Genomic DNA, 57,671 nt, shown 5'->3' with positions numbered 1-57,671 from the left:
CCAAATTGCCGGTGGCAATGTAGGCTTGTGGGTCCATCGCCTTGGCATCGGCAATGACCTTGTCGACGGCTTTGCGTTTCAGTTGATCAACCGCAGCTGCAACCTCAGGATATTGCAAAGCCAATTGCAAGATCATCCCACTTTGTGTAGCGTCGAGATTGCCTTGCGCAAATTGCGTCAGCATCTCCAGAGTCAGTGGTGGTGGCAGATTATTCATCCGATTTTTGCTCTCAAATGGTTCATTGCAAGCCTAACACGGGACTTGACTGTTCCCAGCGGAATGCCAAATTCTTCAGCCACTTCAGCCTGTGTATAGCCCAAAAAATAAATCAAGTCGATCACCTGCTTTTGTTCGGCTGGCAATCCATCGACAATTTCCCTGAGCCCGATATGCTCGACTTGCATCGTCGTAGATGGGCCTTTGGCATCAAATGAATGTTGCTGCAGACTTGTGGTTTGGGAAACTTTGCGGCTTTCACGTGCCCGTAACATGTCAATGCTGATGTTTCGGGCAATGTTCAGCATCCAAGTAAACAACCTTCCCTTGGAGGGATCATAGGTTTGAATCTTTCGCCAGATACGCACGAAAGTTTCTTGGAGGGCATCCTCTGCGAGTGCCTCATCCTTCAGTATTTTCAGCGTCAGCCCATAAATGGCCGCGGAATAGTCATCATACAACTGCTCAAATGCCTCCTTCTCGTGCCGCAAAAGCCGATCGACGACGCCATCTTGAAACAGCTGATCCAATTTTTCCATTACGCTTTGAACACCCGATTGCAACACACTTGCCGCAAAACTAGCACTTTCCGATGAAATCTTCTTCATTGGCATCGAAGTATGGCCTCCCAACTGGAGGGGGAACAAACCTATTGGTGTCGATATTTGCTGGTGGAGGAACATTGAACTAGAAAACGGTCGTGATGGTCAATTTCAAATTGAAAGGACTGCCCGGCGTAGCGTGAATTTCCGTCACAGCATCCGGTTCTCCCAACAAACGGGAGGTGGTTGCAAACTGCGCTTCCTTCCACTGCGTGTTGAGCAGGTTCTGGGCAGACAGGCCGATTGTATGGCGTTCGCGAAGGGTATAGCTCAATGCGCCATCGAGCAGGCAATAGCCTTTGGCCGTCAGATCCCAGGCCTCGTCGGCGGCACGGTCGCCCAGATAGCGGTAGCGCAAACTTCCCCGGAAATTTGAGCTGAACTGGGCGGTCAAGCCGCCGGTGCTCGTGATCCAAGGTGCCAACGGGATGTAGCTTGCGACGCCTGCGTCGTCATAGCCACGGGCACGGGCGACGTTCACGTCCACATCGGCAGCGAGCCAGACCGTGGGTTGCCAACGCGTGCTCAGATCGACCCCGAAGCGGCGGCTCTGTCCGCTTGGCTCCACTATGCCTTCGTCGCCGACATAGACAAACTCCTGCTGCATATCAAGTGTCCAGACAGCCACTTGCACGAGCAGTTTCGAGGCGGGCTTGAACATCGCACCCACATCCGCCCCGAGGGCGCGTGGTAGGATTCGTACTTGATCTTGGCCCAAAACGACACGTGAATCGTTGCTGTGATAGCCCGAACCCGCCTTTGCAAAAAGCTGGAAACGGTCATTGACGTAGTAATCCAGCGCAACCTTCGGACTGACGATGCCTTTGGCGGTGCGCGCAATCTCCGAGTTCCCTTCCATAAAGTCCGTATAGCCAAATTGCAGAACGTCTGCCCGCAAGGCGGCGGTCAGGTCCAGATGATTGCTCACGGACCATTTGCCGGAGAGCCATCCAAAGGCATTCCGCTCATTTACCGCGCCATGCTGCACCCTGCCGAGCAAATCTCTTTGTTGACTGCGAAACAAGCCGATATTGCCCACATCGTCCAAGCGGATGCCCAAACCGGATTCGTGTGAAAAATCCCTGCCCAACAATTTTATCGTCTTGGTCAGCGTGGTTTGGTAACCGTACATCCACCTGCGCTCGACCTGCTGAATGCCGTCACCCCGCAGGCTGTCATTCGCAAAGAAGGTGAAGTTGGAATAGAGGTCGAAGGTGTAGCGGCTCACATAAGCCTGCTGACGCCAAACCCAGCCCTTGGGCAAGGCCGAGCATAGCTGCACATTCACATTGCTGCGGCTTGTATTGCCTCCCTCGGTCGGGTCGATGCTACCCCAACGCGTGATCAAACCACTGTTGACCGCGCGGTCCGGGATCTGCCCGCTGGCATTCCACTGACTGCGGAAGTCGCTCACGGTGGCTGTGAGCAATGTGGTGCGGCTCAGGAGCTTCCGGTATTTGGCAAACAGGTTGATGCGGTGCAGGTTTTGGGGGGATTCGAAGTAGCCCTTGGAATAGAGGTACTCGCCAGCAATCCAAGCATCGGCCTTGTTGCTGCGGCCCGTGGGGCGGTCGAGCTTAAGCATGGCCAAGGCACGATAAGAATGGAACATGCCGGCCTCGACCTTGACAAGGTTCTGGCTCAGGGCATTTTGGGTTTGGAAATCGATGCTGCCTGCCGTGGCAAGGTTGCCTTGGTGAGCTGCGTACGGCCCTTTGTCAATGGCAAGCCGCTCAACGGTTTCCGGAATGATGAAGTGGGCATCGGCATAGCCTTGGCCATGTGCATGGGAAACCATGTTCACGGGCATTCCATCCATGCTGAGTGCCAAGTCGGTGCCGTGGTCGATGTCGAACCCGCGCAGGAAAATCTGCTCGGCTTTGCCGCCGCCCGCATGTTGGGCAATAAATACACCCGGCGCCGTGCGCAGCAATTCCTGGGACGAATTTACCGGTCGCAATTGCAGGTCAAAGCGATTGATCAGGCTCAATCCCTGCGGTTTGCCCGATTTGATCTCGATACCTTCGAGTGCCAATTCGCTTTCTTGCAGGTAAATGTCGTATTGGCTGGTCAAGGCTGCTTTCAGGTTCACTGGAAAGCTGTCAACCCGATAGCCAAGGTAGGAAACCACCAATTGCTGGCTCCCGGCGGGGATTCCTGCCAATTCAAAGATGCCACGGGAATCGGTGTTGGCGCCCAAGGGCGTGCCGGCAACCTGCACTTTTGCCCCGGCAAGCGGTACATGGCTCTGTGCATCGAGCACGGTCCCACGCAAGGTCGAAGTATTGCCGACGCTTTGCGCTTTCAACCCAACCATTGCTTGCAGGCCAAGCAGTAGTGCGAAGATTGAGATGCGGAAAAGTGTTTTCATGCCTTCTTGTGGGATCAGGAACGGCATACCTACGGTTTCAAGTCAACCTTGGATCATTGCGAATGCGAATTATCTGGCATAAAGCAACTAGTTGTCTTCGACGGGGCGCTCGATTGGGCTCGTATCACTATGCATTCGCTCAGCAACCTCGGCTCCTGCGCGTATGGCATAGGGATTTGTGCGAAGGTCCACGATTCTGTGAACGGCGATTGTGCCTGCAACAACGCCCAAAATTGGAGCCAAAACAACACCAGGCTCCAGGGCAAACCCAAAATTGGGAATGAAAAACAGGCATCCGTAAACACTACCCAATGTATAGGCCGCCACAAAATGCTTCCGGGTAAACTTCACGCTTTCCTTCACAGTCAGTCTGCGGCGTTCGCTGGCATAATCCATGAACGAAAAACCGTAGAAATAGAAGGCAATGAGCACATAGAAAATCGTGTGAATGCTCTCTGGAAGGGGAAAAAACAACGTGACAACAAAATAGCCCGTCATCCAAAGCAGCTGAATGCCAATGTTCCTGAAGGAAATTACCAATGCCCGAATGACGTCCTTTCCATAGTATTCCCAATTCCAGGGATAGCGGTTGCCGGTTAGTAAAAATTCGACATGGACAGAAAGGCCGGCAAGCAGCGGCGAAAGCAAGGTCAGTACCAAGTATTTGTTCATGAACTTGGTGATGTAAACCAAGATGAACTGAATGCCAAGCAGGAGGTATTCACTGCCATCGACCTTGTCGAGGTCTGCAAACTTGTAATCGCGCAGGTTGTCGGTGAGCATGTCTCCCCCGTAGTACAAGCCGAGGCTCAGCAGGATGGGAATGGCAAAACTCAGCCACATGGTGGTGGCAAAAATCAGCTTCAGCGCCGTCCAGTAGGCAGTGAAGGCGATCCTGAATTGTTTGAAGACATTCACCGGGAATTACTTTCCTGATTCTGGCTTATCGCCGGGTAGGCTGTCTTGGTGAATCAATTGAAGCAATTCTTGCGCTTCTACGAGTGGTTTGTAGATGAGCAAACAAGATCCCAAGCGCGTCTCTGTGCCCAAAATCGGAGCCACCACGATGGTTTCCTCCAAAGTCGATTTGAGGACTTCTTGCTTGTTCAATGCCTTCTGGATGTAGGCGATCTTGTGATTTTCGTAATTTTTATCGGTGCTGAGGTAGATGCTGTCTTTATCATCTTGGACGACGACCAATTCGAGCCCGGTTTCCTGCACCATTTTGTTGAGAAACATGTCGATTTCGCCTTTGTTTCCACGTTCCATTTCTCCCCGAATTCCCCAGATCAAGGCGCGGCTGAGGTTGGTGGCCTCCTCTTCATTGCGCTGGATCATGAGCGAATCAGCTTGTGCAGCCTTGAGGTCGAGCGCTACATGGCAAACCTTCAACAAGCGATTGTACTGAAATCGCTGATAGAAATAGACTCCGCCAATGCTGAGTAAAAAAATCCCGATCACGAGGAACCATATCCTGTTTTTCTGGAAAAAGGTGGGTGCACCACTTGCGGTGCTTGGGGCAGACATCGGTGATTCCGGGACAGCAGTCATATTGGCAATTGTAAATTGTACGCGACAAAAATAGTCAAAATATGGGTTTCGGTTGAGGTGTCCATCTTGACCAAGCTCGATATCTGTGAAACTTGTCAAAATTCTCCAACATTTTGCAAATGTGCGGCAACCTGCTTATCATTCGGTTACATGAATGTTTACGCCTATATCACGCCGATAGTCCTGTTCCTGCTCATCACGGAGATTGTGGTGAGTTTGATTGGCAAAAAGGGGCTTTACACCTTTCAAGACACCGTTGCCAACATCGGAACCGGGATCGGTAACCAATGCGTGAACCTTGCCGTGGTGTTTTTGGTGATGAAATTCTACGGATGGCTCTGGCAATTTGCACCTTGGCAAATACCGGAAACATGGTACTACGGAATCGTGCTGCTGGTCATTTCAGACTTTGTTTTCTACTGGTTTCATCGCACTGGCCATTCCTTGAATATCTTCTGGGCCGCCCACATGCCGCACCATTCGAGTGAGGAATTCAACTTGTCCGTGGGGGTGCGGGCGAGTTTCACGCAGCGCATTTTCCAGTTTATGTTCTTTGACTGGATCCTCGTGCTGATGGGTTTTTCTCCGAATATGGTTTACGCTGTTGCCGGAATACATCTTTTGATCGCCTATTGGCACCATACCCAACTCATCAACAAACTCGGATGGGTCGAGAAGGTCTTTGTCACGCCGGCCCACCACCGCGTTCACCACGGGGTCAATCCGCAGTATTTGGACAAAAACTTCTCCGAATTCCTCATCATTTGGGACAGGATTTTTGGCACGTTTGCGCCGGAGGAAGAAGAGGTTTGTTATGGACTCACGCATCCGCCACGCACTTGGGATCCGATTTACATCAACATTCAATTCTGGAAGCAACTCGTTGAGGACTGCATCGCTGCGCCCAATTGGTGGGACAAAATCCGGCTATGGTTCATGCCCTTGGGTTGGCGCCCGCGGGGATTGGAAACGCCCGGGGAGAAAAAACGCATTGGCTACAACCGATCGGAACAGATCAAATACCAAAGCCGGCAATTCAAGGGAATGAAGCCCTATTTATTGGTGCAAATCGCCTTGGGCTTGGCCGTTTTGATGATCACGACCAATCTAAAACTGCCATTGGAGGCCAGGGATCGGGTTTTGTTGTCGATTGGGCTGTTTGGGATGATCATCGCTTGGGGCGGATTGCTGCGTGCCAAAAAATGGGCGGTATTGCTGGAAATCATTCGGTTGGTCTTCATGGCAGTCTCGCTGGTTTATGTGTTGGACCGTAGTGGCATGTCGGCCTGGACAGAATGGAGCAGCATTTTGATCTTTGCCGCTACTGGTGGCAGCGTCCTGGGCATTTCCATGATCTTGATCAGCCGACAAATGGAAGGAGCCGACGTTCCTGCGCTTCAAAAGGCCTAAAATGGCGACGAGGCCAACACATTGACTGTGTGGCCTCGTCACCAAATATTTTTATCCTATAGCTTTTCAGGCCTCCGGCTTGAATTCAACAACATACAAATCGCTGTTGTCCGTATAGGTCACTTTGAGAATTTTATCTTTAAGGTGCAGAATCGTCCAATCGCTCACATAGGAAAATAGCCCGGTCAGCTCATCCTTGGTATCGATATGAATCGACTTCTTGTCTTCGCTCAGCGCCCATGTGCCACCGTAGGCCACTTCGACTCCCAAAGGATTGTAGAAGATTTGACAAGCACCCGCGCTGAAGAAAATAAGCCTTTTGAATCCTGGAATCTCGCTGCCATCAACCCCGTTGATGTTGGCGGTGTTCACGACCCAAGTGTTGGCGACACGTTCTTTCTTTGAAACAAAGGAGATCAATGGGCCTTCGTCATAGGTACAGCCCGAAAAACCGATCACCAACAAAACCAAAAGGGAAAATAAGTGAAGCTTTCTCATTGTATTTTCAATTGCATTTTCACAACACTTGATGCGACAGTCACCAAGTCACCAAAGCTAATCACTTGGCGGCATTTAATCTCGAACCTGAGTCTATAAAAAATTCGACGGGCTGTCCCTTTTGAGACAGCCCGTCGATCAGTCACGTGAATTCCTATTTATAGCTTGGTGATGCGACAAGTTTTGTGGAGGCTGTTTCCAACCAACACCACCATGTATTGGCCTTGAGCGAGGCCCGATACATCGATTGCCGCGGTTCCAAGACCTTCAAGATTCAGATTCTTGGACATCACGGCACGGCCCTGAAGGTCATACACTTGTAAGCCAGTCAATACCTCGTCGTTTTTCAGGTCAAAATTCAGTGTCAAAGGTTGTGTTCCTGAGACTGGATTCGGGCTCAAGCTGACCAAACTCTGATCGGAGAAGGTCACCTGCATCACACTGCTGTAAATGACATCACCATTCAACCCAATGACTTTGATGCGGTAGAGATTGATTCCCATCGCAGGTGTCACATCATCAAACTGATAGTTGTCGGTGACCACGTTGCCCGGGTTGGCATCTTGGGTTCCGAGAAACTCAAAGCTGCCTGCATCTGGCAATTGACGCTCGATTTCAAATCGTGAAATGTTTTGTGGTTCCGAAATCGTCCAGAACAAACGCACATCGTCCACGACTTTCTCTGCACGGTTGTCCAGGAAGGAAATCGGGAGGAATGTCACCGAGAACAAATCCCTGAAGTCGTCATCGCCGACAGCATTGCAGTTCGGGGTCGGCGAGATCGTTCCGAAGACAAGCGGATCATAAACATCGACCAATCCATTGTTGTTGCCATCTACATAATAGGGGCTACCGAAGGTAATGAATGGCATACGGATACCGTGCACGGCGCCACCTCCGCTAGGTACGTTGTCCATCCAGTCGGGTGCCAAGTCCCCGTCGATATCAGAGGCCGTGTAGTTTCCGGGAATGCCATTCGCAGTTTCATAGTTGAATGCCATCTGGATGATGTCATCAAATGCCATGGCGTTGCAGTTTGCATCAAATCCCTCGGTCCAATCAGGATAACTGTCATCGTCGGAGTCGAAGTCCACAAAGTCGGGCAAGCCCGTGCCTTCATGGTTGTAAGGCGTTACGCCACTGTTGGTCCCCACGCCATTGTTGGCAGGGTTGATGCTTTCGTAGGTATCGATGATACCGTTGTTATTGGCATCCGGACCCGCAGGCAGGCCACCCGTTGAGTTGATGCAACCCGTGCAAACACCTTCGATATAATCTGGAATTCCATCATCATCGGCATCAATGTCCAAGTAGTTGGGCAAGGCATCAAGATCGAGGTTGATGATGGTCGCAGCACCAAGACCATCGTGCCATCCATCACCGTTTGCATCGGTAATGCCCGCAAGGCCCACCATGCCGTCGATCGCACCTGCACCGCCGTTGTCAAGCGTGACAGCGCCATTCAGGTTCTCAACGATGTCGGTGATGCCGTCATTGTCACTGTCCAAGTCCAAGAAGTTGGGCAAAACGTCGGCGTCTGCGTTGATGTCATTGACGACAGCATTGAAATTGTCGTTGTCGATCACGTCGGTCGGAGCGCCGGCGACAAATCCGCCTGCACCCGTGTTGTTCACGCCATCTGCAATGTCCATCAGGCCGTCACCGTCTGCATCTGTTGCGCTGTCGATGAAGCCATCGTTGTTGGCATCGAGCGCAGTATTCAAGGTCTCGTCAATGTCGCTGATGCCGTCATTGTCGGCGTCGACATCAAGGAAATTCGGCAAGCCATCGGTATCGGCATTGATGTCATTGGCGGCATTGTTGAAGTTGTCGTTGTCTACGACATCGCCTGCATTGCCAGCCACAAAGCCGCCAGCACCCGGTGTTGTTCGAGCCGTCAACGACATCTGCCAAACCGTCGCCGTCCACGTCGGTGGCGCTGTCAATCACGCCATCGTTGTTCACGTCAAAGTTCCCATTGAGGGTCTCCACGATGTCTGCGATACCGTCGTTGTCGGCATCGAGGTCGAGGAAGTTGGGGAACGCATCGTTGTCGAAATTGACGTCGTTGGCGACGTTGTTCAAGTTATCGTTGTCGATGACGTTTCCTGCAGCACCAGCCACAAAGCCGCCGGCACCGCTGTTGTTCACGCCGTCGGTGACGTCTACGAGACCATCGCGGTCAACGTCGGTCGTGGTGTCCAGCTCCCCGTCGTTGTTGATGTCCAAGTTGCCATTGCCAGTCTCTGCGATGTCGGCAATGCCGTCGTTGTCGGCATCGAGGTCGAGGAAGTTGGGCAATGCGTCGTTGTCGAGGTTCACGTCGTTGGCTAGGTTGTTCAGGTTGTCGTTGTCGATCACGTCGCCAGCACCACCAGCGACAAATCCACCCGCACCTGTATTGTTCACGCCGTCTACCACGTCGCTCAGACCATCTGTATCCACGTCCGTGGCACTGTCGATCATGCCATCGTTGTTGACGTCAAAGTTGCCATTCTGCGATTCGACGATGTCAGCGATGCCGTCATTGTCAGCATCCAAGTCGAGGAAATTGGGGAATACATCGCCATCGGCATTGATGTCGTTGGCGGTGTTGTTGGCATTGTCATTGTCAATGACGTCGCCAGCATTTCCTGCAACAAATCCGCCTGCACCTGTATTATTGACGCCATCTGCGACATCCGCGAGGCCGTCACCATCTGCGTCAGTGGCACTGTCGATCATCCCGTCGTTGTTGGTGTCGAAGTTGCCATTCATCGTTTCGGTCAAATCGGCGATTCCGTCATTGTCGGCATCGAGATCCAGGTAGTTGGGCAAGCCGTCGTTGTCGGCATTGATGTCATTGGCGGGATTGTTGGGGTTGTCATTGTCAATCACCTTGCGCCGCCAGCGCCAAATCCGCCAGCACCGTTGAATTGTTCACGCCGTCGGCCACGTCTGCGAGGCCGTCGCCGTCGACATCGGTGGCGCTGTCGATCATGCCGTTGTTGTCGGCATCGAGGCTGCCGCTGCCAGTCTCCAAAAGGTCGGCAATGCCATCGTTGTCGCTGTCGATGTCGAGGAAGTTGGGCAAGCCGTCGTTGTCAGCATTGATGTCGTTGGCGCTGTTGTTGAGGTTGTCATTGTCGATGACATCCCCTGCACCACCAGCGACAAATCCGCCTGCACCGCTATTATTTACCCCATCGGTGATATCGGCCAATCCGTCGCCATCAACATCTGTGACGCTGTCGATCATGCCATCGTTGTTCACGTCGAGGTTGCCGTTGAGCGACTCTACCAAGTCGACAATACCGTCATTGTCGGCATCGAGATCGAGGTAATTGGGGAAGTTGTCGCCATCGGAATTGATATCGTTGGCGGTATTGTTGGCGTTGTCGTTGTCGATCACGTCGCCGGCATTGCCTGCGACAAATCCGCCGGCGCCACTGTTGTTGACGCCGTCTACGACATCGGCCAATCCGTCGCGGTCCACATCGGTGGTGCTGTCGATCATGCCGTCATTGTTGGTGTCAAAGTTGCCATTCAACGTCTCGGTAATGTCGGCAATGCCATCATTGTCGGCATCAAGATCCAGGTAGTTGGGGAATCCGTCGTTATCGAGATCGACATCGTTGGAGGCATTGTTGGGGTTGTCGTTGTCGATCACATCCGCCGGACCGCCAGAAACGAATCCACCTGCTCCGCTGTTGTTGAATCCATCGACGACATCCTGCAATCCGTCGCCATCCACGTCCGTCGCACTGTCAATTTGGCCATCGTTGTTGATGTCAAAGTTGCCATTGCCAGTCTCGGTGAGGTCGGCGATGCCGTCGTTGTCGCTGTCAATGTCGAGGAAGTTGGGCAAGCCGTCGTTGTCGGCATTGATGTCGTTGAGCGGGTTGTTGAGGTTGTCATTGTCGATGACGTTGCCTGCTCCACCTGCGACAAATCCACCTGCACCGTTGTTGTTGACGCCATCGGTCACGTCTACGAGTCCGTCGTTGTCGACATCGGTGGTGCTGTCCAGAACGCCGTTGTTGTCGGTGTCCAAGGCCCCATTGCCACTCTCGGTGATGTCGGCGATGCCATCGTTGTCGGCATCAAGATCCAGATAATTGGGGCGTCCGTCGCCATCGGCATCGATGTCATTGCCCGTATTGTTGGGGTTGTCATTGTCGATGACATCCCCTGCTCCGCCAGCGACAAATCCGCCGGCACCATTGTTATTGAATCCGTCGACGACATCTTGCAAACCGTCGCCATCCACATCGGTTGCGCTGTCGATCTTGCCGTCGTTGTTGACGTCAAAGTTACCGTTGCCTACCTCCGTGATGTCGGCGATGCCGTCGTTGTCACTGTCGAGATCTGCCCAGTTGGGCAATCCGTCATTGTCGAAGTCGACGTCATTCGAAGGGTTGTTGATGTTGCCGGGATCATTGATGTCGCCGGGTGCACCCGGAGTGAAACCGCTGCCACCACTGGAATTCGTGCCGTCGGCCACGTCCATCAAACCGTCGCCATCGACATCCACAGAACTGTCGATTTCGCCGTCGTTGTTGGTGTCAAAATTGCCATTGCCTGACTCGGTAATGTCCGGAATGCCGTCATTGTCGGTATCCAAATCGCGGTAATCGGGGTGGCCATCGCCATCTACATCCGTGGGTGTGATGGAACCACCGCCATCGTAGGCATCATCGCGGCCATTGCCATTTGCATCGATACCCAGTGGCGGCACATAGGCTCCGCCTCCGGTCTGGATTTCATAATTGTCGACGATGCCGTCGTTGTCACTGTCAATGTCATAGGCATCGCGGATGCCATCGCCATCGGTATCAGGATTGGGCAGGATGCTGACACCGCTACCGGGAGCAGTTTCGGCAGCATCAGGCATACCATTGGGTCCAACGATCCCTGTAAACGTACCGGTACCGTTGTCAAAACCTGGAGGAATGGTGCCACCATTGGCTTCGACGCCGTCTGCAACCCCGTCATTGTCGCTGTCGACATCATAGGCGTCGATGATGCCATCCATGTCAGAGTCAAAGTTGTCATTCACACCGTCCAAGTCGGTATCGACAAATCCAGGAAAGTTAGGGTCCAAGAAGTTGGGAACTCCGTCGCTGTCCAAGTCGGCATTCGGATCGACACCTCCTGGCGATTCAGACAAATCGGGAATGCCATCGTTGTCGTCATCAATGTCCACTGCATCCACGACTCCGTCGCCGTCGATGTCGCAGTCTGGCAAAAAGCGAGAAACAGGGGTAGAGGCTACTTCATTTGCCCAAAACCAAGTATTGATGGTACGGGCGTTACCGAAGTCGTCACATGCTTCTATTGTTGCAGATCCCATGCCACCGATCGGAGCAGGAACGGTAAAGTTTGCTCCGAAGCCATCCCAAGCATGCGCCGGCCCTAGCCTACCCAATAAAGTGGCTGTTTCAGCGACACCCGGACCTGTAATATTGTTGGTTCCTTGCTGCGCAACAGTCGCGCCGGTAGGGCACACGCCAAAAACAGCAAGTGTATTGTCAGCCCAAAACAGCTTTCTTGCACCTGCAATCGGGGAAACCCCGTCCACAGAGAAGCCGTTTTGGTTCATTTCTGCATCAAAAATCGGCACGTTGGTGCGGCCTCGGAAAATGGTCACGGTGATATCGATGGGCAAAACGCCTGATACCGGGGCTCCCAAACCATCGAGTCCGTTCCAACCCACAACGTGGTGGCCTGCTGCGAGGCCAAATTGCTCAATGATGACGTCTGTTGTTGCGGCTTGATAGCCTAAAGTGCCATTCAAATCAAGCAAAATGGCCACATCGCCCGGTTTGTCAATGTAGAAAGGAATAAAATAAGCCCCTGGACAACCGAAAACCTGATTGGTAATGGCAGGCGCCGCGGCAGCCAATGAGCGGGTAAAGGCCAAGGGATCGGGATCGGAAAGGAACACCCGGAATCCGTTCAAGAAAGCCGGTGTCACAGTACCGGTGTACACTGAAACACGGTCAACTGGAAAGTTGTTGGTGTTGTTGACCCCATAGTAGTTCATCGCCATGGTATAACCCAAGGGACGGAAGCCAAGAGGGAAGTTTACACGCACGACCGAACTGTCTTGGGTAAGCGCGTAGTAGCTGCCCAAAAAGGACAAGTTGAGCGTTGGCAAAAAGTTGATATTCAGCGGATCATAAACGATGAATGACCACTTTTGGCTATGTACGCGGCCTGGTTTGACCACGAAGGCAGCAGTCGAAACGGTAAAGTCAAAGTGTGTAAAATAAGCTTCGCCATTGTTACCGCCTACTTGTGTGACACCTGCATCGTTGGAGCGGTAGATTTCAATGTAGAAGTCTCCGTTCATCGCGGGTACAAAAGTCAAGGGATTGTAGCCCGCCGGATTCAAGCCACCGACATTGGGGCCTGCGACCGCTTGGGCGTAGTTGGTGATGAAGCCTGCACCGGCAGTAGGAACCAAAGTTGGTCCCTGAACCACCACACCCAATGGATTGAGGATGCGGTAGTAGCAATTCAAAGGAACACCGATGGGCGCGGAGCGACTCCGTGGCGTAAACCCAAAATAGAAGTTCTCGGTGGTAAAATCTTGAATGTTAAACTTGACACGGTTTTCAGAGGCTGCATTGAGCAAGGGGCCTGAGCTTGTCGCCGGTTGAATGAGCAATGCAGTACCGTGAGCAGAGTTTGGCATCACCTGGGCGGTACCTTCAGCCGTGACTTGGATGGTTGGCAACCCGATCACAGAAATGGTCAAGAGCGAAACAAAAAACAAGGTAGAGATGCGATCTCTGAGTTGGTTAAAAAGTCGATTCATACCGATTTTAATACTATCACCTACAAACACTCATCGGCCCCCAGCTTTCAAGAAGGGAAGCACTGATGAAATACCTTTCAACGACCAAAAAGGACATCGGATCCGGGAATCATTTATTGCGAAAACCCCCGAAAATCTTACCCCCTTATTTAATACATCAAAACGCATAAAGCAGGTGCAACTTCTGTCAACAAGTTCGAAATTTCTGATTTCAGTTGGAAATTGCACTTACTTCGAGAACAAATTTAGCACCTTTTCCCAAAATTTCCAAGCTGCCAAACCTAGTTAGTGTTGATTTGACAATTTCTTAAGGAGCCCCAACAAAAAGATGCGTCAGAAGCCCTCCCATGGAAGGTGAGAGGTTCAAAAAAAATTCCAAAGAAGACTTGGAAGGCGCATCAATCGTAGGTTTTGAAGCCATTTCGACCGCACATCCTGGTGCGCAGCGCTCAAGTTTGCTCAACATGAAGATTTCTTTGTGAAAAAATTGATTCGCGCCTGGGAACCCAACACTTAAATCGATTTAGTCGAAATCTTACGCGGAAAAATGTCCTGAAACCAGCCCAGTTACTTTGGAACCGAGTTTGCAAAACGCAAAGCAATTTCCTGCGCAAAAGCCTCGGCGGCGACATCCCGAAGGTGGCTGTAGTCTATAAAATCACAGCTATCGCGGAATTGAAGCGGCATGTAGGGAGTACCCGCTGGCAACTCCGCCTGCAACAATTGCTCAAATCGTTGATAATAACCAATGGATGGCTGCAGCGTGGCATTGTTGAGCGGCATGTTGACCCAAATCAAATGAATGTTCCGTCGCTCGACCTCAGCCAACAGCTTTTGAAAATAGAATACATTCACTGGATTCATCAGAAATCCCCCGGCATTTTGCTCCAAGTAATATTCATAGGCCGTTGCATTGCTTGGACAAACCTTGCTTGGAAAGAGGTAGCTTAATTCGTTGGCATACATCCCTGCCTGCATTGCAGATCGATCTTGGAAGTACCATTTCCAATTGTCCAGGCTGCGTATCGGGAGCAAATAGCGCAATTGCCTTTGAATCCAAGGCATTGAAAAATTGCTGTCCAGGTCATCCATCCAGGCCCAGTTGTTCATTTGAAAGACCGTGTCGCCAATACTCTTGCTGTAGGCTTCGACCTCTCCTACATAGCGCTGGTCAATGAAACCAAAATATTCACTGCGGGTATGGAAGCAATCCTGAAAATGAAAATGATACGGCGAATACGACAAGTAGAGCGTGTCAATGGGCACCTCTCGCAGCTGTTGAAGGATGTAATAGCCTTCTACAGGGCTTGTGCCGCCCAAGGCATAGTTCCATGCCCGCAGGCGTTTGCTTGCAAGCCCCATTTCCGGACGGGAATCGCCGATGACCAAATTCACGGGATGCTTGGTTTCATTGACCTCCTCGATACTCGCAAAAACCGTCTCCCAACGCGAATACTCTGGCCCGAGATAGACGCGCTCGGGAATCAGCTGAGTGAATATCACCCAGATCCCCGCCAAAATGGCCAGCCTTAGCCCTACCTTTTTGAGAAACTCCCGCATCCGCTAAAAATCGAAATAGACAAATTCCTTGTAACCGCTCAGCATATTGAAGAAAATGACGATTGCCATCACGAGTTCGACGACCATGCGCACGGGTCGCGGCCCCATGCGCAGCACTTTTGGATTTCGCTCATCCTCCCGGTTGAACCAGTCCAGAAAAAGCAGGATCACCACGTAGATGACGCCGGTTTTAAACATCACAGGGCCTCCCCAGTGGGAGCCCGCATTTTTAAAGTATCCCAAGGCCACCGCCATGTTGTCTGCCCTAAAAAACACCAGTGTCAAGGTCCACAGGCTGAAAACCAGCAAAATCTGTACTGCTTCCCGGATGGTCGGCAACCATTTCCCCTTGGCGACCACCTCTCCGCGTTGCAACAATTTTCCTTTGATCACATAAGGGATGAAAAAAAGGCCATTGATCAGGCCCCAGACCACAAAAGTCCATTTGGCCCCATGCCAAAAACCCGAGACGAGAAAGGTGAAAAGTATCGCCAAGGCGATGCCGTTTTTCCGGAGGTTGCGAAGGGAAAGCGAAACCGGGGTAAAAAGGTAGTCATTCAACCAAGTCGTGAGCGAGATATGCCACCGTGACCAAAACTCGGGGATGGTTCTTGCAAAGAGTGGGAAACGGAAATTGCTCATCAATTCGAAGCCGAGGAGTTTAGCCGAACCGATGGCGATGTCACTGTAGCCGGAGAAGTCACAATAGACCTGCACCGTGAAGTAAATAGCGCCCAAGACCAAGGTGATGCTTCCAAGGGATTCGTTTTGACGGTAGATTTCGTCGACCATCACCGCTAAATTGTCAGCGATCACCACCTTTTTGAACATCCCCCAAAGCATCAACCGAATGCCATCCACTGCGCGTTGATAGTCAAACTTGCGTGGTTGCGTCACCTGCGGCAAGAAATGAACAGCCCTTTCGATCGGCCCGGCAACCAACTGCGGGAAAAAGCTGACAAAGGTGGCAAAGCTCAAAAAGTCCTTGAGCGGCTGCATACGCCCCTTGTACACGTCCAATGAATAGCTCATGCTCTGAAACGTGTAGAAGCTGATTCCCAAGGGCAAAATGATATTGAGCGTCGCGTCGGGCATGTGGATGCCTACCGAGGCCCAGGCATCCACCCAGGAGGTGACGAAAAAGTTGTAATACTTGAAAAATCCGAGGAAGGCCAAGTTGATGCCGAGGCTGATCCAAAGCAGCCACCTGCGTTTCCGGTCATCCTCCTGCGCACCGATGAGCCGCCCCATGGTGTAATCGAGTACCGTGCTGAAGGCAACCAAGGAAAGGAAACGCCAGTCCCACCATCCGTAGAAAAAGTAGCTCGCAACGAGCAAGAGCACATTTTGCGCCTTGAAGTTGCGCTGGAATACAAACCAGTACAACCCGAATACAGTCGGGAAAAAGAGATAATAAATGAAAGAGGTGAAGACCATGGCCCCTTAGGATGGCCTAGCCGTTTTGCAAGGACGTGACCATGTCACCGACACATTGCCAGTTTTGGATCTCGCGGGACTTGAAGCGCTTCTTGAAAGTATCCTCAATCTCTACGACCAGCATCACATGGGAAAGCGAATCCCAACCGGCGACGTCCTTGGCGGTTGTACCTTCGGTGAGGACGATGCTTGCATCACCCAAAACCCGCCTGAATACGACCTGCAATTTGGCCAAAACTTCTTCGTTGCTCATAACTCCTTTACTTTGATCGTGCTGTTGATCCCTTGCGGATTCCGCTTAACAAGGCGGTGAAGTTACCAAAATCTGTGGAGTGGAGGAGCCTGAAGACAAATAATCCGACGAGGCTGGCTGTATTTCCCGGAAAGTCCAACGCAGGATGGATGGTATTTCTCCGATGCGGCTTTCATCGATACCCATGGCTGGGGTAAACGAAAAATTGACCGCGATTATCCAAAGAGAACCCGTAGAGCTCCTGCCTACAATTTCTCCATTCCCAGAATGTCGAAGCCGTGACCATTTTCGGGCTAAGAAAAGAATTGGAAAGACAGCCTCTCGCAAATCGCTATCGTGCCACCAAGGAAAGAGATGGCAGTTGTATTGGTCAATCTGCTGTTTTCAATGAAATCTTTTAGGCCGCAAAGCCGCAACAAAAGGAAACAATGTCCATTGGCGTTACTCAATACCGTTACCTGAAATTTTGCCAATTTTCGATTCGTTCCAATCACACATTTGCCCAAAGCAGGCTATGTCGGGAAGATTGGATTGCAAAATTTTCCTATATTTAAGCCGAGATCAATCATTTATGTCGATCAAAAACCTACGGATTTCATATTCCAAGCTATTTTCAGTCGAGGTCAAGCCGGCAATTAGGTGGCATCAACGACTTGGCCCGAGGAAGCTACTCGTCTTAAGCATGGGCATTCTCATTTGGCATTCCCTTCAGGGACAGGCCTTTTTTGGGTATGGAGCGGCAGGGTTTGCAACCCAGCATGACAAATCATTCTCCAATTACATTGACAACTTCAATAAGATGAAAGCCGCGGAGCTGAAAAGGCCGCTGAGTGGCTTCAAACCTGGATTTTCATATAGCTGGGGCCTTGGCATTTCGACAATTATGGATGATGATAATAAGGGCGAAGCAATCAAGGAGGTTTCCATTTTCGCTAACAATTCGTTTGCAAAGACCACCGCAAGGTACAGCAACGGGCAGAACCGTGTGTATGACTTGGCAAGGCACTACGCCGGCATAGAATCAGCCATCGGGTTTAGGCTCAATGAAAGGTCAGGGATGCTGTTTTCCACGGGACTGCAAATGGGTAGGACCATTTTGGACTGTTATTTTGTGTATCAAGACGGGACTGAAAGCCACGGACGGGAGCTGAGGTGGAACGGCATCTTTTCGGGGTACAATATTGGAAGCTTTTTGGGTGCGATTTCTACAAGCTTGGCGACCACTTCTGCACATTTGCCAAATTGTCCTACAATTTCGACTTCTCGAAGAAAAATGCGCTTTGGGACGGCGACAATGAATATCCCAAACAAAGGGGAATCCCGCTTTATCCGGAAAAGGATTTTGACGTTGGTGGCTCCGTTTTCGGAGGCGGTTCTTCATATGGTGGTCCATGGGTTCGTAACCGGTTCGATGGGCTTGCTCTCCAATTTGGCCTATCCTTTTACATTCCAGAATAAGCGCTGTGAAAAATCTCCTCATCACCACGACCATGATCCCCCACAACGCAGGCTCCAGTCTCCGCCGAGTTGTGATTCGAAGCGAAGGAGCGAACATGGAAAACGACAAAGTGGAAACAGCCACTATACCAACCAAATCTTGGACAGCACGCAAGTTTTTGAAAATTGTGGGACCATCGTAATGGATGCCGGTGAGGATGTTGCCAAGGGGAATCCATTCTCAGGTGACTTCACGCCGGAATTGCTCCTATCCAACTGAACCCGATAGCCTTCAACGTTGCGCGGGTGATCGAGTTATGGCAAGCCGATGGCTACGATCGAGACCGGATCACATTCATGAATCCGGGTGATATCACATACACGCGCGTTGAAAGAGGCAAACATGAACAATGGATGTACCTCGATGTTGACGCAGCCGGCAATATTAGCAGGAAGGAAATCCTCTATGTTTCCAAGGTCAAGGGCTGATGAAAATGCCCTGTTGGCGCAGCTTGGGTTATCTCTGGCAGCTGTTCCATTCCTAGGAAATGTCAGCACTGTTCAAAACAGTTACAACCCCGCTCACCATTTGTTCGGATACGCATCTTTCAGCTTCACGTAGAGGACTTCGTACGCCGTCGATGAATCCACTGCCTCTGCGCCGCGGGCATTCTGATCGTTAGCCACGGCGTACTACTGAATATACCGGTGCTGTTCCAAAAAGTAATCCGCTCACGGTCATAGCGGTCTGAAGCCCAATAGCACTCGGGCGACTGTATCGATAGGTGAATCTGAGATGACATTCCCCACGGGACGTAACCAGAGGTGGATTGAAAAATGCACCGGCTGTAGTCGTTGGATGGGTCTGAAACATTGTCCTCAAACAAGGTGATCGTTCCAACATCCTCAAAAACGGCAACCGAATCTACATTCCAGTTATTGAATAGGTGATTTCAGCTTTGGTAATCTCCCATTCGCCGCCCAATTCACGGTAGATGACTTTTCCTTGCTGCAACCCAACAGCCATGATGACCATCAGCGAGAAATTGATACTTGTTCATGATCATTCAGAATTGCGATGGGAATGGAAATACCGAATTGCAAGCTTAGGTTGGCGGGTCTGACCCATCCACCATCATAGTCTGAATATTGTTGGTTGTCTGAGCGATACCAACCCACCACACCGGCAGTCTGTCTGATACTGATGCCCGTCCCATAGCGCGGGAAATTGGTATCTTCGAGATAGGAGGATGCTGCAAAGATATCAACGCTGTACCCCAAGCGAGCCAACAACTTGAAATGATTCAAACGGTAGACAAACTTGGTGTACAGAAAGGTAGAAAGATCCCGCCGAAATCCCATTCCAAACCGTTTGCCATGCCAGTACCGAAATAGCTGCGCAGAATGGTATGGCCCCACATCAAACCGCTTCCAAAGGTTAGTGCCATTGTTTCGCTTTTGGGTCCAAGGCCCGCTCATACCCACATTCCGCCGGATGTCAAATACGCGCGTCCTGGGACATCATAGATTGTTGTCCTTGCCATGATTCGCGTGCCAAACCGAGGTCAAATCCAGTCCCTTCGTTAAGGTCAGGCTTCATTGTCCGCCAGCAACGCCCCAAGTCGGGCATTGCTCATGCCAAAACCACTAAGAGGATTTTTCATTAGGGGGCCGTTGAATTCATTGAAGCTCTTGTAGAACTGCTTGTAGGACTTGTTGTGAATAATGGCGGGCCCCGTTGTCACGTAGATATCAAAGGGAGTCTGACCCACCTGCTTGCTGCGCCGGAATACACACGAGTAGAAGAATAAGACTATTTCGTTTCATCATAGCAAATTGAATCCTTAACTACATTTGTTTCAACAAAAAAGGACGGTGACTTATCGGAACAACGCTTGCGTCCAGATTGACCAGACCGCATTTCTAAAGGCTTCCTGCCCCATTTCCTGCAATGCATGCCAGTCTAGCCCAAGAATTGAATACTTCTCCATTAAGACCCAACCCAACAACGATCCGGGATGCCCGCTGCCCCCCACCCAGCGAGACCCCCCCCCCGGGGGTCCTCCGCCCCCGGTTTCAAACGGCGCAAGCCACGACACCGACACCCCGACGCCAAAGCCCTTGGCATCTGTCATTTCTCCCGGATTCGCCAAATCCCCTTTTCTTTTCGTCACTTCGATCTCCCGCATTTGCCGGAGACCGTAATGAGGTAATTTTCGGTGGTTGTCACCAAACTTAGCGGTGTCGGCTGCCTCCAAATGACCCAAGTGCCAAGAGTTTTGGTGACTGTACTCCCGTTCACACAAGACCAAACGAGCCAGCAAAACAAACATAACCGTGTTTATTCATTTGAATAGGTTGTCATCAATTACCAAACGATTGGATCCTCCGGCGACCAACACTGCCACCACCGCGAGCTTGTATCTCCTCAACGCGAAACGTAACCGTTGCTGCTTTCCGAAGTGCAAAAACTTGATCCACAATTTGTCTAAACGATTCCCTTGTACTCTTTGATAGTTCACACACTTCCGACAATTGAAACTTCATTTTCGATCTCCTGCCGCCGCAGATTGTACATGTTGTCGTGATGCTTTTGGGGCGCTCATTGATTTGGTTCAAAAATTCTTTGGCCCTGATGACTAGCGGTTGTGATCGATTTTGATGAGCCGCTCCAAGGCGAACATTCCAGCGCATGATCATATCTTCGGACATCCCCGCCTTTTGATCTTGTTCAATCGGGGCAGAATTGCCGGAGGCTTGCTCAAAATAGCCCGATTTGAACTGTGTGAATGGGGCCTCTGTGCGGGCAGTCAAACGAAGCAACCCTCAAAATGAACGCCTGAAACGATCGCAAATCAGACTTTTTCAATTTCAGAGCTATTTGACCCTCCATCGCCACAACTTTCCCGGCCCGCGTGATGCCACCCGCTGAGCCACCTCGTACCCGCCTTCAGAAAGGTCAACCTGTGCACAAATTGTTTTCTACCCACCCGCTCAAACCATCACGTACGCCCTTGACATGTAGGCCTGACAAACCCCCCCCACCTTCCACCGCCACAACACCTTCCCCAGCCAAGCCAATTCCAGAAGAAAGCATGGCTTGCCGCGATAATAGGCAGACTGCCAACCATTGATCAGCCCAAGGAACTTCCGGCAAGAATTTCACCATTGGTGTAGATATCTCCTCGAGGAGACGTCCATTGCAAAGGTTCCAACTAATAACGACCTTTTGGTCATTCTGGGCATAGGACTTCCCCGCACCTTCTGGGAGAAAGTCTTTCAACGTGCCCGTGTAAATCAGCAATCCAGCCTTGTCGTAGATGTTACATTCGCCTTGCAAGACACCTTGCGTGACGAGACCCTCATAGGTCCGGTCCTCTGGCAGAAATTCTCAATTTAGACTTTCCCTCTTTGCAATTTCCTGAAAGACAGGTAATTGGCATGTTTGAGAGTGTGCTTTGTGCGGATGCACTACCTAAAATGCTCAAAAGCATCCAAAATATGACCTTCGTTTTCATTCTGTCATGCATGTTGATCCAAGGCTTTTGGTTGGTGCCACAAGGGAAGAAAAATTGATGCGATCAAGACAAAAATCCCAGAAGCTCAACCTTCAGCGACTAAAAGCAGACAATTTCCTACCCTGCAGATAAAACCTTTACTCCGCAAGAAGGGTTCCAACGCACAACCAATCGCTTGCACAATCAATGCCAATCCTCCCACTAAATTCTGTTTCGAAACCACAATCAGCTCCAAGGCACTCATAGAATACAGACATTGTAAGCAAAAAATCCGGCCCAGGGAAGCGCCACCAAAAACCCCAAACAACCAAAGATCCGCAATCGCCAAGACGTTGATTTTCCGCACGAGCACAAGAAGGCGTCCCAAATCGAAATACTAGGCCGCTCCACAAAAGGCCTCCATGTCGCGTGCATGAATGTCATCGATGCGCGCCACAGGAAGCGGGTGCGCCGGGTCACTCAAGGACATGATGTCAATGCTCGCATTGCCCTTGTTGTAAAGATGTCCACCATACACAGTCAACCCATAGCTGAGCTGAACCTTGAGCGCAGACAACACCCGAGGACGAATAGGGTCCGCAATAATCAGCACATAAATCGGATTTCCATTCCCGCCTACGTAGGCAAATGTCTTGAAATGCAGCAACATGTATAAAGTTAATTTCGTCGAGGCTTACCGAACCCATTTCCATATCGGCTTCCAAGATGGCATTCTGCGGATCCAAGAGCGATAGATCGTAAACCCCGATCAGATGCGCATCCTTCGTCGCATACATATATCCATTGTCCCGGCCAGGAAGTAAGGCCCATTGGGCTGGAATTTGCCTAAATAAATCACATCCGGAGCATTGTGCAGGTCGAGCACGTGGCAATAAGGGTCCAATACCGTGGTTTCGTTCCAAATCAGCACGGTATCGCCCGTCGCAGAGGTGATAAAATTTGAATAGCCGGGCAAACCGGGACTAATTCCTTCGCAAGCACCAAATACTTCCGCACAAAATTCTTGCGCAAATCGAACCCCTTGATTCAAGACCCATGACCCTTTGAAGCCAATTGAATTGCGCTGTCGCGATTGCAAAATCTCCAAATCCTGAATGCTTTGCGCCCGACAAATGACATCCGCAAAGAAGGACGAGCAGCAGGGCAAGAATATCCTTTTCACGGCGTTCCAGATAATAAGTGACGATTCATCGCCCTCCCAGGGTATAGGTCCATTCCATGCCGTTGGTGGTCGCTGGACTTCCCATTTTTCCATTCCAAGTTCAGAATCCGATGTCTTTTGAAATGCCTGTTCGGTACCGCGGAACCACTTTGTCGCACCAAAACGTAGGCGAATCCCAAAATTGTAAATTCCGGAGCGCATAAACCTTCAGCATCCATTCCTTGAGCACCACTCTCCCTGAAAATGGACTTCCCCCGCATTTGTAAACGTGGTATCAAGGGCTACCCCCGCACATCGGAAGCGACCCAATAACCACCGCCTGACTAAATACTTAGAGCCTTGCTGCAGCGCAGCAGCAAAACAAAAACGTCACCGTTCGCCCTAAAAACGCAGGGAACAAGAAAGCGTAAGATTTCGGCTTCAAAGCTGAGCCATTAACCTTTAGAAAGACAACGCATGAGCAATGAAAAGAAAACAGGGACCTCGATGGTAACAAATCCTGGGCTTAGGAAGCATCACGGGGAGGCCCACAAACCGCGCACCCCCCCCGAAAGAAACCTTTGGGTAAGCACTGCACCAAAACCCGACCTGAATCCTCACAAGTCGAGGGTGAATTTTCCCTAACGTCTCAAAAAAACGGCCTCATCAAAATCGTCAACCTCCAACACCCACAACCCCTCCCGCTCCGCGAATCCCAAACCTTGGTAATGCCCTGCTACCATGCCGTTTTTGGCGGTGGGGATATATTCGCCAATCAAAGCGTTGATAGCCACGGTGCCGGGCAGCCTCCACGAGCGTGTGTAGCGTAAACGCCTCCATCCCGCGCTTGAGCACGCGGCAGCTCATGAACCAGGTTTCGATGAACAGTTCGTCGTGCGGGCGCTTTTCCAGGATTACCACCGCGATCAGGCCATTGTCCCCGAATTTGTCGGCGAGGTTGAAGGCAAAGGTCACGTAGTTGGGATCTGCCGCGATGCGGCGAATGTCTTCCTCGGTATAGCGCACCGTGCGCAGGTTGAATTGGTTGCTGCGTTGGCTGAGTTGCGCCACCCGCGGAATGTCAAATTCGCTGAAGGGACGCACAAAGGCCTTCATGTCCAGGCTTTTGAGAAACTCGTCGACATTGGTGAATTTCTTGCTGAGCGAATGCCGGCTTGCTTCCTCCTGATATTGCCGCGTGCGGTCGGCATCGGTCGCGGAATGGCTTGCGGTTTCAAACAGGTTGAGTCCGTAGATGAATTCGAGCCACAACGCCGGATCCTCGGGCAGGTCGGGAACCGTGACCTCAGGCAAGTTTTCCATGACAATCTGCCGCTCGACCGGGTTGTCGTCCAAGAAGACCAAACTGTCAAAGCCGATGTTCAGAATCTCTTGGATGTGGCGGATGTTGTCGGCCTTGTTGTCCCAATTGGCCACGAAGACTGCGATGTCGTCGAGGCGCAAGACCATGTCGGGATGCTTTTCAAAAGGTTCCTTGGCGGTGGATTCGTTGTTTTTGCTGCAAACTGCGAGGATGATGCCGCGCTCCTTGAGGGCTTTTGCCCAACGCTGCAATTCGACGAAAACCTTGCCAATGCCGAGGTTGCCGACCTCGATGTTTTCAATGCCGTCGTCGCCGATGATGCCGCCCCACGTGGTATTGTCAAGGTCGAGAATCAGGCATTTTTTGAATTTTCCGAGAATAGCCGACACGACGTCTGTCACGGACTTGGCGATCGTGGCGGTGAAGTCCAAGCTGTGAACGAGGTCCGTGCTCACATAGATGTTGGGCGCGAATGCGGTCGCGCGTCCGAGGCGGTTGTGCAGGCTCGCGATGTCCACGAGGAAGACGTTGCCGTGGGCCTCGGCTAGGTCCATCAAGGCTACATTCAAGCGCCGAACCTGATTGAGCCAAGCGCCGCGGTGTTTACTGGCAAATTGACCGAATACCTGATCGTCGATTTCTTCGAAGTTGAACAGCAGGATCTTGGCCTTCGTCTGCGCGGTCAGCGTTTCCACCAAATCCCCGAAATGACCGGCCTTTTCTACTGCAAAATGCGCCTGCGCTGCCGCCGAACTGCCATAAAATTTGGCGATTTGCTTTTTGGCGGTGAAGGCAATCACGACAAAATCCGCTTCGAAGGCATACAAATCCGAACCTGGATCAAAGACCTGCCGTTCGATTTGCCCGAATTCCGCCTCCCAGATTTCGAATTCCCATCCGGCCAAACGCCCTTGTGCCTTGATGGCTTTGTTCAAAAACTGCGTGGTTGAATCCCCTAGGAGTGCGATTTTGATGACCTTCCGGGAGGTGTCAAGGGGCAATTTGGCTGCCTTCGAAATGAGTTGATTGAATTCCTGCATGATGTAACGCCGCAAAAAGGCAGGGCAAAATTAGCTCAAAACAGGGAATTGACGCAACGAATGAAGGAATGCCAACGACAATCGGAATTAAAATTTGAGATCCCCGAGGATGGGGCTTTTCAACGCCAAAAATCGTTCTCTCGCTACCAACAGAATGTAGCCTTGCGACAACGTCCTTCGCCAAACGGAAGGAATAAGACTGCAGAGAAAGATCCGCTCAAGATACCAAGAACCCTATCTGTTAAACGAAAATATGCTTATCGGCGACTTTACCGGTAAATACCATCCCATGTTTTCCATTTGCGCCTGGCCCGAAGGGCCTGAATTTCAATAGCCCCGGAGTCGGGGCGCACCGATGATTTGTCCGCCGCCGCCCCCGCAGGGCTGCGCAATGGATCAACTGGGCTTCGCCACGGCTATGGGCCCTTCGGGCCATCAAAAGCACAAATCAGTTGCTACTGGCAAAGGCCCCCCCCATGCAGCGGCTTTCAACAAATCAAAATCTTTATTCGACGACCAGCTTGAACTGCTTGTAGTGGCCCAATTCGGAGCGCACATTTACAAAATAAGTTCCAGCGGCAAGCCTTCTGACATCGAATTGCGCTTCGTAGCTGAGCTCAGGCAACGCCTGCTCAAACAGATTCTTGCCGACCATGTCGTGGATCGTCACAGCAATGCCGCAATTCACCGGACTTGCCGTCTGCAACCTGAACGTGCCGTGGCTCGGGTTGGGGTACAAGGTCAAATCCATCCATTCGCCCATGGCATTGGTCACACCCACGATCGTGATGGTAACGGCATTGGAAACCGCCATACATCCGTTGGTATCGGTCACCATCAAGGAATAACTGCCTGTCTGCGTCGCGGTGTAGCTGTTGGATGTGGCGCCGCTGATGTTGCTGCCATTGAGCAACCACTGATAGGTGACCCAAGTTTGACCGGAAGTGAGCGTATTGCCAGCCTGCGTAATCGTCGGATTGGGTACAGGATAAGCCGCCACCGTCACGACGGAAGTCGAGGCGCAGCCGCCCGCATCGGTCACGGTGACCGTGTAGGTTCCGCTGCCGATATTGGACAAGTCTTCGCTCGTAGCACCATTGCTCCAAAGGAAGGAATACGCTTGGCAATCGCTGCCGCCGCTCACGCTGAGGTCAATGGCACCGGTAGAGTCGTCCACGCAGGTCGTGGTCGGTGTGCCCGTGATCACGATCGCCGTCGGGGCATTCAAGGTAATCGTATCGACATCAGAACTGCCGCCCGCATCGGTGATGGTCACGGTATAAGTGCCGGCAGCAAGATTGGTCGCCGTCGAAGTGGTTTGGCCATCGCTCCAGAGGAAGGTATAATTGGGGCATCCGCCGACGCCGACTGCGGTTGCAGTGCCGTCGTTGCCACCTGCGCATGAGACATTAAATCCGCAAGCCGATGTATCGGCAGACAATGCCATTTCGACATCCTGCGAAGCAACCATGACGGTCGTGCTGCAAGTGCTTGAATTGCCATTGGCATCGGTCACTGTCAAAATCACCGTATTGGCACCGGCATTGGAGCAGGTAAATGTTGTCGGATTCAAAGTCACCGAGGCGACCGTACAGTTGTCGGTGCTGCCATTGTTGACTGCGGTTGCATTCGTGGAGCCATTGCCCATCGAATCCAAGGTAACAGTGACCGATTGACAAACAGCGACTGGCGCAATATTGTCCAAGGTTACGGTCACGGGTACTCTTTGCGAATTGCTGCAACCGATGCTTGCGTAAGAGATCGTCACCAAACCATTGCCCAATTGAAAGCCAGCCGTGTTGGATTGGCTAGTGCCGGCGTTGTAGGATCCGCCACCGCCGCCGCCGGCCCTGCAAGAGGAACCTTCGCCGCCGCCGCCGCCACTGTAGCCGCCACCGCCGCCACATCCGCAGACGGCACCGCCGCCACCGCCGTAACCGCCTTCGCCACCCGGGCCAAAAGCCATTGCGCCGCTGCCACCCGTGAAAGTAAATGGCCCAAGACCACCCGTGCATCCAGAGCCCCAGGTTGAATTCTGACCTGCGCTCAACCAGCCTGCACCGCCCGAACCCGTTCCCGAAGGCGCGTTTCCAAAGCCACCTTGGCCCGCGGTACCGCCCATGGCGGAAGTTGGGCCGCTGCCTTGGGTACCATCTTGTGTGGTCACCGCATCAATCCCATCGATGCAACCGCCTGTCCAGTTGGTATTGCCACCGCCACCTGCACCTGCTGCGATCATCGGCAACGCTGGCGCAGACAGGCGCCAAACAAAAGTTCCGCCGCCGCCGCCGCCGCTTGCGCCGCCACCGCCGCAGTTGTTGACGATGCCTTGTTGACCCACGACAATTCCGAGGACTTCGCCCGGCGTCACAGCAAATGTGCCAACCATGCGTGCGCCGTTACCACCATTGGTATTGCCGCCTTGTGCGCCGCGAGCATCGATCACGATGCTCGTCACCCCCACAGGAATGGTGAAATTCTGGATATTTCCTGAGTACGTGAAGTTCTGTGAACCGCTTGGTACTTGTACCGCCTCCGCATAATAGGTCGTTGTGCCGGCTGGCGTGACAGCAAAGTTTGCACCGCTCGCACTTGTGCCCAGCAATGTGCCACCCGAGGGCTGATCATACCAATCAATGTTGTTGCCCGTCGAAATGGCCGTCAAATTGACCGTGGCACCGGCACAGTAGACCGAAGGTGTCGCTGTGACATTGCTTGGCGTGGCGCAAGGCTGCGCCTGCAAACCCAACGCGCCCAATGCTGCGACCGCCCACAAGGCCATCGTCTTAAGTGTAGTTTTTCTTCTCATTGCTTTATGCTTCTAACCCTCTTCCTTCGGGAAGACCTACGATCGACGCGGCTTTCATTTTATCCGGACCCCTTGGAATTCCCACAAAGTAGGCCATTTGGGGCACAATTGCAAGAAAAACAGCAAGCTACGGGCTGCTTTTCAAAACCGGTAAATGTCGCGCGAGGGAGGAGGCTCAACGATGGTCAAACTTTCTAGAAACCAATAGCTGACCTTGGTGAATCCTCAGGATGTACATTCCTTTGGCCAATCCGATCGAATTGAGCGAAATCTGATTGTTTCCGACTTGCAGGGGCGCATTTTGTGTTTTCAAACTGCGGCCATGAATATCCAGCAATTCAATCAAGGCATCACCTGCGGTGGGGGTACTGATGTTGAGATTTACCTGCTCGCCATCGGTGCCCACCAAGACATCCAATCCGGCGCCTTGATACCGGTAAACGGCGGCTGTTTTGAGCATCGAGACATTTCCGTTTGCATCGACCGCACTCAGACGATAATAATTCCAGCCCGGCATCGGAGCTTGGTCCACCGCGACATACCGATGGTTGGGCATCTGCGAACGTGCAATATTGTCTGTGAGTAGATCAAATTGTATTCCGTCGATGCTGCGCTCAATCAAGAAATTGTTTACCCCGTCTTCAGCCGCCATCATCCATTCCAAGTGAATCTGCGTGGGCATATTGCGGCCGGAGAGATAGGCCAATTCGATCGGGACAACGACACAAGGGCAAGAGACATTGGTCAATGTGAGGTTATAATTGCATTCGTCGCCCGCAAAGCCGTCGACCATGATATAGGCGCAGGCGTTTGCACCTACTGAAAAAGTCCCGGAGGACCAACTACCGCCCGGGGCAACGCGGCTCGGACTGATGGCCACATTGGTCAAGGCAGCGGGCGTGCCCGTGAATACCGCCGCTTGCACGCCGGCATTCAAGCTCGGCAACAGGCAATTGCTGATCCCATTCAATAAGATGCTCCAATTGCAGGCAGATGCATTTCCGTTGCAGAAGGTAAACCAAGACACGTTGTTGACGACAAAGGTCACGTCATCGCCCACTTCCGATGCACCCGTGATGCTTGTCCCGACGTTGTTGTCCAAATTATTGGCACCAATGGAGGTTCCGTTGGCCCAGTGGCCGCCGGTCGTGCCACCGGTGAAGGCTGTTCCACAGTTGTTGATGATCGACGCTCCACCTGCGCTTTGATTGGTAGAAGGCGTATTGATGCTGATGCAGAAGTTGGCAAACCGGTCACTACCACCCCCACAATTGTTGCCTTGCACCTGCACGAGGTAGTCTTGCCCCACGGTCAATCCCGACAACAAGGGGTGGAATCCCGGATCAATCAGGCCCATGTTTTGACAGAGAAGCTGATTGCCAGCCCCGGGAAGGCAACCACCACCCGATGCAAAAGGGCCATAAACAGCCAAAACCGTTGCGCAATTGGAGGTGTTGGTGAGCACGACACCCAGCACCATCGATGTGCTTGTGGCAGTAAACCGGTACCAAACGGTTTCGGGTGTGATGCCCCCTCCGGGATTGATACAAAGGTATTCACCCCCTTGGGTGGAAGCCGTACTTGTCGTGCCCGTTACACATGCAGCACCGACCGTCAGGGTAGCGGCCGAGGCACAATTGTCATTACCGGGAGGCAATAAGGCCTGTGGATGCTCCAAGTCATCCCCTTGACGCGCCGTGGAAATCACTTCGACGGCCTCACGTGGGGATTGTTTTCGGTGCTGCTGCCGAATTCCCGATTTGCGCCTGCAGTCTTCCGCACAAAAACTGACAGCAACAGCAAGCAAAAGCCAAAAAGTCTTTGATTCAGATCCATTACCCAGACCGTTAGAAAATCCACCAATAGTCCCAACACCACCCGCTTGGCACCCAGACAAGCAGGATGCAAATTTACCCAACTGTCAGTAAGTTATCAAAATCCATGTAAGATTGAAAATGCAATCTGTAGGAATTTCAGCATAATTCCATGATCAGCAAGCGATCCCGCTACACATTCGAATTAGGCATTCATTTTCGGCCATCTAATCGCGTAACAATCGTCACAACCTCACCCCTTCCGTTTCACCCCCCGCACAGCCTCCGCGGTAAACGGATCCTCGGGCCAGGAATGTTTGGGATAACGGCCACGTAAATCCTTTCGAACGTCAGAATAGGCATTCGCCCAAAAGCTCCGCAGGTCTTGGGTCACGGCGCAGGGTCGGTAGGCGGGAGAAAGCAGGTGAATCAAAACCGGCGTCCGGCCTTGGTTCACGGTCGGTGTGTCCATTTGCCCGAACATTTCCTGCAAGCGCACGGCCAAAATCGGGGCTTTTCCATCCAGAAAATATTCGAGTCTGATCTGCGAACCCGTCGGGACTTCCACCTTTGCCGGGGCCAATTGATCCAATTGCTGCGGCTTGGGCCATTCGAGCAGCCCCGACAAAAGGCCCATCAGTTCCAGCCGTTTGAAGTCGTCCCTTCTGCGAATGTGCCCAATATAAGGCCCCAGCCATTCCTCCAATCCATTCAACAAGGCCTCAAGCGACACATCCGGCCAATTTTCCTCGGGACGCCAGACGCGCAGGCTCATCACGCGGGCTTGCCAATCGGTGATCGCTTCGGTCCAAGGCAACAATCCGGGCTCCTGACGAATGGCCTTCAAAATCGCGACGCGGCATTCCTCCGCTTCCAGGTTTTTGAAAGGCTTCGCCGAGACCAACAAACTGCCGATGCGCTGCTCCTCCTGCGCGAGCAAAACGCCCTGCTGATGGTCCCAAGACAATACCCGCTGCGTGCGCATCCACGCTTTGACGTCCTCGGGATGCACCGGCGCCGCCAAATGAATGCGCCCTTCTTGCACGCCGGCATCCATCAAGCCGATCGCGAGCCATTCGGCATCGGCGAGGGGATCTTGCTGCAACAATCCGCCGCGGCGGCCATTGCTCAGCTTAAACGAAGGCGGCGAAGCACCTTGTCGTTTGGCGATGCGTTCCGGATAGGCTGCCGCGAGGAGTTGCCCGGCTTCAAATTCGCTGACATGGCCGCGGTTGGGTTCGCAACGCAGGATTTTCCGCCAAACGCTGCTCAATTGTTCCAGTTTCCGAAGGGTATTGGGGTCGCCCGGCCCGCGTTCGCGCTCACGGTGCAAGCGCAAGGCGTCCAAGCGCAGGCGCAGGTCCGCGCCCGCCTCGCGTGGGAGGGGATCGCGTTCCTCCAACAAAGCGGCGATGTCGCAAGCGAGCCCGGGAAGGCGCAGGTTTTCGCCCTCCGTGAGCATGTGCGCAATCCGCGGATGCGTGGGCAGGCGCAACAAGGCTTTGCCGCGGGGGGTGATTTTGCCGTTTTCGACGGCTTCGAGTTGGGTGAGCAATTCGAGGGCTTGCGTCAGGGCGCCTGCGGGCGGTGGCGTGGGCCAACCCATTCCCAGCATGTCGGTCACGCCCCAATTCAGCAATTCCAAGGCCAAGGGCGCCAAGTCGGCCTGCAAAATCTCGGGAATCCGCTGCGGCTGCAAAAAGGCATGGCTTGCCTCGCTCCAAAGGCGGTAACAAATTCCGGGACCGAGACGTCCCGCCCGCCCTGCCCGCTGATCGGCCGCATCGCGGGTCACCTGCACCGTTTCCAGCTTCGTCAATCCCGAACGTGGATCAAACCGCGGCACCCGCGCCAATCCGGCATCGACCACCACGCGGATGCCTTCGATCGTCAAGCTCGTTTCCGCAATCGTCGTGGCCAAGACCACCTTGCGACGCCCCTGCGGATCGGGCACAATCGCGGCCTGCTGCTGCGGCAGCGGCAAGTCACCATATAAAGGATGCACCGTGATGTCAGAAGGCAGGCTTTCGGTCAATGCCTCGGCCACGCGGGTGATTTCGGCGGCGCCCGGCAAAAAGGCGAGAATGTCCCCCGTTTCTTCCTTCAACACCCTTCGAATGGTTTGACTGACATGGGCTTCGAGCCGCTGATTGGGTTCGGCAGGCAGGTACCGCTGTGTGATCGGATATTGCCGCCCCTTGCTTGTGATGACCGGGGCATTGCCGAGGAGCTTGGAAAGGGCAGCCGTGTCGAGGGTGGCCGACATCACGAGGATGCGCAGGTCGTCGCGCAGCACTTCCTGCACCTGACGTGCGAGCACAAGCGCAAGATCGGCATGGAGGCTGCGTTCGTGGAATTCATCAAAAACGACCAAACCGATGCCTTCGAGGGCATTGTCTTGCTGAATGAGGCGGGTGAGCAGCCCTTCGGTCAGGACTTCGATGCGTGTTTTGGGGCCGACTTTGCTGTCGAAGCGCACGCGGTACCCCGCAGTTTCGCCGACTTGTTCGCCCAACTGAAACGCCAACCGCGAAGCCACCGCCCGCGCTGCCAAGCGACGCGGTTGCAGCATGACCATCTTTTGCCCGACCAACCAAGGCGCATCGAGCAAATGCAAAGGCAATTCGGTGGACTTCCCCGCGCCCGGCGGCGCCTCCAAGATCACGATCGGATACCGCAACAAGGCCTCCTTCAAGGCCGGAATCACATCGTGGATAGGGAGGAGCGTGGACATTTTACGGGCGGGAAGTTCGGGAGAATTTGACTGAGGATTTGCTTACAACAGGTTTATTTTTGAAGGTTCTACATGTCGATACACGGGCACAACATTTCGTAAACAACTCATATTCAACGGTCCTGTGTAGGGACAGGTTGCGACCTGTCCCTACACAGACCAAAACCGGATCCTACCGCACCGCCAACCCCCGCAACACACTCCGAAAACTCTCCAAGGCAGCTTCCAAATTCTCGATGATCCCTTTTGCTAACAAATTCTGGAAAACCTGTGAAACGTTTGTTTAGCGAAGCTGATTCTGCTTTATATTCGTACTAGAATAAATTCAAGTAAATGAAGCAACAACATGATCTCCAGAGCAAAGCGTCAAACCACCAAGATGAAAAAGAGCTTGGAATTTCCATGGCACCTCCACAATTCAAGCTCACCGCGGGAGCTGAAGACACGTCTGGCAATGCAGGTGGACAGCGAACGAGTGTAGAAGAGTCGGTCGATTCCATTGCCGGCGGCCCCCAATTGGAGCAGGTGTCCAACTTTGGTAGAATGGCAGATGAGGTTGTGATGGCAGCCAATAAGGGGGATATTTCGGGTGTCATGTTGTCAATCGAAGCAATAAAGCATGATCAGGCTGAATGGAACGAATTCAAAACCTATTTCCTTTCCAAAAAGAAGATTGACCTACAGACGTTTCTAGGAGGCAAGTTGGGGAATGAAATGGTAGTGTCGTTGTTCCGCAATCTGGACGCCGACATGTCCAAGATACCTGCTGCAAATGTAGCAGCGTTGATCAATGAGTCCATTGCTGAGAATAACGCAACTGCTGTTATGTCTCTATTGATCGCCTACAGCAGCCCCAAAGACATTGCCGCAGCCTACACCGCGACGTACCCGGGCCAAGACATGCGCACTGATCTCCAAGCAATGTGCCAAAAAGCTCCTGCGCTTAAGGCCTTCCTCGAAAATTTTTACGGCGACCGCAGGAACCATGAGCGTGTCCGGGTAAATAGCCCTGCAGAAGCCACCGAAGCCCGCGCCATCATCGCCAGGGTCTACGATGTATATGGCGTGGATGTGAACTCCCAAAAGGTTGTAGACGAGGTACGTAAATGGACCCCTGATGCGCCAATTGAGTTATTGAAGGGGGTAAATACAACCGCGTGGACCATGAGCGAACTCCGAGACCTCGAATTTGGCCTTTCCAAGTTTGCTCCGATTGCTGGAGCCAATCGCAAAAATTCCATCAGGGCATCCGAATCTCAAGAGGTCAAGACTGCTGGCAGGCTCAATCATAAATTAGAAAAAGGCTCAAACGAGAATTACCGCACCAAAGCCAATGTTGCCGGAACATACTCGCCGGCAAGCCAGTCCTTTATGATCTTGGATGGCGACCCAAACCTCAGAAATTCGGGCAAAACCCAAAAGAACGCCCAAGGGAAAGAGGTCAAGGTGCAAGACGGAAATCGAATCGTCATTTCGCATGAATTGGCGCACGGGTTCATGGATTATGTTCTTCCAGAATTCCGAGCAAGGATGAAGCTATGGGCTAGGGGCAAAGATTACGAAACTAAATGGGACGACATCGAAACCCCAGACGGGTCTACTTTGATGGTTCGCCGAGTGAATTCAGCCGACGAGATACCTCCGACCATGGTGGGCCTGAAGAACGCTGGTGAAGATTTGGCAGAATCCGTCGCGATGTACTTCAACAACCCTATGGCATTGAAAAATGGATCAGCTGAGTATCGGAAGGCAATTCAATTTGACGATCCTCAAAATGGCAAATGATAGGCGCTCCATGCCCATAGCGGTTTGCCTTTGTTGCAGAGAAGGTCGCAGAATGGAAGAAAAGATGACTAAAAGACCATTCGTTTTACTCGCCAATTTCCGCTTTTCGCTTCATCTGGGAATTTGGTTGGTATTGGCAACGGTTTTCTCCGACACCAAAGGTCAAGAGGTACCTGACTTAAGCAATGTTCACCCGATTATCCAAAGAATGATCGATGATCGATCCAAGCCCTTGGAGACCCTAAGGGCAACTCGGTTTCTACCGTATGGCTACGATAGTTCTACCGTTGAAACGCAACATGGAACGGTAACGAACTATTATGTCAGCCCAATAGAGTACTATTCATTTCGGAAGGGGAAATTATCAGACATCAATTTTACAAAGTTCGGACTGCCGCTCGATTCGCTCGACAGGTACGGTCTGGATAAGATCTTTGCCAAACTGGGAAAGGCTAGTCACGAATTACCTTCCTCACACACCGATCTATCGACGATATTTCTATATCCAAAATTTGGATTGGCTTTCCATGGTGTCGCCCATGCGAACTATTACAATTTCGTCGAGGTCTTCCCGCCGACCACCTTACGGGGGTACAAGAGAAAGCTTTGGAATGACCCACAACAATATGTTCGGGATGAGGAGAAGTTCCGGAGAAGGAATCGCCGTCATGAGCGGCACAACGAAAGGGTGGGTTCATAGGTCTTGGTTTAACCAAATTTCCATAATCACCCAACTACATTCCTACAAAAAGGCCCCGATCCGGGGCCTCTTGTTTATCGACAGTACCAATTGCTCAGTACAAATCCAGAATCTCAAATTGGTGACCGTTCACTTCGAACTTGTCGCCTTTGGATTTGCCTTCCATGGCTTTGTAGATCGGTGCCTTGGTGCTCACGCCGAAGTATTCTTGGCCTTCGCATTTGAAGCGCTCGATGCTCACAGAGACAAAAAAGTGTTGGTGGTTGGTGACCACCACGCTGCCCAAGTGCACGGTCTCATGGACTTCCTCGGTGCTGATGCGGCCGAGTTTTTCCAATTCTTCTTCCAACATGTTGAGTTGCTCGGTCATCAAAGATGCCTGCTCGTCGGCGTCGGCCGACATCGACTGCGCGCCGCTGTCGTGCTGCTCGTCGGCATATTGCTCACCGGATGACTTGAGCTCGCTGATGCGGCTACGGAAGTCTTCGACAATTGACGTCTGGGCCTTGATACCGGCTGCCAGAATCAGTTTTTTCGCTGCTATTTTTTCCATCTTGCTTTTCAAAACAAATATCTGCGAAGGTACACCCAACCCAATTGATCTGCCTGATTGATTTTCTACAAAATCATGATTTTTGTCAACGATTTGTAACTTCACGGGATGAGAACACTGCTTTGAATACTTCCCCCACATCCTTTTCCCTTCACAACGCCCGCGGTCGGGTGACGCAGCAATGGTCGCTCTCGGGTGATGCGCTGACCTGTCCAGACCACACAACCATTTGGTTATCAGAGATCACGGAGGTCAACCTGCTTTTTGTCAGTGGGGGCGAATACGGCAGTGCCCATTTTTCCTGTCGAATCTATTGCCACAACGGGAAGACACTCTTTTTGCGGGCGGATGTCGGGAATGTGCCGGACGTTCTGGAATACAAGGCCTTCATCTTGGCTTTTCACGCGGTTTTGACCGCAGGTTTTCCCCGAATCCTTTTCACCACAGGCATGCGTTCCAAATTTGGATACCGGTTGTTTTGGTGGAGTACGCTACTCACCTTCGTTGGTGTCGAGGGCTTGGTCGCCTATGCCGTCTGGCACCGCGGAAAACTGATGGTCGGCGTGATTTTCATGGTTGTGGTCGCACTTTTGGGCGCTGGTTTGCTTTGGCTGATTCAGCGTCTACTCCAACCTGGCCATTACGATCCGAAGGCAATCCCAACATGGTTGTTGCCCCGTACTTGATTCTTGGAACCCTCCATCAATCGCGGAACAAAACCTTCCTGCCGGTTTTTCCCGATACGGTACGGACTTGTAAAATACAGGTTCCCATTGCCCATTCGGAGGGATCCAAATCGATGGCATGCGCTCCTGGACCCAATTTCCCGAGGTTCTGATGCATCAGGTGACGGCCATCCATCGCAAAGACATCCACCGAGACATCCTCCATTTTTGAAAGCTCCAATCCGAGGTGAATCACGCTGCCGAATGGATTGGGAAACACATTCAGGTTCAACCGCTGTGCCGCGACATCGGCAACACCTACCCCGCAATTCACCGTGGGATCGACTTCCATGTCGAATCTGATTTCCTCGGGGCCCCATTTGTAAACCAAGGGGAAACTGCCGAGGGCTGCGGCGGCGGAAAAGAATGTGTCTCCGCTCACAAACGGGCCTGACCAGATTCCTCCAGTTGGATTCGCCTGCAAAATCACAAAGGAATCGGTGGCACAGACAATGGAGTCCCCCAAATACTGCGGATGGATGCGGTGGTAAAAATCCTCGACCCAGAAGGCACGGTGCAGGGTACTGTCGTAGTCGGCATGCCAAAGCACGGATCCGCTCGCGGTGATTTCGGTGGCACTTTTGCCGTCGTGGGAACCGATCATGTAGTTGCCGTTGCGCATGCGGTCGACGTTGCCATCGGATGCGGTAAAGTCGTCGATGGGCAGAATGTGTTCCCAGCTGATTTCGAGGCGGGCTTGGATGTAGCTGAAGTCAATCCACCATTCGATGGCGCGGGTGAGGCCGTTGCCCAGGCCTTGGTTGTCGAGGCTCAGGTAATACCCGGGCCGCGAAGGCCGCAGGCTATGCAACACGGCAAAGCTGTCAAAAGGCAGCACTTCGATGTCGCCATTGTCGCCGCAGGTCCAGACGATGTTGGCGCCGCTGCGGGCGATCTTGACGACTTGGCTTTCGCCGCCGAAGCTCAGCATGGGATTGCCGTCGCCATCTTGCATCACCGAGTTGGCATCCAGCCAATTGATGGCCTGCGGACCGAATTTCGGCACCCAATCCCCGCCCGGACCCGGGCTTTGCAGCGGATCAAGATGGTCAAAGGCCGACCAAGACCAGACAAGGCTTCCCGTCGGGGTAAATTCGAATATGCCGGGACCGACCACCAAGGCATTGGGATCGCCACCGACGGTGGACTTGTCGACGGTATCGACATTGGCAGCGAGCACCAGCCAATTGCCCGCGGCATTGCGGAAGACGTCGTGGTGCGGCATCCATCCGGGGGCGAGGCTCCCGAAGTTGAGCGTGTGCAAAATGGTGCCATCGAGATGCAATTCGGTGACTTTGCCGCAGTCGGTGAAGAAGATGCTCTGCGTGGTGGGATTGTAGGTGAAGCTCTGACAGGGGCCGTCAACGAGGTTGGAGGCGATGCCGGGCATGCGTTGGTACCAAATCGGGCGGCCCTTGCGGTCATGGATTTGCACGTGGCGGTCGGGGTCGGCGGTGGCCATGTTGGTGAGGACATAGCCGGGTGGATCGCCGGCCACACTCGTGACATTGACGATTGGATTGATGATGCCCGCGGTGGGGATAATTCCGGTCGTGAAGGATTGCCAAGCTCCTGGATAGCAGCCGGTAGCATCAAAAGCGACGGCGCGGTATTGGTAGGTGGCCTGCGGCGCAAGGCCCATCAAGATCAGTTGGTGCACCTGCGCGGAGTCGGTGAATCCCGTGTTGGCGCGGATCGTATCAAAGCCGTCCCACCAGTAATATTCAATGAAGCCTCTGGCGGATTGGCTTGTGTTGAAGCTGCAATCGTAGCGCAAGACGTTGTTGGACTGGGCGGCTGCTGTGAGGCCGCTGATCGTGGGTTGCGCCCAAATCGAGGTACTGAGGAAGCAAAACAAGTACAGGAAAATTGACCTTTGCATTTTTCAGAATCAAGCATTCACCAATCAACTACCCAAATTACGGCTTTTCGTTGCGCAAAAAAGCCAAAAAGATAAAGGCGGACAAGCCCGTAGTCAGGTGCCAGCAAGCGTGGAGTTGCATCCATCCGAGCGGATCACAGCCGACTTTGGCCAGATCCAGACTTCGAAAAACCGCTGCAGCGACCAAAGAAACGAGTCCGGCGACAAGCAACCAGCCGTTGAGGTGCTTGCGCTCGCGCAGGTACACGAGCACGACGAGCGTCACGCCCGTAAGCATTACCGCAGGCAAGACAACACGACCATTCAGCCACCATTTGATGAGGAAAAACAGCACACCACTCGCCATGGAAAGCCCAAGGAAAACCGCCTTCTGACCAAATCCCTCTTTCATTCCCCAACTGATGGCCAGGCGATAAGCCCCTCCGAATGCCAGACTCAACCCGAGTCCGTAGGTAAAGGCCATGTCCCAATGTTGGCCGGTTTTGGTGAGGGAGGCATGGAAAAAGAAGCTGCCGAAACACAATCCGATTTGCATCAATCCGACCCAGATGGTCATGGCGGGGAAACGTTTCACAGGATTTGCATTCGCCCTTCGAAGGACATCTTGCACGCCCCAAGTCACCAACCAAACGCCCAAAAATAAATAGCAGAAATTGCTCCAGCTGTTGACGGGTTGCCGCACAAAGGCCTCCATGTGGTTGAATTCGCAGTATTCAGGCTCCAAGGCAGCCTTTCCGAGTTCCATTCCCTGCCAGAAACTGCCATCCAGCGAATGCAAGAACAGCCAAAGTGTCAAGGCCACGACGGCCGAAACGATCGTGGAAAGGAGAATAGGAAAAAAACTGCGCATCCAATTTTGCATTACGGGACTTCGTCCAGGACTTGGCCATCCCGCAACGAATCGGAAAATTGGCCAATGATTGCTGAAATCAAAAATCCAAGTTGGTCCCGCATCGTCGAGGATCCGATCCTGGATTTCCGAATTTTAATGCCTTTGAATGCCCTCCTTACGACATTTCTAAACTTCGAATGCCGGCAACGACAATCACATGGCAAGAAATGCCTAACTTACGGTTTTGGATGCTTGTCAGAAATAGCATGAAACAGCGTTGATGAAAATGAGAAAAACATTATTCCTGATCCTATTGGCCGTAATTGTGCCTGTTTTGTCGTGGAGCCAAGCGGTGCAGCCGCTCAAGTTGCGCAACGGCAATCTCGACCTTCCCGCCAATGCCCCAGCATTTGCGGCAGCGTTCCAGCCCAAAACCGAGCAACTTTTTGCAGGCCGGTACTATCTTGTCGCTCAATTTGATGCGATTCCGACCCAGCCAGCCAAGGAAGCCTTGGAGAAAAGCGGTGTGCGTTTCCTGGAATATCTCCCTGAGAATGCCTACATCCTTTCGCTTCCCAGCCGCTATGACCTTCAAAACTTGGTCGTCGCAGGCGTGCGGAGTTTTATGCTTCCCAATGAACGCATTCAGTTTTCCAGCGCACTCTATCAAGGTGAATACCCTGAATGGGCGCTATTTGGTGACAAAATCGAATTGACGGTGATGCCCTACCGCGACGTGTTGCCGACAATGGTGGCCACCGAGCTTGGCAAATATTTTGAGGTGATGAATGAAAATCAGCACCCGCGTTTCATTCGTCTGCGCGTGGAAACCACACGTCTGTATCATCTGCTGCAATTCCCCTACATTCAATTCATCGAGCCGATTGCCGCGCCTTCGACGCCCGACGACTTCGCGGGCCGCAGCCTTCACCGCTCCAATTGTATCAACACCGACTACGCCGCAGGCCGCCACTATGACGGAACCGGCGTAACCGTGGGCTTGGCCGACGACGGCACCATCGGACCACATATCGACCATCAAGGCCGTGTCACCCAATTCGCAACGACCAACAACGGCACCCACGGCGACATGACGAGCGGCATTTTCTTTGGTGCGGGTAACCGCGAACCCAAGATCCAAGGCCATGCCTCGGGCGCTTATTGCTATTACTGGGACATCAGCGGTTATGTACATATCGTGAGCGCAATCAACCATTATACCAACTACGGAATGGTGCTCACCTCTACGAGCTACAGCCAAGGAACGGGTGGCGTTTACACAGCTGATGCGCAATTCATTGATGATCAAATCAATGACAACCGCCAAATGGAGCATATTTTCTCCGCCGGCAATGCCGGTTCGGCCGACCATGGCTATGGCGCCGGGGCAGGATGGGCCAATATCACAGGTGGCTACAAAGCAGCCAAAAGCGTCATCACCTGCGGCGACATGAACAATATCGGTGTTTTGGAAAGCACAAGTTCACGCGGTCCAGCCGACGACGGCCGTATCAAGCCCGATATCTGCACCAACGGATTTGGTCAACTCTCGACCGACGAAAACAATACGACCCAAACCGGAAGCGGCACCTCGGCTGCTGCACCCAGCGTGGCAGGTTGCGTGACACAATTGTACCACGCCTACAAAAGCCTGAACGGTGGCCAAAATCCGCAATCAGGCTTGATCAAGGCTTGCATCTTGAACACAGGTGAAGAGGTCGGCAATGCCGGACCGGACTACAAACACGGTTGGGGCCGCATGAATGCATTGCGCGCCGTACGAGTCCTCGAAGACAACCGCTATCTCAAAGATTCCGTCTCCCAAGGCGGCACGCGCACGCACAACCTGACCGTGCCCGCAGGCACCATCGAATTGCGCGTCATGGTCTATTGGACCGACTATCCTGGAAATCCATCAGCCAACAAGGCACTTGTCAATGACTTGAACATTCAAGTCACCAACGGCACGACCTACAATCCATGGGTATTGGATGAGACCCCCACGGCAACGGCATTGAACACGCCTGCAACCCGTGGCATCGACGACCTCAACAACATGGAGCAAGTGACAATCGCCAATCCGATTGCGGGTAGCGCGACCGTCACCGTTTCCGGATTTTCGGTGCCACAAGGCCCGCAAAACTATTGGTTGGTCTACGAATTTGTGCAACCCATGGTGGAGGTCACCTATCCGATCGGTGGCGAAGGATTTGTCCCGGGCGAAGCAGAGCGCATCCGCTGGGATGCATTTGGTGCTACGGGCAACTTCACCTTGGAATACACCACCAACAATGGTACCAACTGGACGTTGATTTCAAATACGGTGGCAAGCACGGCGCGCACATATACATGGACCGTTCCGACCAATATCACCGGTCTGGCCAAGGTACGTGTGACGGCCGGCGCCTTGACAGACATGAGCGATGCGACTTTCTCGATTGCAAGGCTCCCAACCAATATCAACATCACCTATATCTGCCCGGATTCGATTGGTATCTCTTGGACTGCTGCGGCGGGAGCAACCGGGTATGAAGTGAGCATTTTGGGAACCAAATACATGGATTCGGTCGCGACAAGCTCCACAACAAGTGCAGTCATCCGCAACCAAAATCCGAATGTAGACCATTGGTACAGTGTCCGTTCATTGCAAGGGAATGGCAAAGGCCGCAGGGCGATTGCGATTTTCCGTGCTGGCGGCACGTTCAACTGTACCATTCCGGTGGACATCGCGGCCACACAAATCGTGAGCCCCGGTGCGGGTTCGGTTCCGAGTTGCCAAGCGTCGGCCTCGACGCCTGTCACGGTCAGGATCCAAAACAATGGCACCGGACCTGCGAGCAACATTCCGGTTGGCTATAGCTTCAACGGAGGCCCTGCCTTCACTGAAACTTATGCCGGACCGCTTGCGGCTGGCGCATTCGCCAACCATACCTTTGCTACGACAGTGAATCTCTCGGCAGCAGGCACTTACACCTTGGAGGCTTGGGCCGATCTCTCCGGAGACGGCAACTCCTTCAATGACAGCCTGAGCCAAAGTACCACGATCACCACGGGCGGTGCAACGGTAAACCTGCCCCAAAACCAGAATTTCGAAAGCTTTACCGGGTGCAGCAATGCGACCAACTGCGGGACAACAATCTGCGGTTTGGGCAGCGGATGGATCAACGAAACCAATGGAAGCCAGGATGACATCGACTGGCGCGTCGCCTCGGGTGCAACTGCATCGGCCAATACCGGCCCTGATGTGGACCATACCTTGGGCACAGCGCAAGGCAAATATGTGTACTTGGAGGCCTCGGCTTGTTTCAATTCGACGGCGCAAATGCTTACGCCCTGCATCAACTTGGCGGGTGCAACGGGTCCACAGCTGAGCTTTTGGTACCACATGAACGGTGCCAACATGGGCACGCTACACGTGGATGTACTTTCCAACGGGGCTTGGACGCTGGATGCCATGACGCCGATTACCGGTAACCAAGGCAATCAATGGCGCCAAGGCACCTTGAACTTGGTCGCTTACATCGGCACGGTCATCAACATCCGTTTCCGTGGAACAACGGGATCAGACTTTGCGAGCGACATGGCGCTTGACGATATCGGTATTCTTGAAACAAGTGCCGTTCCGGTTGCAGCTTTTGTGGGTTCGCCAACGACGACCTGCCCTGGATCGACGGTCACGTTCACCGATCAAAGCACCAACAGCCCCAACAGCTGGGCTTGGACCATCACACCGGGCACATTCAGCTATACGGGTGGCACGACTGCCAATTCGCAAAATCCACAGGTGCAATTTTCTGCCCCTGGAACCTACAGTGTGACCTTGCTCGCAACGAACGGCTTTGGCAACAACACGAGCACCCAAAGCAACTACATCACCATCACCAATGGCAGTGTGCCCAACATCGTGGAAGACATCCAAGGCGTCTTCCCTCCCGCGGGCTGGGCCATCGTGAACTCCGGTGGGGCATTTTCATGGGCACAATCGGTGAGTGTGACGGGATCGAATGGAGCGCCGACCTTGGCCGCCTATGTCGAGAACTTCACCTACAACAACCCCAATGCCGAAGACAAATTGGTGACCTTCCCTGTCGATCTGACCGCATTGTCGACAGCATCGATGACGTTTGACGTGGCTTATGCCCGTTTCAACGCGACACTGTTTGACGGTCTGCGCATTGAGGTCAGCACCGACTGCGGCGCCACTTGGCCCAACGTGGTATATGACAAAAGCGACAGTGTTTTGGCTACGACGAGTGACCAAGCAGGAAACTGGTTCCCAAGCCTGCAAACGGATTGGCGCAACGATCAGGTGGACTTGACACCCTATGCCGGACAGGTCATCATGATTCGATTTGTGAACATCAACGGGTATGGCAACAACCTCTTTATCGACAACATCAACATTACCAGCTTGGTAGGTTTGGCAGGCAGCTTGGGGCAACTCGGTCTGCAAGTATGGCCAAATCCTGCGAATGGTTTGTTTAATGTGTCGATCAGCGAATTACCCGTTGCATCCACGCAATTTGAGGTTTGCGATCTTGCCGGCCGCAGCATCTGGAAAACAACCGTGCAAGGCAATGGCGGGGCCTGGCAAGGCGCCATCGACCTGCGCGCACTCGCCCGCGGCGTGTATTACCTGCGTGTGCAAGGTGACAGCTTCCGGGGCGTGAAAAAGCTTGTGATCGAATAAGCTGATTCCACCTGAATTGAAAAAGCCCGCTTGGTCAGTTTCCAAGCGGGCTTTTTTGTTCAAAAATTTTTAGGAATTCAATTGCGGCTTTGGGGGATGTCCCTTCAGCGGCTGTATTATCCATAGAGTTTGCGAATAGATTTAAAGAATTAGGGTAAGCAATTTTTTTGATGGACGAAAATTGGGCCGTGTATGCGGCCCAAGTTTTTTTGTTTAAGTCAGTCGGCTTTGCGAGATTGTGACAAAAGGAGCTTTTTGCTTCCTCCCCTCGGTAATCAGTCACATCGTCCTTCCACCGCCATGAAATTTCGCGTTTCCCTCTTCTTTCTCCTCTTGTCTGTTGGTCAATTCTGCTATTCGCAAATCCCAGGACTAGAGGCCAAGAACTGGTATTTCGGCTACGGGACAGACGGAATCATCTTTGACATCAACAATATCCCCTACAAGGTCAGCAACAAAATGAACAATGTTGGCTTTGAGGGAATCGTGGTGGTCAATGACCCCTTGTCGGGATCCTTGCTGTTTTACTCTGACGGTCAAACGGTGGTGAATTCGAGCCATGCCGTGATGTTCAATGGGACGGGATTGTTTGGGCACTTTTCGGGGGCGCAAACCGTGCAATGTGTGCCGATTCCCAACCAATTGGGGAAATTCTACTTGCTCACAAGTCGTGCCTTTGACTCAGGTGGCGACAACCTGTTTTATTCGATTGTAGATTTTACCGATGGTGCCTATCCACTCGGAAAGGTCACGAACAAAAACACATTGCTCAGCAGCGCCATCTACGGTCAAGCCAACAAAGTGGTCTCCAAACCCAATTCCACTGACTATTGGTGGATTGGGCATGTACTCTACACCAACCAATACCACATCATTTCCATCACAGGCAGCGGGTTTTCCGCGCCCACGGTTTATACGGCGACCGGCTCGAATGGCGGGGATAGCTATACCATGGCGCATTCCCCAATTTCCAATAAGATCGCCGCATCGGGTTTGGGAGCTATGGGACTTGTCATGATGGATTTTGACAACGTGAATGGGGTGCTTTCCAATCCTGTGCAGTTGTTCAATGTGGCTACAGGAGTTGGCAATTTCTCACCCAATGGCTCTAAACTCTACTTCATCATGGACGCAGGCGGATACAAACTCCACCAATACGACCTTGGCAATGGTGTCACCACCAACATGAACACTTGTTGTTACGCCCACGACACCAAAACAGGACCTGATGGGAAGATGTACCACATACATACCTATTATTCATCAACGCCAATTGCGGTCATCAACAATCCAGACCTCAGTGCCGTGGGCAATGCTTGTGGCTACAACGCCAATGCGGGTATTGCAGGATTGTTTAATGGGCAGGTGCGTCGCTTCCCGGAATTTGTCGTCATGCCCGTTCTCCCTCCCTTGGGGATCGGATTTCAAGATTTTACCGCAACCAAGCAGGCAGGAAACGTCCTGTTGCAATGGACCATCTCTAACAATTGCATTGGCTGCACATTTGAAATTGAACGCGGCAATGGCCGAGGTAATTACGCGGTCATCGGCAAGGTAAGTGGCTCGACCGCCCTTCAAAATTCCTACACTGATGCAAATGCCCACAGTGGCAATTGGTATTACCGTATCAAACTGAGCGATGCTGCTGGAAAATTCGCTTATTCTGAGGTGCGTCAAATTTACAGCTCCGTTGACGGAAAATTAAGCGTCAGCCTATTTCCCAATCCTTGTAACGATGCGTTGAACGTCCTCTGTGGTGATCCGAACACCACCCTCACAAAGATTGAAATCTTGGATATGGCAGGGCGAAGACTTTTTGTAGCGACCCTCCCACAATCCAACTTCAAGATCGACGTGAGCATGTTAGCCAAAGGCAACTATCTTTTGAAGCTACATGTAAACGGGGAGGCGGTCTATGAGAAGTTTGAAAAACAATAGTCAGTGGCCGATTAATTTTTCCCATCAAATTTTGCGGACGTCGTTTTCTCATTCATAAAGACGTCTTTGCCCGACAATGCCTTTGTAAGGGTTTTCCAGATGATTTTCAGGTCCAGCAAGATGCTGCGATTTTGGACGTACCAAACATCCAATTGAAACCGCTCGGTAAAGCTGATGGCGTTGCGGCCATTGACTTGCGCCCAGCCTGTGATACCGGGGCGCACCTCAAAGCGTCGTCTTTGTTCGGTCGAATAGAGGTCGAGGTATTCATGAATCAGTGGCCTTGGACCCACGATGCTCATTTCCCCCTTGAGCACATTCCAGAGCTGCGGCAATTCGTCGAATGAGAATTTTCGGAGAAAGCGGCCAAGAATTGTGAGGCGTTTGCGTTGGTCGTCCTCTTCCCTTTCGCCGGGCAAAATGTCACGCAGGGTACTGAATTTAATGAGCCAAAACGGTTTCCCCCGATAGCCTGTGCGTTGCTGCACAAAAAACACGCGTTGTTGGGTCAGCGCAAGCAAGGGAACAAACACAATGAAAACTCCGCTAAAAATCAGCAGCCCAAAGATTGCAAACAGGATATCTCGAATCCGATAAAACATTCAGCGTCAATGAAAATGCGCGGCTTCCATTTGCAACCAATCCAAGGCATTGGTCCCGAGGAGCTTGGCCTTTTTCTCGGCGGGCCAAGGCATCGATTCGATCAGGCGGCCCGGCTGCCAACCATCCTCCGGAAACCATTCGCCGAGTGGAAAAGGATAATCTGTGCCCAATGCGATCTTGTCTTCGCCCATCAACTGGATGTAATGGTCGAGCATGGCAGGGTCGTGGAGAATGGAATCGATCCAAAACTTGCCCAAGTATTCCCGTGGATTTTTGACGTTGTCGACGGCACAGAGGTCGGGCCTTACGCGCCAACCATGCTCGATGCGGCCGATGGTCGGAAGGAAACTTCCGCCGCCGTGGGCAAAGGCGACGCGTAGATTCGGCAGACGCTCAAAGACGCCGCCAAAGATCATCGAGCTAATGGCCAAGGAGCCTTCGGCGGGCATCCCGACCAGCCATGGCAACCAATATTGGGCCATTTTGGCAGTACCCATCATGTCCCAAGGATGCACAAACACCGCCATGTCCAAATCCTGTGCCGCTGCAAAAACCGGGAACAATTCGGGGGCGTTGAGATTCCATTCGTTGATATGGGAGCCGATTTGAATGCCCTTCAATCCAATGGCTTTGCACCGTTCGAGTTCCTTGACAGCGAGATCAGGCGCCTGCAAAGGCAAAGTTCCCAATCCGACAAAGCGCTTGGGAAAATCCTGACAAATGCCTGCGATATGGTCGTTGAGCAGCATGCTGAGGTCCAAAACGTGTTTGGCCTGTGCCCAATAGCTGAACATGACCGGCACGGTGCTGAGCACTTGCACGTGACAGCCGACTTGGTCGCCCTCGTGCATGCGCACATGAGGATCCCAGCAATTGTGCTCCACCTCCCTGAAAAACTTGTCGTCCATCATCATCCGGGCACAACAAGGCTTGTGGTGATCGAGCCGCACAAAGCCGCCGTACCCGTATTTTTCCTTGAGATCCGGCCACTTTTCGGGGAGAATGTGCGTATGGATGTCGATTTTCAGCGGTGCTTCCATGCGGTGAAGTTAGACAATTTTTAAAGGTGGCAGCACACATCTCCGATCGATTGGCAGCTTGAACCCATACCTCGCGCCCCAATCCGTAGGAAATCGAATGCGAATTCAGTAAGGCCCAAAATGGTACCGGTGTGTCGACCCATTTTTCGATTCAATCTTCCCATTTTTGGAAATTGGGCAGATTTTATCCACCTTTAGCCTGCTCATCCGCTGCACAATCCAATCTGGAAAGTGCATTTTGGCGCTTCAAGTTTAAGATTCTTCTCGCAGGAATTTTCAAAATTGAAGAATGCCTCGGTTTATTGATTTGTAAATCTGTCAGATATGAGAATTAGAACTACACATCTTCTTTTGCTGCATTCAGTTTTGGCTTTGGTCTTTGGCGGTTTGTTGCAGGCACAACCCTGCGCAACGCCCACCAATGTGACAGCAAGTCCCGGCATGGTTTGCGCTGGAGCTTCTTCCAATTTGAACGCCATTTCCGTGGGCAACAACATCAATTGGTATACCGTTCCATCAGGTGGAATTTCGCTCGGCACGGTCGGAAGCGGGGTCAATTTTCCGGTCACGCCGCCCAGCACGACGATCTACTACGCCGAGGCAATTGGCACCGGTGGACCTGGAACACAAACATTTAACTTTACCGGAGGTACGCAGACATTTACTGTGCCGGCCGGCGTAAATTCCATTGTGGTCGACGTGCAAGGTGCCCAAGGGCAAGCCAATGCCTTGAATCAAGCGACCGGCGGACTTGGCGGACGCGTTCAGGCTACCATCTCGGTGACACCGGGAGAGGTATTGCAAATCAATGTCGGTGGTGGCGGCACCGTGGCAACCGTCGGCGGATTCAACGGTGGTGCGGCGGCTGGCGTTGCAGACTGCAACACGGCAAGCGGTGGAGGTGGCGGAGGGAAGTCTGACATTCGCAGGTCGCCTTTTGGCTTTAACGGGACCGATGTACTCGTTGTGGCAGGCGGCGGAGGCGGAGCAGGCGGATCCCGGGTTGCCGCTTGCGGACCCGGAGGCGGAGGCGGCGGTGGCGCAGGCTGGTTTGGCGGCGGAGGTGGAGCAGGTTATGACGGGACCGGTGGAGGCGGCGGCACGCCTTCTGCGGGTGGCGTCGGCGGCGTCTTTGGTTTTACGGGCGGTGGAAACGGCGCCAATGGTACAGCTGGAGCCGGCGGAGTCGGCGGCACTGTCATCGCCAACAATCAAACCGCCTCGCAAACTGGCGTAAATGGCGGTGGAGGCGGCGGCACAACGGGTGCAACAGGCGCAAGTGGGGGCGGCAGCACTTGGCGCGGTGGTGGTGGCGGTGGCGGAAGCAGCTTCGCTGGCCCGGGCACATCCGCAGTCACGCATACACAAGGATTCCGTTCAGGAAATGGTCAAATCATCGTTACATGGACGGGGACAAGTTGTACCGCATCCACTAGAGAGCCGGTCACGGTGACGCTGGACAACATTGCGCCGACGGCAGTTTGCCAGGCTGACACTGTCATCCTCGATTCCACCGGCAATGCTACCCTCCTCGCTTCCGAAATCGACAACGGCAGCGCTGACAATTGCAGTGTAACCACATTGTCGGTTAGCCCTTCAACCTTTACATGCAACAATGCCGGATTGAACAATGTCACTTTGACCGTCACCGACGGCAATGGCAATAGCAGCACATGCACCACGATCGTAACGGTGATGGGTCAACCCATAGCGAGCACGATGGTCGCCGATACAACGACTTGCGGTCACCATGTCAGCTGCCATGGCGGCAACGATGGCGTCGCCCATGCCAACGGCATCGGTGGTTGTAACAACTTCACCTACCTCTGGAGCAATGGCGCAACCACCGGAACCGTGACAAATTTGACCGCGGGAACGCATACGGTGACCGTCACCGACGCCGGCGGCGCGACGTCCGTGCAGACGGTGACCATCACCGAACCGACTGCCCTTCAGGCAACTACCACATCCACCCCGAGCTGCGTATCCGACCCGACAGGCTCGGCAACCGTGAACGCGAATGGTGGCAATGATTGCTTGGCTTATACCTACCTCTGGAACAACGGCGCAACGACGGCAACGGCCTCAGGCTTGAGTGCTGGAACGCATACCGTAACCGTGACCGACGGCGGCGGATGCACAGCAACCCAATCCGTCACGGTTGCGGCCTTGCCAGCACCAAATCCGACGTTCACAGCATCAGGCAATACGCTTACCACTGGTCAAACTTGGGTCACCTACCAATGGCTGCTCAATGGCAGCAACATCAGCGGCGCCAATGCCAACAGCTTCACAGCCACCGCATCCGGCAGCTACTCCTTGATGGTTACCGACTCGAATGGTTGCAGCGGCGTGAGCGATACGACCAACATCACGATCGTCGGAATCGCCAACGCCATGCAGGATTGGACCGGGATTTCGATCTATCCGAATCCTGCCCGCAGCGAATTCAGGTTGCGTACCGAGAGCCCGATTGGCTATGCCATCACCGTGAATATCAAGGACATGTTTGGCCGGAAGCTCTACTCCGAAGGCTTGCCGCAATTGGGCCATGAAGTTGCATTCGACCTCAAGGCTTTTGCAAACGGCACTTACATGGTCGAGGTTTTTTCTGAAATGGGCCAACGCCGTGTGTTCCGCCTCGTGGTGGAATAGGCAACGAATTGAAAAAAACGGAACACCGTTGGATGGGTCTCTTCGGGGACTTGTCCAACGGTGTTTCTTTTCGGAAAATTATTCTGCGATCGTTGCCAAAATTGCCGATTCCCAATCTTTCAATTCCGGAACCTCAATACCACGCACGAGCAAACGATGATGCTCATAAATGGCGATCAATTTGATCCTGTACCTGATTTGCGGTCCTGTATTGTAATCGAGATACCAATATTTGTCTTGCTTGCTCAACCGCATCGCCAATTGGTGAAACGCCCAAATGTTGTTGGGGGTTGAAAGGGCATTGATCTTCACCTGTTCGCCCTTAGGCATTGATTTCAGGATCAAGGCATAAGCGGTATCCAAGAGCCCAAGCAAAAAATCCAATTCGGTCTGTTCATCCAACAAAACTTTAGACCAATGCTGTGTGGCAATTTCGGAGGGGAGAACATTCGGATGTTGTCGGTAAATCTCTTGGATCTGCTCCGAATCATGTTTGAAGTAAAAGGCCGCGCCCATTCTTTTGTTCCAAAACAGGTAACAGAAGCCTTTGAGGTATTTGCTGTTGGTGGATTGGATCCCGATTTTGTAGGCAATGTCATCGGGGTCCCGAAAATGGACGACATCGTTGGCAATGATGACACTCGCGGGCTTTGACAATGCCGCCTGCAGGATTCGGTCAAAAAGCTGTTTTGTTTTCATTGTTGATTTCTATGCGTTCAACCAATCACAATTGGGACGTTTATGCATGACTTTCCGACTCGGCGCCTGCCCTGTGAGCGGGGCGCACCCTTCGGTTTTATCCAAAGGCATTATGGGTAAGAGTAGAAATTTAAGCTCGGATTTCGAATTTCAAGAGTAAAAGGCTGTCTTGACTTCAAACGATTCAAAAATCAAGTCACGAATCGCATTAGATTTTTCCAAGGATTCAAACTGGTAATCGTGGAAACTCATTCGAATCAATTTAGCTCCTTTAAGCATATTTTTCGTAACTATTCGATACTGCGTTAGATCTGACAATCCGTCCCATTCTCCAATCCAAAGTTTTCCCGATTGATAAATCCGTTGATTCAACAACTTAAAGGATTGACCCTCCATCGCTAACAGTTTATCAATTTCGAACTGCATTTGTTCCAATATCCAGGCTTCATTGGTTACAAACTTCTGATTCTGAAAAATGGAAATATACAATCCCTTCGTCTCGTCCATGCTCTGGCATTCGATCACGGAACCTTCGGAATTTTTGTTTAAACGCCAATTACTCGGAACTTTTACCCGAAAAGATTCTGATTCGACCGAATTCACACCTTGCACACCGGCGGCTTTCTGACCTCTTTTCCAAAACGATTCGAGAATTCTAGCTATGAAACTCATTCCTTTTCGTCTTTTTACCTCCCAAAATCCACCAAAACAAACTTCAACCCAGCCGTGAGCAAGACCAAAAATAGAAATCCGACAATCACTTTGTTGTTGAACTTTTTCGTGCCGAGGTAGGAGCCCAAAAATCCGCCGATCACGACGGCTACCAGCCAATAAGCAATGGAAACATCCAATTTTTGCAGCGAAGTGATATGCCCGGCCAAGCCCGACGCGGAATTGCAAAGAATAAACAACGCCGAAATGCCGCTGGCATTTTTGACATTCGTCCAGTTGGTCATGATCAGGATCGGACTCAGGAAAATCCCGCCGCCGACGCCGATCAACCCGGAAAGCAATCCGATCACCGCGCCGAGCAGCAATCCCACCCAAATCGGCATCACCTTGGTCGGCGCATCCTTGTTTTGGATGAACTGCTTGGCCACGAGCATGATCGCGGAAATGATCAAAAAGATCCCTGCAAAAAGCTTGAAATATTCCGGGCCGACCTTCAAATAGCCTCCTAAAAAGGCCATTGGCAACGAGGTCACGATGAAAACGAGGAAAATCCGGCGATCAAAATACCCTGCCCGAATGAACTTCACCGAAGCAATCAAGGCCACCGCGATGTTCAAAATCAAAGAGATCGGTTTGATGGATTCCGTCCCAAACGACAGCAACGACATGATCGCCAGATAACCGGAAGCTCCCGCATGCCCTACCGACGAATACAAGGTGGCAATCGTAAAAAACAGGAAAAACGGCAGCAAAATCTCTTCGAATGCCATTTTCTACGTCATTTTGAAGGGACATTCGCCGGATTGAGCACCAACTGCGCCGTTTCATTCGCGATGCCGATCGTCGCAATCGATCCGCTGTTGAACCGCAGGAAGTCGGCCTCGATGCCGTCGCTGAAGATCACGCCGCTTGTCGGCATGAGCGACTCGATTCTCAGGTGATTTTGCTGCGCAATGATGCCCGCCGTGATACCCGTCTGCGTGCGGATGCTCTTGAACGGCTCCCGAACCGCAAACAGCAATTCGTTGTCTTGCAACTGCGGCTTTTTGGGTTCCAAACCCTTTTCAAACATACCCGCCACGCCGTAGGCCATGTTAAAAATCGAACTCAACCATCCCGTCGAACCGGCTGGAGTCGAGACGATCAATCCGCTGGAGGAATGCTCCTCGGTCGCTTCGTTGAAGGAAATTTTGTACCGTGCCGAGATATGCGTGGAAGCGCCAATGTACAAGTCGTTGAATGCCAACAGGCGCTGCCCGTCGTTGAGTTTGGCCTCCGCAAACCGCATCGTGCGGGATGCATATTGATTGGAGAGGACATTCTCTACGCCATGCGCAAAATTCTGGGTATCAAAGGGCAACAAAACCCCGTCGTAGCGTTGCTTGTCGGGATTTACGGCCACGATGGGAATGCCTTTGGCGTATTTGGCCGTGTTCGCGACCAAACCATCCTGCCCGATCACGACAATCAGATTATTCTCCGAAAACAGGAACGAAGGCATATAAGCCCGTTCCAAAATCTTGTTTTTGATCAACTTGGAAAGCTGCGTTTGCAAGGACTGCAAAGCGGCATGAAAAGTCTGATGCTCCAATTCGTAGTCCGCAAAATTGCCGCCGAGCCGCTCGATGTAAAACTTGGCTTGGGCCTTGGTATTGAAGCGCTCAATCAAGGATTCCAGCCGCGTTTTGTTTTTCACGACGATGGCATACTCGATGCTCATTTTTTCTGGCTCAAAATGGATTCCAGCAGTTCGGGGCTGATGTTCAAGTTGCCGATCTTGTCTGCATTCTCCGCCAAGGTCCTGAACGCGAGGGCAATGTTAAACCTCGGATCGGGGTTGTTGTTGAGCGCGGTCAACGTTTTCCAGTCAATGTCCTTGTAGGGTTTGAGGTTGGCCTCGATGACATAACCCTTGGTGTCGGCTTCGGCACGGTCGTTGGTCGTACGTTGCTCGATGAGGGACTTGCGCTGATTTTCCACGGCGATATCGGCTTCGAGCTGCATTTCGCGGAGTTTCCGCTCATTGTCAGCCTTTTGCACGGCGGTTTCCATGCGTTTTTCGGCGATTTGCTTCTGCTTTTCCTCGACGGCGATTTCCGTGTTCAATTCGGTTTCCTTGATGCGGCGCTCCTGCTCGACGGCGAAGTTGCGGCGCTCGTAGATGGCCTGATCGGCCTCCTGCTGCAACTGTTCGCGGGTTTCGGTTTCGAGTGCGCGGGTCATTTCCGGTGTGGCCTGAATCGCGAGGATGTTGGCGCCGAGGATTTCGATGCCGAGCATGCCAATTGCGGGCGAGGCCTTCAGGCCCTCGAGAATCTTGCCTTCGACGGCCTTGGCCGCGCGGATCGCGTCCTTGAGTTTGATGCTGTGGATATAGGCCGAGGTGGTGGTCTGCGCTTCGTTGATAATGCGCTGATTCAGCTTCTCGATGTCATTTTTCTTGTATTGGCCGGCATCGTTGACAGTAAAGTCGAGCACGTCGGCCAGTGTCTTGGGCGCACTGATTTTGTAGCTGATCTGCCCTTGAATCGTGACCGTCTGATAGTCGTTGGTCGATTCACTAAAGATGAAAGGCAGGTCATTGCTCCCCATCGGAATCGCTGCGATCGAACTGCTGGGCGCGAAGTAGAAAAATGCCAAACCACGACCCTCGCGCTTGATTTTTCCATTTTTGAAATGGAGCACGTAGGTCATGGAGTCAAACTTGATGTGTTGAATTCCGAGCATTGCCATCAGTATAAAGTTTGATCCTAGATTCGTGAATTCTTAGGCCAAAAACAAGGAATAAGATCATCCTCTTTCATCCGGCAACGTCAACTCCAAGGATTTCCGTGCGTTTTTGATATTTGTTGCGGTAATCATTGGGTGAAATGCCAGCCACTTTCTTGAAAACCTCCCGAAATGCTTTGGAGTCTGCGTATCCAACCTCGTACATCAACTCCGAAACCGATTTACGGCCTGATTCGAGTTGTTTTTTCACGGCTTCGATTTTCACCCGTTGAATGTACTCCACCACGGAGTTGGTCGTCGCCTTCTTGAATCTCCTTTCAAACGTGCGCCGCCCAATGCCCACAAGGTCAGCAAGGTCTTCCACACGAATTCGATCCTGATAATGCGTCTCGATAAACTCTTGCGCCGATTTCACCTGCGGATCGCCATGATCCTTTTGACCCGTAAAAATCACAAAGGCTGATTGTCCATTGCGGTCAATGTCCAAGGCAAAAAACTTGGCCGCAAGCACCGCCATCTCGCGGTCCACGTACTTTTCGACGAGGTAAAGCAGCAAATTCCAGTACGAATTCGCTCCGCCGCTGGTATAAATGCCGTTTTGCTCCGTGATGATCTTGTCGTCCATCAAAACTGCATCTGGAAACATCGTGCGAAATTGTTGTGCAAACATCCAATGTGTCGAGCAGTATTTTCCAGCCAACAATCCCGTGGAACCGAGCAAAAATGCACCAATGCAGAGGCTCGCAACTTCGGCGCCGCGTGCATGCTGCGCAATGATCCACGGTACAAAAGCTTGATTCTGCTCCAAGGATACGATCAAATCCCCACTCAACGCTGGGACAATGATGACATCCGCATCATTCGCCTCTGCCAACTGCCAATCCGGGAAAATGGTGACAAGCCCATCCATCAATCGCACTTCCTTGTTCAGGCCGACCAATTTAAGGTCAAAAAGAGGTTCGCGTCCTTGGTTCACAAGAAACTGATTGACGGCCGTAAACATCTGTCTCGGGCCTGAAACGGTTGCCAAAACACAGCCTTCGGGAACCAAAATTGCAAGTACTTTCATCCCGTGAAATTACAAATGAGAATGTCGCAATCAACCCGCAAGTATGTCGTAATCGCATTTCTGCCTCCCCACATCGGGTGCTACATTTGTTGGGTACTCCCACTAAAATCAAAAATATGATCACGATTAATCCCTATCTCCATTTTGACGGCAATTGCCTTGAGGCGTTCACCTTCTATCAAAAAGCATTTGGCGGCGAATTTCATATGCTGTCACGGTACAAGGACATGCCTGGCGCAGATCCAAATGCACTAGGTGGCGATCGGATTTTGCATGTTGCCATTCCGATCAGCGAGAACCTTCATTTGCAAGGCAGCGACTTTCCAGAAGTAATGGAAGGTAAGCCCATTATCGGAAACAATTTCTCGGTCGTGATCAATACCACGACGGAGGAAGAATCCATTCGGCTTTTTGAAATGCTCTCCGAAGGTGGCAATATCATCATGCCGCTTGGGCCCACGTTTTGGGCACCCCTCTTTGGAATGTGCGACGACAAATTTGGCATCGGCTGGATGATTAGCCAAAATCCGTCGGCCTAAGTAACCCTTCAAAATCAGAATAAGCGCATGACCAAGTTCAAAGCTTTGCTTTTGAGCTTGGTATAAGGCGCGAATGCCAGCAACGTAAACGGTACCAAGGTATTTTGCCGCATGACGGGTTTCTCGTTGGTGAAGGCGAGAAATCCGGCATGGCCGTGGGCTTTGCCGATTCCGCTCCAATTCACGCCTCCAAAAGGCATTTCGGTATTGCCGAAGGCGACGGTGGTTTCATTGACCATCAAACTCCCCGAACTCGTGCTGCCCATGATGCGCTCGATGTTGCGATTGGAGCGCGAGAAAATGTACAATGCAAGCGGCTTTTCAATCTTGCGGATGATCCCAAGGGCTTCATCCAAAGTTTTGTATTTCAGAAACGGCAAAATCGGCCCAAACAACTCCTGCTCAAGGATCGGATTGCCGAGTTCGACATCGGTGAGAAACGTCGGATCAAGATAGCTTGTGGCGGTGTCGCCTTTTCCGCCAATCAAAACCTTTGCGCCTGCAGCGACCGCCGTGCCTACGAGCTCCTGCAAGCGCGCCTGATGGCGTGGCGTGATCAGACGGCTGTAATACGGGCTGTCTTGCATGTGCGTGGCAGCTTCGCCGTAGGTTTTGTTGTAGGTGGATTTGATCTGCTTCAGAAGCTGATCATAAATCTTTTCATGCACCAAGACATAGTTGGGCGACATACAGCTTTGTCCGGCATTGACGAGCTTGCCCCAAACAAGTTTGCGGGCGGTGTCGCTGATATTTGCCGTTTCGTCCACGATGACCGGGTTCCGGCCACCTAATTCGAGGGTCACGGAGGTGAGGTTCTCGGCTGCGGCATGCATCACTTTCTTGCCGACTTCAGGGCTGCCCGTGAAGAAAATATGGTCGAAGGGCATCGCCGTGAGTGCCGTTGCCAGCGTATGGTCGCCATGAAATACGGCGACTTCATCCTCGGGAAACAAATCCGTGACCATTTTTTCGATCAAGGTGCTTGTAGCTGGGGCAAATTCGCTGGGCTTGACCATGGCGGTGCATCCTGCAGCGATGGCCGAGACGAGTGGCCCGATGGTGAGCATGTAAGGGAAGTTCCAGGGGGCAAGGATCAGCGAGACACCTTTGGGTTCATACATTACCTCGGAACGCGAACCGATAAATGCCATCGGAGTCGGTAGCCTGCGGGGCCGCATCCAATCATGGAGATTGGCAATGGCATCCTTGATTTCGGCCATGACCGGCAAGACCTCCATGAGGTCGGCTTCGTGCGCGGGCTTGTGCAAATCCTGAAACAGCGCAGCCTGAATATCCTTCTGATGGGCAAGCACCCATTTTTTCATTTTCCGCAGCTTGGCAACGCGTTGGGTGGCCGTGCTGCCTTTCAGCTTTTCCCAAAAATAGGCCTGTTGGCGGCCAAAAACTTCCTCGTGGCGATTCATGCCTCAATTTAGGGAATTTTCGCGGGATGGAAACTGGAATCCGATTGTCCTTTCGTTCAGGAGAATCGCATTCTGTCGCACGACATCGTCAGTCTTCTTGCGGCCACAAAATGCAATTGCCCCCGGACTCCGAAGGCAATCACAAAAGAAGTTATGACAATAATGACAAACAAAATTCTACTGAAAGCATTCACCTCCTTGATCGGCAAACACGAACAAATAACACCCCTTCGCACGATTTGTTTCAGATTCCTTGCGTATTTTCGACGAACTGAACCCTTGAACAAGGATTGAAATTTGTATGCCAAGACTTTACCACGACCCAAAATTTGACGGCACTTGGACGATTTCCAAGGCAGAAAACCATCTTGGGCAGGCCTACACAGGTACCATGCGCATCTCCGCACTCCCGCGCGGCGGCCATGGCATCGAATGGCAGACCTCCGCAGGTGAATATGAAGGCATTGCACTAGCGATCGAGGGGCAGCTTTACGTCGCCTTTGGCGCAACGACCTCCGAAGTCGGCTATGGATTGGCTGTGTACTCCGAATTGAATGGCGGCATCGAAGCGATTTTCACCGGCTATGGATTGGAAGGCGCAATCGGTCGCGAAACCG

At 52.3% G+C, this 57,671-nt stretch carries 43 protein-coding genes and 1 pseudogene (1 of these 44 running past the window's edge); 11 read left to right on the top strand and 33 right to left on the bottom strand.

Going from position 1 to position 57,671, the window contains the following annotated elements; translation table 11 throughout:
• From IPN95_06780 to IPN95_06760, 5 genes are all read right to left on the bottom strand, one after another.
• On the bottom strand, positions 1–217 hold the 5' portion of the coding sequence (locus tag IPN95_06780) for a cupin domain-containing protein (GenBank protein MBK9449106.1). Its footprint begins 578 nt before the window's first position; the window shows 217 of its 795 coding nt (coding positions 1–217); its start codon is at positions 215–217; the stop codon falls past the left edge of the window.
• Positions 214–756 (bottom strand): sigma-70 family RNA polymerase sigma factor, encoded by a 543-nt coding sequence (locus tag IPN95_06775; protein MBK9449105.1) that lies wholly within the window; start codon positions 754–756, stop codon positions 214–216. The genes IPN95_06780 and IPN95_06775 overlap by 4 nt, the downstream gene beginning before the upstream one ends.
• A gap of 148 nt (positions 757–904) precedes the next feature.
• Complete coding sequence (locus IPN95_06770; GenBank protein ID MBK9449104.1) at positions 905–3,190, bottom strand: TonB-dependent receptor; 2,286 nt, start codon at positions 3,188–3,190, stop codon at positions 905–907.
• Positions 3,191–3,277: 87 nt separating this feature from the next.
• Positions 3,278–4,108 carry an EI24 domain-containing protein gene (locus IPN95_06765; protein MBK9449103.1) on the bottom strand — a complete coding sequence of 277 codons (831 nt, stop codon included), beginning with the start codon at positions 4,106–4,108 and terminating at the stop codon, positions 3,278–3,280.
• A 6-nt stretch (positions 4,109–4,114) separates the two neighbouring features.
• A complete protein-coding gene (locus IPN95_06760; protein MBK9449102.1) occupies positions 4,115–4,741 on the bottom strand; it encodes a hypothetical protein in 627 nt (208 codons plus the stop codon).
• Between the two features lie 150 nt (positions 4,742–4,891).
• Here IPN95_06760 and IPN95_06755 point away from each other — a divergent pair, with 150 nt between their 5' ends.
• Positions 4,892–6,151, top strand: a complete 1,260-nt coding sequence (locus IPN95_06755) for a sterol desaturase family protein (protein MBK9449101.1) — start codon at positions 4,892–4,894, stop codon at positions 6,149–6,151.
• Positions 6,152–6,217: 66 nt separating this feature from the next.
• Here the strand turns inward: IPN95_06755 and IPN95_06750 are convergent, their stop codons facing one another.
• The 7 genes from IPN95_06750 to IPN95_06720 form a co-directional block, all read right to left on the bottom strand.
• A complete protein-coding gene (locus IPN95_06750; GenBank protein MBK9449100.1) occupies positions 6,218–6,649 on the bottom strand; it encodes a hypothetical protein in 432 nt (143 codons plus the stop codon).
• 158 nt (positions 6,650–6,807) lie between these two features.
• Positions 6,808–8,556, bottom strand: coding sequence for a T9SS type A sorting domain-containing protein (locus tag IPN95_06745; GenBank protein ID MBK9449099.1), 1,749 nt, complete (start codon positions 8,554–8,556; stop codon positions 6,808–6,810).
• Complete coding sequence (locus IPN95_06740; GenBank protein MBK9449098.1) at positions 8,456–9,526, bottom strand: hypothetical protein; 1,071 nt, start codon at positions 9,524–9,526, stop codon at positions 8,456–8,458. Before IPN95_06740 ends, IPN95_06745 begins: the two co-directional genes overlap by 101 nt.
• Positions 9,519–13,451 (bottom strand): hypothetical protein, encoded by a 3,933-nt coding sequence (locus IPN95_06735; protein ID MBK9449097.1) that lies wholly within the window; start codon positions 13,449–13,451, stop codon positions 9,519–9,521. The genes IPN95_06740 and IPN95_06735 overlap by 8 nt, the downstream gene beginning before the upstream one ends.
• Before the next feature lie 567 nt (positions 13,452–14,018).
• On the bottom strand, positions 14,019–15,011 hold the full coding sequence (locus tag IPN95_06730) for a hypothetical protein (protein ID MBK9449096.1): 993 nt from the start codon (positions 15,009–15,011) through the stop codon (positions 14,019–14,021).
• A gap of 3 nt (positions 15,012–15,014) precedes the next feature.
• Positions 15,015–16,448, bottom strand: a complete 1,434-nt coding sequence (locus IPN95_06725; GenBank protein ID MBK9449095.1) for an MBOAT family protein — start codon at positions 16,446–16,448, stop codon at positions 15,015–15,017.
• A 16-nt stretch (positions 16,449–16,464) separates the two neighbouring features.
• Entirely contained in the window at positions 16,465–16,701 is a 237-nt protein-coding gene (locus IPN95_06720; GenBank protein MBK9449094.1) for an acyl carrier protein, read from the bottom strand.
• An 883-nt stretch (positions 16,702–17,584) separates the two neighbouring features.
• Between IPN95_06720 and IPN95_06715 the strand changes: the two genes are divergently transcribed.
• Together IPN95_06715 and IPN95_06710 are read left to right on the top strand one after the other, a co-directional pair.
• Positions 17,585–18,418, top strand: a complete 834-nt coding sequence (locus IPN95_06715) for a hypothetical protein (protein ID MBK9449093.1) — start codon at positions 17,585–17,587, stop codon at positions 18,416–18,418.
• A 26-nt stretch (positions 18,419–18,444) separates the two neighbouring features.
• Positions 18,445–18,627: a hypothetical protein gene (locus IPN95_06710; protein ID MBK9449092.1), complete on the top strand. Its 183-nt coding sequence runs from the start codon at positions 18,445–18,447 to the stop codon at positions 18,625–18,627.
• A 546-nt stretch (positions 18,628–19,173) separates the two neighbouring features.
• Here the strand turns inward: IPN95_06710 and IPN95_06705 are convergent.
• From IPN95_06705 to hrpB, 9 genes and pseudogenes are all read right to left on the bottom strand, one after another.
• A complete protein-coding gene (locus tag IPN95_06705) occupies positions 19,174–19,500 on the bottom strand; it encodes a hypothetical protein (GenBank protein MBK9449091.1) in 327 nt (108 codons plus the stop codon).
• Between the two features lie 1,002 nt (positions 19,501–20,502).
• Positions 20,503–20,952, bottom strand: coding sequence for a hypothetical protein (locus IPN95_06700; GenBank protein ID MBK9449090.1), 450 nt, complete (start codon positions 20,950–20,952; stop codon positions 20,503–20,505).
• A gap of 145 nt (positions 20,953–21,097) precedes the next feature.
• Positions 21,098–21,478, bottom strand: coding sequence for a hypothetical protein (locus IPN95_06695; GenBank protein ID MBK9449089.1), 381 nt, complete (start codon positions 21,476–21,478; stop codon positions 21,098–21,100).
• 554 nt (positions 21,479–22,032) lie between these two features.
• A complete protein-coding gene (locus IPN95_06690) occupies positions 22,033–22,305 on the bottom strand; it encodes a hypothetical protein (GenBank protein MBK9449088.1) in 273 nt (90 codons plus the stop codon).
• 99 nt (positions 22,306–22,404) lie between these two features.
• A complete protein-coding gene (locus tag IPN95_06685) occupies positions 22,405–22,818 on the bottom strand; it encodes a hypothetical protein (protein ID MBK9449087.1) in 414 nt (137 codons plus the stop codon).
• A 620-nt stretch (positions 22,819–23,438) separates the two neighbouring features.
• Positions 23,439–25,161: pseudogene (locus IPN95_06680) on the bottom strand (HAD family hydrolase).
• Between the two features lie 505 nt (positions 25,162–25,666).
• Positions 25,667–27,970, bottom strand: a complete 2,304-nt coding sequence (locus IPN95_06675; GenBank protein MBK9449086.1) for a T9SS type A sorting domain-containing protein — start codon at positions 27,968–27,970, stop codon at positions 25,667–25,669.
• A gap of 175 nt (positions 27,971–28,145) precedes the next feature.
• Positions 28,146–29,777: a T9SS type A sorting domain-containing protein gene (locus IPN95_06670; GenBank protein ID MBK9449085.1), complete on the bottom strand. Its 1,632-nt coding sequence runs from the start codon at positions 29,775–29,777 to the stop codon at positions 28,146–28,148.
• A gap of 260 nt (positions 29,778–30,037) precedes the next feature.
• Entirely contained in the window at positions 30,038–32,518 is a 2,481-nt protein-coding gene (hrpB, locus tag IPN95_06665) for an ATP-dependent helicase HrpB (GenBank protein ID MBK9449084.1), read from the bottom strand.
• Between the two features lie 402 nt (positions 32,519–32,920).
• On the opposite strand from hrpB, the gene IPN95_06660 reads away from it, so the two are divergent.
• Both IPN95_06660 and IPN95_06655 read left to right on the top strand, forming a co-directional pair.
• The gene (locus IPN95_06660; protein MBK9449083.1) at positions 32,921–34,303 is read left to right on the top strand and encodes a hypothetical protein; all 1,383 of its coding nucleotides are present in this window, start codon (positions 32,921–32,923) and stop codon (positions 34,301–34,303) included.
• A 52-nt stretch (positions 34,304–34,355) separates the two neighbouring features.
• A complete protein-coding gene (locus tag IPN95_06655) occupies positions 34,356–35,003 on the top strand; it encodes a hypothetical protein (GenBank protein MBK9449082.1) in 648 nt (215 codons plus the stop codon).
• A 94-nt stretch (positions 35,004–35,097) separates the two neighbouring features.
• Here IPN95_06655 and IPN95_06650 read toward each other — a convergent pair whose 3' ends face one another.
• Positions 35,098–35,556 (bottom strand): hypothetical protein, encoded by a 459-nt coding sequence (locus tag IPN95_06650; GenBank protein MBK9449081.1) that lies wholly within the window; start codon positions 35,554–35,556, stop codon positions 35,098–35,100.
• A gap of 122 nt (positions 35,557–35,678) precedes the next feature.
• Between IPN95_06650 and IPN95_06645 the strand changes: the two genes are divergently transcribed.
• Entirely contained in the window at positions 35,679–36,242 is a 564-nt protein-coding gene (locus IPN95_06645) for a hypothetical protein (protein MBK9449080.1), read from the top strand.
• Positions 36,243–36,258: 16 nt separating this feature from the next.
• Here IPN95_06645 and IPN95_06640 read toward each other — a convergent pair whose 3' ends face one another.
• Complete coding sequence (locus IPN95_06640) at positions 36,259–38,163, bottom strand: aryl-sulfate sulfotransferase (GenBank protein MBK9449079.1); 1,905 nt, start codon at positions 38,161–38,163, stop codon at positions 36,259–36,261.
• 37 nt (positions 38,164–38,200) lie between these two features.
• Complete coding sequence (locus IPN95_06635; GenBank protein MBK9449078.1) at positions 38,201–39,013, bottom strand: ceramidase domain-containing protein; 813 nt, start codon at positions 39,011–39,013, stop codon at positions 38,201–38,203.
• A 268-nt stretch (positions 39,014–39,281) separates the two neighbouring features.
• On the opposite strand from IPN95_06635, the gene IPN95_06630 reads away from it, so the two are divergent.
• Both IPN95_06630 and IPN95_06625 read left to right on the top strand, forming a co-directional pair.
• Positions 39,282–43,685, top strand: a complete 4,404-nt coding sequence (locus tag IPN95_06630) for a S8 family serine peptidase (GenBank protein MBK9449077.1) — start codon at positions 39,282–39,284, stop codon at positions 43,683–43,685.
• A 300-nt stretch (positions 43,686–43,985) separates the two neighbouring features.
• Positions 43,986–45,623 (top strand): T9SS type A sorting domain-containing protein, encoded by a 1,638-nt coding sequence (locus tag IPN95_06625; protein ID MBK9449076.1) that lies wholly within the window; start codon positions 43,986–43,988, stop codon positions 45,621–45,623.
• A gap of 11 nt (positions 45,624–45,634) precedes the next feature.
• Here IPN95_06625 and IPN95_06620 read toward each other — a convergent pair whose 3' ends face one another.
• Both IPN95_06620 and IPN95_06615 read right to left on the bottom strand, forming a co-directional pair.
• Positions 45,635–46,225 carry a sugar transferase gene (locus IPN95_06620; protein ID MBK9449075.1) on the bottom strand — a complete coding sequence of 197 codons (591 nt, stop codon included), beginning with the start codon at positions 46,223–46,225 and terminating at the stop codon, positions 45,635–45,637.
• 6 nt (positions 46,226–46,231) lie between these two features.
• Positions 46,232–47,254, bottom strand: coding sequence for an amidohydrolase (locus IPN95_06615; protein ID MBK9449074.1), 1,023 nt, complete (start codon positions 47,252–47,254; stop codon positions 46,232–46,234).
• Positions 47,255–48,961: 1,707 nt separating this feature from the next.
• Between IPN95_06615 and IPN95_06610 the strand changes: the two genes are divergently transcribed.
• On the top strand, positions 48,962–49,921 hold the full coding sequence (locus IPN95_06610) for a T9SS type A sorting domain-containing protein (protein ID MBK9449073.1): 960 nt from the start codon (positions 48,962–48,964) through the stop codon (positions 49,919–49,921).
• A 78-nt stretch (positions 49,922–49,999) separates the two neighbouring features.
• Here IPN95_06610 and IPN95_06605 read toward each other — a convergent pair whose 3' ends face one another.
• The 6 genes from IPN95_06605 to IPN95_06580 all read right to left on the bottom strand — a co-directional run bounded on the left by IPN95_06605 (position 50,000) and on the right by IPN95_06580 (position 55,091).
• On the bottom strand, positions 50,000–50,620 hold the full coding sequence (locus IPN95_06605) for a hypothetical protein (GenBank protein MBK9449072.1): 621 nt from the start codon (positions 50,618–50,620) through the stop codon (positions 50,000–50,002).
• Positions 50,621–50,770: 150 nt separating this feature from the next.
• Entirely contained in the window at positions 50,771–51,292 is a 522-nt protein-coding gene (locus IPN95_06600; GenBank protein ID MBK9449071.1) for a hypothetical protein, read from the bottom strand.
• Positions 51,293–51,306: 14 nt separating this feature from the next.
• The gene (locus IPN95_06595) at positions 51,307–52,062 is read right to left on the bottom strand and encodes a sulfite exporter TauE/SafE family protein (GenBank protein MBK9449070.1); all 756 of its coding nucleotides are present in this window, start codon (positions 52,060–52,062) and stop codon (positions 51,307–51,309) included.
• 8 nt (positions 52,063–52,070) lie between these two features.
• Positions 52,071–53,012 carry an NAD(+)/NADH kinase gene (locus IPN95_06590; GenBank protein ID MBK9449069.1) on the bottom strand — a complete coding sequence of 314 codons (942 nt, stop codon included), beginning with the start codon at positions 53,010–53,012 and terminating at the stop codon, positions 52,071–52,073.
• Positions 53,009–54,019 carry a membrane protease subunit, stomatin/prohibitin gene (locus IPN95_06585; protein MBK9449068.1) on the bottom strand — a complete coding sequence of 337 codons (1,011 nt, stop codon included), beginning with the start codon at positions 54,017–54,019 and terminating at the stop codon, positions 53,009–53,011. Before IPN95_06585 ends, IPN95_06590 begins: the two co-directional genes overlap by 4 nt.
• Positions 54,020–54,092: 73 nt before the next feature.
• The gene (locus IPN95_06580) at positions 54,093–55,091 is read right to left on the bottom strand and encodes a helix-turn-helix domain-containing protein (GenBank protein MBK9449067.1); all 999 of its coding nucleotides are present in this window, start codon (positions 55,089–55,091) and stop codon (positions 54,093–54,095) included.
• Between the two features lie 116 nt (positions 55,092–55,207).
• Here IPN95_06580 and IPN95_06575 point away from each other — a divergent pair, with 116 nt between their 5' ends.
• Positions 55,208–55,630, top strand: coding sequence for a VOC family protein (locus IPN95_06575; protein MBK9449066.1), 423 nt, complete (start codon positions 55,208–55,210; stop codon positions 55,628–55,630).
• Positions 55,631–55,644: 14 nt separating this feature from the next.
• Here the strand turns inward: IPN95_06575 and IPN95_06570 are convergent, their stop codons facing one another.
• Positions 55,645–57,054: an aldehyde dehydrogenase family protein gene (locus IPN95_06570; GenBank protein ID MBK9449065.1), complete on the bottom strand. Its 1,410-nt coding sequence runs from the start codon at positions 57,052–57,054 to the stop codon at positions 55,645–55,647.
• Positions 57,055–57,355: 301 nt separating this feature from the next.
• On the opposite strand from IPN95_06570, the gene IPN95_06565 reads away from it, so the two are divergent.
• Positions 57,356–57,671 (top strand): hypothetical protein (locus IPN95_06565; protein ID MBK9449064.1); only part of this gene is annotated, 316 nt, incomplete at its 3' end.

This window comes from Bacteroidota bacterium, from assembly GCA_016718825.1.
Lineage (GTDB): Bacteria > Bacteroidota > Bacteroidia > J057 > JADKCL01 > JADKCL01.
The sequence above is the reverse complement of the archived record's forward strand: the minus strand, read 5'-3'. Positions and strand labels throughout refer to the sequence as shown.

Excerpts from the sequence above, each read along its gene's own strand:
- IPN95_06775 (MBK9449105.1), bottom strand. The coding sequence starts at position 756 with ATGGAAAAATTGGATCAGCTGTTTCAAGATGGCGTCGTCGATCGGCTT.
- IPN95_06595 (MBK9449070.1), bottom strand. The coding sequence starts at position 52,062 with ATGGCATTCGAAGAGATTTTGCTGCCGTTTTTCCTGTTTTTTACGATT.
- IPN95_06620 (MBK9449075.1), bottom strand. The coding sequence starts at position 46,225 with ATGTTTTATCGGATTCGAGATATCCTGTTTGCAATCTTTGGGCTGCTG.
- IPN95_06655 (MBK9449082.1), top strand. The coding sequence starts at position 34,356 with ATGGAAGAAAAGATGACTAAAAGACCATTCGTTTTACTCGCCAATTTC.
- IPN95_06760 (MBK9449102.1), bottom strand. The coding sequence starts at position 4,741 with ATGACTGCTGTCCCGGAATCACCGATGTCTGCCCCAAGCACCGCAAGT.
- IPN95_06635 (MBK9449078.1), bottom strand. The coding sequence starts at position 39,013 with ATGCGCAGTTTTTTTCCTATTCTCCTTTCCACGATCGTTTCGGCCGTC.
- IPN95_06610 (MBK9449073.1), top strand. The coding sequence starts at position 48,962 with ATGGGTCAACCCATAGCGAGCACGATGGTCGCCGATACAACGACTTGC.
- IPN95_06605 (MBK9449072.1), bottom strand. The coding sequence starts at position 50,620 with ATGAAAACAAAACAGCTTTTTGACCGAATCCTGCAGGCGGCATTGTCA.
- IPN95_06600 (MBK9449071.1), bottom strand. The coding sequence starts at position 51,292 with ATGAGTTTCATAGCTAGAATTCTCGAATCGTTTTGGAAAAGAGGTCAG.
- IPN95_06720 (MBK9449094.1), bottom strand. The coding sequence starts at position 16,701 with ATGAGCAACGAAGAAGTTTTGGCCAAATTGCAGGTCGTATTCAGGCGG.
- IPN95_06725 (MBK9449095.1), bottom strand. The coding sequence starts at position 16,448 with ATGGTCTTCACCTCTTTCATTTATTATCTCTTTTTCCCGACTGTATTC.
- IPN95_06745 (MBK9449099.1), bottom strand. The coding sequence starts at position 8,556 with ATGTCGTTGACGGCTCGAACAACACCGGGTGCTGGCGGCTTTGTGGCT.
- IPN95_06690 (MBK9449088.1), bottom strand. The coding sequence starts at position 22,305 with ATGTTGCTGCATTTCAAGACATTTGCCTACGTAGGCGGGAATGGAAAT.
- IPN95_06675 (MBK9449086.1), bottom strand. The coding sequence starts at position 27,970 with ATGAGAAGAAAAACTACACTTAAGACGATGGCCTTGTGGGCGGTCGCA.
- IPN95_06575 (MBK9449066.1), top strand. The coding sequence starts at position 55,208 with ATGATCACGATTAATCCCTATCTCCATTTTGACGGCAATTGCCTTGAG.
- IPN95_06630 (MBK9449077.1), top strand. The coding sequence starts at position 39,282 with ATGAGAAAAACATTATTCCTGATCCTATTGGCCGTAATTGTGCCTGTT.
- IPN95_06640 (MBK9449079.1), bottom strand. The coding sequence starts at position 38,163 with ATGCAAAGGTCAATTTTCCTGTACTTGTTTTGCTTCCTCAGTACCTCG.
- IPN95_06590 (MBK9449069.1), bottom strand. The coding sequence starts at position 53,012 with ATGAGCATCGAGTATGCCATCGTCGTGAAAAACAAAACGCGGCTGGAA.
- IPN95_06570 (MBK9449065.1), bottom strand. The coding sequence starts at position 57,054 with ATGAATCGCCACGAGGAAGTTTTTGGCCGCCAACAGGCCTATTTTTGG.
- IPN95_06755 (MBK9449101.1), top strand. The coding sequence starts at position 4,892 with ATGAATGTTTACGCCTATATCACGCCGATAGTCCTGTTCCTGCTCATC.
- IPN95_06585 (MBK9449068.1), bottom strand. The coding sequence starts at position 54,019 with ATGCTCGGAATTCAACACATCAAGTTTGACTCCATGACCTACGTGCTC.
- IPN95_06580 (MBK9449067.1), bottom strand. The coding sequence starts at position 55,091 with ATGAAAGTACTTGCAATTTTGGTTCCCGAAGGCTGTGTTTTGGCAACC.
- IPN95_06730 (MBK9449096.1), bottom strand. The coding sequence starts at position 15,011 with ATGCGGGAGTTTCTCAAAAAGGTAGGGCTAAGGCTGGCCATTTTGGCG.
- IPN95_06660 (MBK9449083.1), top strand. The coding sequence starts at position 32,921 with ATGGCACCTCCACAATTCAAGCTCACCGCGGGAGCTGAAGACACGTCT.
- IPN95_06750 (MBK9449100.1), bottom strand. The coding sequence starts at position 6,649 with ATGAGAAAGCTTCACTTATTTTCCCTTTTGGTTTTGTTGGTGATCGGT.
- IPN95_06625 (MBK9449076.1), top strand. The coding sequence starts at position 43,986 with ATGAAATTTCGCGTTTCCCTCTTCTTTCTCCTCTTGTCTGTTGGTCAA.
- IPN95_06705 (MBK9449091.1), bottom strand. The coding sequence starts at position 19,500 with ATGGGATTTCGGCGGGATCTTTCTACCTTTCTGTACACCAAGTTTGTC.
- IPN95_06650 (MBK9449081.1), bottom strand. The coding sequence starts at position 35,556 with ATGGAAAAAATAGCAGCGAAAAAACTGATTCTGGCAGCCGGTATCAAG.
- IPN95_06715 (MBK9449093.1), top strand. The coding sequence starts at position 17,585 with ATGGATGATGATAATAAGGGCGAAGCAATCAAGGAGGTTTCCATTTTC.
- IPN95_06770 (MBK9449104.1), bottom strand. The coding sequence starts at position 3,190 with ATGAAAACACTTTTCCGCATCTCAATCTTCGCACTACTGCTTGGCCTG.
- hrpB (MBK9449084.1), bottom strand. The coding sequence starts at position 32,518 with ATGTCCACGCTCCTCCCTATCCACGATGTGATTCCGGCCTTGAAGGAG.
- IPN95_06735 (MBK9449097.1), bottom strand. The coding sequence starts at position 13,451 with ATGAATCGACTTTTTAACCAACTCAGAGATCGCATCTCTACCTTGTTT.